At 65.5% G+C, this 57671-nt stretch carries 50 protein-coding genes and 1 other RNA gene (2 of these 51 only partly in view); 27 read left to right on the plus strand and 24 right to left on the minus strand.

What is annotated here, in order from left to right:
• From C8N35_RS05240 to C8N35_RS05285, 10 genes are all read right to left on the minus strand, one after another.
• Positions 1-415 carry the 5' end (the start) of a hemolysin family protein gene (locus C8N35_RS05240; RefSeq protein ID WP_245926660.1) on the minus strand. 695 nt of this gene lie to the left of the window's left edge, so the window shows 415 of its 1110 coding nt (coding positions 1-415); it begins with the start codon at positions 413-415; its stop codon lies beyond the left edge, outside the window.
• A gap of 43 nt (positions 416-458) precedes the next feature.
• Entirely contained in the window at positions 459-938 is a 480-nt protein-coding gene (gene ybeY, locus C8N35_RS05245; protein WP_245926716.1) for an rRNA maturation RNase YbeY, read from the minus strand.
• A gap of 92 nt (positions 939-1030) precedes the next feature.
• Positions 1031-2068 carry a PhoH family protein gene (locus C8N35_RS05250; protein WP_107989098.1) on the minus strand — a complete coding sequence of 346 codons (1038 nt, stop codon included), beginning with the start codon at positions 2066-2068 and terminating at the stop codon, positions 1031-1033.
• A gap of 59 nt (positions 2069-2127) precedes the next feature.
• Positions 2128-3546: a tRNA (N6-isopentenyl adenosine(37)-C2)-methylthiotransferase MiaB gene (miaB, locus tag C8N35_RS05255; RefSeq protein ID WP_107988506.1), complete on the minus strand. Its 1419-nt coding sequence runs from the start codon at positions 3544-3546 to the stop codon at positions 2128-2130.
• A gap of 200 nt (positions 3547-3746) precedes the next feature.
• Positions 3747-4718 carry a lyso-ornithine lipid O-acyltransferase gene (gene olsA, locus C8N35_RS05260; protein WP_107988507.1) on the minus strand — a complete coding sequence of 324 codons (972 nt, stop codon included), beginning with the start codon at positions 4716-4718 and terminating at the stop codon, positions 3747-3749.
• A gap of 110 nt (positions 4719-4828) precedes the next feature.
• A complete protein-coding gene (locus C8N35_RS05265) occupies positions 4829-5389 on the minus strand; it encodes a GNAT family N-acetyltransferase (RefSeq protein ID WP_107988508.1) in 561 nt (186 codons plus the stop codon).
• The gene (gene tsaB / locus C8N35_RS05270; protein ID WP_107988509.1) at positions 5386-6063 is read right to left on the minus strand and encodes a tRNA (adenosine(37)-N6)-threonylcarbamoyltransferase complex dimerization subunit type 1 TsaB; all 678 of its coding nucleotides are present in this window, start codon (positions 6061-6063) and stop codon (positions 5386-5388) included. The genes C8N35_RS05265 and tsaB overlap by 4 nt, the downstream gene beginning before the upstream one ends.
• Before the next feature lie 137 nt (positions 6064-6200).
• On the minus strand, positions 6201-6755 hold the full coding sequence (locus tag C8N35_RS05275; protein WP_107988510.1) for a NifU family protein: 555 nt from the start codon (positions 6753-6755) through the stop codon (positions 6201-6203).
• 379 nt (positions 6756-7134) lie between these two features.
• Positions 7135-7626 carry a universal stress protein gene (locus tag C8N35_RS05280; protein WP_107988511.1) on the minus strand — a complete coding sequence of 164 codons (492 nt, stop codon included), beginning with the start codon at positions 7624-7626 and terminating at the stop codon, positions 7135-7137.
• Positions 7627-7897: 271 nt separating this feature from the next.
• Positions 7898-9859 (minus strand): FAD-binding monooxygenase, encoded by a 1962-nt coding sequence (locus C8N35_RS05285; protein ID WP_107988512.1) that lies wholly within the window; start codon positions 9857-9859, stop codon positions 7898-7900.
• A gap of 253 nt (positions 9860-10112) precedes the next feature.
• Here C8N35_RS05285 and C8N35_RS05290 point away from each other — a divergent pair, with 253 nt between their 5' ends.
• On the plus strand, positions 10113-10571 hold the full coding sequence (locus C8N35_RS05290) for a MarR family winged helix-turn-helix transcriptional regulator (protein ID WP_107989099.1): 459 nt from the start codon (positions 10113-10115) through the stop codon (positions 10569-10571).
• Between the two features lie 75 nt (positions 10572-10646).
• On the plus strand, positions 10647-11900 hold the full coding sequence (locus C8N35_RS05295) for a BaiN/RdsA family NAD(P)/FAD-dependent oxidoreductase (protein WP_107988513.1): 1254 nt from the start codon (positions 10647-10649) through the stop codon (positions 11898-11900).
• Positions 11901-12012: 112 nt separating this feature from the next.
• Here C8N35_RS05295 and C8N35_RS05300 read toward each other — a convergent pair whose 3' ends face one another.
• From C8N35_RS05300 to C8N35_RS05310, 3 genes are all read right to left on the minus strand, one after another.
• Complete coding sequence (locus C8N35_RS05300; RefSeq protein WP_107988514.1) at positions 12013-12855, minus strand: potassium channel family protein; 843 nt, start codon at positions 12853-12855, stop codon at positions 12013-12015.
• A complete protein-coding gene (locus C8N35_RS05305) occupies positions 12848-14242 on the minus strand; it encodes a mechanosensitive ion channel family protein (protein WP_107988515.1) in 1395 nt (464 codons plus the stop codon). Before C8N35_RS05305 ends, C8N35_RS05300 begins: the two co-directional genes overlap by 8 nt.
• Positions 14243-14492: 250 nt before the next feature.
• The gene (locus tag C8N35_RS05310; RefSeq protein ID WP_107988516.1) at positions 14493-15887 is read right to left on the minus strand and encodes an FAD-binding oxidoreductase; all 1395 of its coding nucleotides are present in this window, start codon (positions 15885-15887) and stop codon (positions 14493-14495) included.
• A gap of 244 nt (positions 15888-16131) precedes the next feature.
• Here C8N35_RS05310 and C8N35_RS05315 point away from each other — a divergent pair, with 244 nt between their 5' ends.
• The 8 genes from C8N35_RS05315 to C8N35_RS05350 all read left to right on the plus strand — a co-directional run bounded on the left by C8N35_RS05315 (position 16132) and on the right by C8N35_RS05350 (position 27860).
• Positions 16132-17964, plus strand: coding sequence for an adenylate/guanylate cyclase domain-containing protein (locus C8N35_RS05315; protein WP_210203387.1), 1833 nt, complete (start codon positions 16132-16134; stop codon positions 17962-17964).
• A 352-nt stretch (positions 17965-18316) separates the two neighbouring features.
• A complete protein-coding gene (locus tag C8N35_RS05320; RefSeq protein ID WP_107988518.1) occupies positions 18317-19906 on the plus strand; it encodes an ABC transporter substrate-binding protein in 1590 nt (529 codons plus the stop codon).
• 139 nt (positions 19907-20045) lie between these two features.
• On the plus strand, positions 20046-21026 hold the full coding sequence (locus C8N35_RS05325) for an ABC transporter permease (protein WP_107988519.1): 981 nt from the start codon (positions 20046-20048) through the stop codon (positions 21024-21026).
• Positions 21023-21535 carry a GNAT family N-acetyltransferase gene (locus C8N35_RS05330; RefSeq protein ID WP_107988520.1) on the plus strand — a complete coding sequence of 171 codons (513 nt, stop codon included), beginning with the start codon at positions 21023-21025 and terminating at the stop codon, positions 21533-21535. The genes C8N35_RS05325 and C8N35_RS05330 overlap by 4 nt, the downstream gene beginning before the upstream one ends.
• On the plus strand, positions 21532-22479 hold the full coding sequence (locus C8N35_RS05335) for an ABC transporter permease (RefSeq protein WP_107988521.1): 948 nt from the start codon (positions 21532-21534) through the stop codon (positions 22477-22479). The genes C8N35_RS05330 and C8N35_RS05335 overlap by 4 nt, the downstream gene beginning before the upstream one ends.
• 5 nt (positions 22480-22484) lie before the next feature.
• Positions 22485-23510: an ABC transporter ATP-binding protein gene (locus C8N35_RS05340; protein WP_107988522.1), complete on the plus strand. Its 1026-nt coding sequence runs from the start codon at positions 22485-22487 to the stop codon at positions 23508-23510.
• Positions 23507-24538, plus strand: coding sequence for an ABC transporter ATP-binding protein (locus C8N35_RS05345; RefSeq protein WP_107988523.1), 1032 nt, complete (start codon positions 23507-23509; stop codon positions 24536-24538). Before C8N35_RS05340 ends, C8N35_RS05345 begins: the two co-directional genes overlap by 4 nt.
• A gap of 352 nt (positions 24539-24890) precedes the next feature.
• Positions 24891-27860, plus strand: coding sequence for an autotransporter outer membrane beta-barrel domain-containing protein (locus C8N35_RS05350; protein ID WP_107988524.1), 2970 nt, complete (start codon positions 24891-24893; stop codon positions 27858-27860).
• Between the two features lie 128 nt (positions 27861-27988).
• Here C8N35_RS05350 and C8N35_RS05355 read toward each other — a convergent pair whose 3' ends face one another.
• Positions 27989-28561 (minus strand): NADPH-dependent FMN reductase, encoded by a 573-nt coding sequence (locus C8N35_RS05355; protein WP_107988525.1) that lies wholly within the window; start codon positions 28559-28561, stop codon positions 27989-27991.
• Between the two features lie 336 nt (positions 28562-28897).
• On the opposite strand from C8N35_RS05355, the gene C8N35_RS05360 reads away from it, so the two are divergent.
• Positions 28898-29851, plus strand: coding sequence for a catechol 2,3-dioxygenase (locus tag C8N35_RS05360; protein ID WP_107989100.1), 954 nt, complete (start codon positions 28898-28900; stop codon positions 29849-29851).
• Positions 29852-29891: 40 nt separating this feature from the next.
• On the opposite strand, the gene C8N35_RS05365 is transcribed toward C8N35_RS05360, so the two are convergent.
• Together C8N35_RS05365 and C8N35_RS05370 are read right to left on the minus strand one after the other, a co-directional pair.
• Entirely contained in the window at positions 29892-30374 is a 483-nt protein-coding gene (locus tag C8N35_RS05365) for a TspO/MBR family protein (protein WP_107988526.1), read from the minus strand.
• Between the two features lie 138 nt (positions 30375-30512).
• Positions 30513-31262 carry a hypothetical protein gene (locus tag C8N35_RS05370; protein ID WP_107988527.1) on the minus strand — a complete coding sequence of 250 codons (750 nt, stop codon included), beginning with the start codon at positions 31260-31262 and terminating at the stop codon, positions 30513-30515.
• A 206-nt stretch (positions 31263-31468) separates the two neighbouring features.
• Between C8N35_RS05370 and C8N35_RS05375 the strand changes: the two genes are divergently transcribed.
• Positions 31469-32050 (plus strand): acyloxyacyl hydrolase, encoded by a 582-nt coding sequence (locus C8N35_RS05375; RefSeq protein ID WP_107988528.1) that lies wholly within the window; start codon positions 31469-31471, stop codon positions 32048-32050.
• 192 nt (positions 32051-32242) lie between these two features.
• Here the strand turns inward: C8N35_RS05375 and C8N35_RS05380 are convergent, their stop codons facing one another.
• Positions 32243-33295, minus strand: a complete 1053-nt coding sequence (locus tag C8N35_RS05380; protein ID WP_107989101.1) for a MaoC family dehydratase — start codon at positions 33293-33295, stop codon at positions 32243-32245.
• Positions 33296-33520: 225 nt separating this feature from the next.
• On the opposite strand from C8N35_RS05380, the gene C8N35_RS05385 reads away from it, so the two are divergent.
• From C8N35_RS05385 to C8N35_RS05405, 5 genes are all read left to right on the plus strand, one after another.
• Positions 33521-34480, plus strand: a complete 960-nt coding sequence (locus C8N35_RS05385) for a 2-hydroxyacid dehydrogenase (RefSeq protein WP_107988529.1) — start codon at positions 33521-33523, stop codon at positions 34478-34480.
• A 175-nt stretch (positions 34481-34655) separates the two neighbouring features.
• Entirely contained in the window at positions 34656-35267 is a 612-nt protein-coding gene (locus tag C8N35_RS05390; protein ID WP_107988530.1) for a LysE family translocator, read from the plus strand.
• Between the two features lie 140 nt (positions 35268-35407).
• The gene (gyrB, locus tag C8N35_RS05395) at positions 35408-37837 is read left to right on the plus strand and encodes a DNA topoisomerase (ATP-hydrolyzing) subunit B (protein WP_107988531.1); all 2430 of its coding nucleotides are present in this window, start codon (positions 35408-35410) and stop codon (positions 37835-37837) included.
• 115 nt (positions 37838-37952) lie between these two features.
• On the plus strand, positions 37953-38522 hold the full coding sequence (locus C8N35_RS05400) for a hypothetical protein (protein WP_146177346.1): 570 nt from the start codon (positions 37953-37955) through the stop codon (positions 38520-38522).
• 277 nt (positions 38523-38799) lie between these two features.
• Positions 38800-39129 (plus strand): hypothetical protein, encoded by a 330-nt coding sequence (locus C8N35_RS05405; protein ID WP_245926662.1) that lies wholly within the window; start codon positions 38800-38802, stop codon positions 39127-39129.
• Between the two features lie 222 nt (positions 39130-39351).
• Here the strand turns inward: C8N35_RS05405 and C8N35_RS05410 are convergent, their stop codons facing one another.
• The 6 genes from C8N35_RS05410 to C8N35_RS05435 form a co-directional block, all read right to left on the minus strand.
• The gene (locus C8N35_RS05410; RefSeq protein ID WP_107988534.1) at positions 39352-40428 is read right to left on the minus strand and encodes a 4-oxalomesaconate tautomerase; all 1077 of its coding nucleotides are present in this window, start codon (positions 40426-40428) and stop codon (positions 39352-39354) included.
• 290 nt (positions 40429-40718) lie between these two features.
• Positions 40719-41597 (minus strand): amidohydrolase family protein, encoded by an 879-nt coding sequence (locus C8N35_RS05415; RefSeq protein WP_107988535.1) that lies wholly within the window; start codon positions 41595-41597, stop codon positions 40719-40721.
• Complete coding sequence (locus C8N35_RS05420) at positions 41594-43528, minus strand: TRAP transporter permease (protein ID WP_107988536.1); 1935 nt, start codon at positions 43526-43528, stop codon at positions 41594-41596. The genes C8N35_RS05415 and C8N35_RS05420 overlap by 4 nt, the downstream gene beginning before the upstream one ends.
• Positions 43529-43740: 212 nt before the next feature.
• Entirely contained in the window at positions 43741-44667 is a 927-nt protein-coding gene (locus C8N35_RS05425; RefSeq protein WP_107988537.1) for a TAXI family TRAP transporter solute-binding subunit, read from the minus strand.
• A 248-nt stretch (positions 44668-44915) separates the two neighbouring features.
• Positions 44916-45614, minus strand: a complete 699-nt coding sequence (locus tag C8N35_RS05430; RefSeq protein WP_107988538.1) for a 4-carboxy-4-hydroxy-2-oxoadipate aldolase/oxaloacetate decarboxylase — start codon at positions 45612-45614, stop codon at positions 44916-44918.
• A 4-nt stretch (positions 45615-45618) separates the two neighbouring features.
• Complete coding sequence (locus tag C8N35_RS05435) at positions 45619-46371, minus strand: PIG-L deacetylase family protein (protein ID WP_245926663.1); 753 nt, start codon at positions 46369-46371, stop codon at positions 45619-45621.
• Positions 46372-46603: 232 nt separating this feature from the next.
• Here C8N35_RS05435 and C8N35_RS05440 point away from each other — a divergent pair, with 232 nt between their 5' ends.
• The 3 genes from C8N35_RS05440 to C8N35_RS05450 all read left to right on the plus strand — a co-directional run bounded on the left by C8N35_RS05440 (position 46604) and on the right by C8N35_RS05450 (position 49399).
• A complete protein-coding gene (locus C8N35_RS05440) occupies positions 46604-47800 on the plus strand; it encodes a LysR family transcriptional regulator (RefSeq protein WP_107988539.1) in 1197 nt (398 codons plus the stop codon).
• A 124-nt stretch (positions 47801-47924) separates the two neighbouring features.
• Positions 47925-48731 (plus strand): 4-hydroxy-tetrahydrodipicolinate reductase, encoded by an 807-nt coding sequence (gene dapB, locus C8N35_RS05445; RefSeq protein ID WP_107988540.1) that lies wholly within the window; start codon positions 47925-47927, stop codon positions 48729-48731.
• 47 nt (positions 48732-48778) lie between these two features.
• Positions 48779-49399 (plus strand): 2,3-bisphosphoglycerate-dependent phosphoglycerate mutase, encoded by a 621-nt coding sequence (locus C8N35_RS05450; RefSeq protein ID WP_107988541.1) that lies wholly within the window; start codon positions 48779-48781, stop codon positions 49397-49399.
• Positions 49400-49490: 91 nt separating this feature from the next.
• Here the strand turns inward: C8N35_RS05450 and C8N35_RS05455 are convergent, their stop codons facing one another.
• Positions 49491-49913, minus strand: coding sequence for an HIT domain-containing protein (locus C8N35_RS05455; RefSeq protein ID WP_107988542.1), 423 nt, complete (start codon positions 49911-49913; stop codon positions 49491-49493).
• A 292-nt stretch (positions 49914-50205) separates the two neighbouring features.
• Between C8N35_RS05455 and ffs the strand changes: the two genes are divergently transcribed.
• From ffs to C8N35_RS05490, 7 genes are all read left to right on the plus strand, one after another.
• Positions 50206-50302, plus strand: an RNA gene (gene ffs, locus C8N35_RS05460) — signal recognition particle sRNA small type.
• A 134-nt stretch (positions 50303-50436) separates the two neighbouring features.
• Positions 50437-52395, plus strand: a complete 1959-nt coding sequence (locus C8N35_RS05465; protein ID WP_107988543.1) for a DNA polymerase III subunit gamma/tau — start codon at positions 50437-50439, stop codon at positions 52393-52395.
• 64 nt (positions 52396-52459) lie between these two features.
• Positions 52460-52780 carry a YbaB/EbfC family nucleoid-associated protein gene (locus tag C8N35_RS05470; RefSeq protein WP_107988544.1) on the plus strand — a complete coding sequence of 107 codons (321 nt, stop codon included), beginning with the start codon at positions 52460-52462 and terminating at the stop codon, positions 52778-52780.
• A gap of 42 nt (positions 52781-52822) precedes the next feature.
• Complete coding sequence (gene recR, locus C8N35_RS05475; protein WP_107988545.1) at positions 52823-53431, plus strand: recombination mediator RecR; 609 nt, start codon at positions 52823-52825, stop codon at positions 53429-53431.
• 382 nt (positions 53432-53813) lie between these two features.
• Positions 53814-55847: a methyl-accepting chemotaxis protein gene (locus C8N35_RS05480; protein ID WP_107988546.1), complete on the plus strand. Its 2034-nt coding sequence runs from the start codon at positions 53814-53816 to the stop codon at positions 55845-55847.
• 261 nt (positions 55848-56108) lie between these two features.
• Positions 56109-56903 (plus strand): response regulator, encoded by a 795-nt coding sequence (locus C8N35_RS05485; RefSeq protein WP_107988547.1) that lies wholly within the window; start codon positions 56109-56111, stop codon positions 56901-56903.
• 33 nt (positions 56904-56936) lie between these two features.
• Positions 56937-57671: the 5' portion of a response regulator gene (locus tag C8N35_RS05490; RefSeq protein WP_107988548.1), read on the plus strand. It continues 63 nt past the right edge of the window; only the first 735 of its 798 coding nucleotides appear in the window; its start codon is at positions 56937-56939; its stop codon lies beyond the right edge, outside the window.

A 57671-nucleotide genomic window follows, 5' to 3' on the forward strand; every position in this document is an offset into this window, starting at 1 on the left:
GGACCATGCCGCGCGGATCATCCAGCGTCTCGTGATAGACGGGCATGCGCGAATGGCCGGAAGCGCGGAATTCCTCCATCAGGTCGCCCAGCGAGATATTCTCGTCGACCGCATCGATATCGGCGCGCGGGACCATCACGTCCTCCACACGCACCTCGCGCAGGCGCAGGATGTTGCCCAGCAGCACGCGCTCCTCGGGCGAGAAGTTGGCATCGCCGCCGTAATCGGCGGCCAGCACATGTTCGAGGTTTTCGCGCAGGGAGCCGTTTCGGCGCAGCACGAGCTGGCTGATCAGCCGGGACAGCCAGGGGCGGGAATCGCGCTCGATCTCCGTCTCGTAACGGGAGGCCGGCGCGGTGGAACTTTGGCCCGGTTCTTCGGGCGAAGAAGGCTCGGGAGTTGAACTCTCAGGCAATGTCATTGTCTCGCACGGCCCCATCGGGAGGCCGGTTTTCGTCCTATGCTGATGGATCAAGCCGGTAAGGGTCGGCAATGCCGAGGCTCGCCAGGATCCGTGTTTCGAGGCCTTCCATTATTTCGGCCTCCTGGTCAACTTGGTGATCATACCCGAAAAGGTGAAGGATTCCGTGTACAATTAAATGAAGAAGATGGTCTTCGAAGCCGCCCGCGGCCTCTTCCGCCTCGCGCGCCACCGTCTCGCGCGCCAGCACGATATCCCCCAGAAGCGGCCCGAAGACGGGACCGTCCTCGTCGCCGCCGGGAAAGGAGAGCACGTTCGTCGGCTTGTCCTTGCCTCGATAGTCGCGGTTGAGCACCTGCACGGCCGCGTCGTCGGAAAAGACGAGACTGAGTTCGGAACCCGGCAGATAGCGCAAGTCCGCCTCGCGCCGCGCGGCGGCAAAGGCGCGCGCGGCCAGCGGATGAAGCCTCTCCTCATCCGGCCAGCCGTCCGCGTTGATCGTCAGATCGATCTCTATATCGCCCGCAAGATCGTCCCCGGAGGGATCGTCACGAGAGAGATCGTGTCTGGGCAGATCGCCGGTCGTGCCCGTCGCCTGTGTCACGTTGGTCATCCCCTGCGCGGTGGCGTCGTCGGTCCGTCGCCGGTCCTGCCCGCGGTCGAAGCCGCGGCTTCCCCGGCGGCGGCACCCGCCTTGTCGTAGGCGGCGACAATACGCGCGACCAGCTCGTGGCGCACGACGTCCTTTTCGGTAAAGCGCACCCGGGTGATGCCCTCCACGCCTTCCAGCACCTCCAGCGCCTCGCGCAGGCCCGAGACCATGCCGCGCGGCAGGTCGACCTGGGAGGGATCGCCGGTGACGATCATCTTGGCGTTGTCGCCCAGCCGGGTGAGGAACATCTTCATCTGCATGGCGGTGGTGTTCTGCGCCTCGTCGAGGATCACCACGGCGTTCTGCAGCGTGCGTCCGCGCATGAAGGCCAGCGGCGCCACCTCGATGACGCCCGACAGCATGCCGCGTTCCACCTTCTCGCCCGGCATCATCTCGTAGAGCGCGTCGTAGAGCGGGCGGAGATAGGGATCGACCTTTTCCTTCATGTCGCCGGGCAGGAAGCCGAGCCGTTCGCCCGCCTCCACGGCCGGGCGCGACAGGATGATACGGTCGATCTCGCCGCGCTCCAGCAACGCCGCCGCATAGGACACGGCCAGAAAGGTCTTGCCCGTGCCGGCCGGTCCGATGCCGAAGACGAGATCGGCGCGATCCATGGCGCGGATATAGGCGTCCTGCGCCGGGGTGCGCGCGACGATGGTCTTGCGCTTGGTGGAAATCTGGGCGAAGGCGAGGCGCGAACGCGGCTCGAGCGTGGGCAGCGAGAGCTGGCCGGCCTCCGTCGACGCCATGCGGATGGCGCCTTCCACGTCGCCGGGATGCAGCTCGTGGCCCTGCTGCAGGCGCTGGTAGAGCGCCTCCAGCGCCAGACGCGCCTGCTCGCAACCTTCGTGCCCACCCTTGATGATCACCTGGTTGCCGCGTCCGACCGCTTCGATGCCGAGCCGGCGCTCCAGGAGCGCCAGGTTCTGGTCGAACTGGCCGAACAGATCGCCGATCAGCCGGTTGTCGTCGAAGGCGACGACAACATGGGTCATGTCGGATGCCGGAACCGTCTCACGAACGTCCGTGCCATCCTGCACTGGGGTATCCCCCTTCAAGCCACGCCTCCTGCATTCGCTTCGACAGTGTCGGCCTTTTCCATCGGCGCACGCGCGCCCGAGTGTTCGCCGACCAGGCGGCCGACCAGGCTGTTGGAGCCGACATCCTCGATCACCACGCGCCGGATCTCGCCCAGAAGCTCCGCCGGCGCCTCGACATGCACGGCCTGAAGCCAGGGCGAGCGGCCGCCGAGCTGTCCTTCGAAGCGGCCGGGCTTTTCGAACAGGACGTCCATCTCGGTGCCGCGCTTGGAGGCGTTGAAGGCGCGCTGCTGTTGCGAAAGCAGGGCCTGCAAACGGGCAAGCCGCTCCGACTTCACCTCCTCGGGCACCTGACCGTCGAGGTTCGCGCCGGGCGTGCCGGGGCGCGGGCTGTATTTGAAGGAGAAGGCCGAGGCGTAACCGATCTCCCTGACGAGATCGAGCGTCGCCTGGAAATCGGCTTCCGTTTCGCTGGGAAACCCGACGATGAAGTCGCCCGACAGTGCGATGTCCGGCCGCGCCGCTCGGATGCGCTCGACGAGATGAAGGTATTCCTCACCGGTGTGCTTGCGGTTCATCAGGCCGAGAATACGGTCGGAGCCGGCCTGCACCGGCAGGTGCAGATACGGCATAAGCGCATCGAGATCGCGATGGGCGGCGATCAGCTCGTCGTCCATGTCGCGCGGATGGCTGGTGGTGTAGCGCAGCCGGTCGAGGCCCGGGATTTCGGCAAGCGCGAACAGAAGGCGGCCAAGCCCCCAATCCGTGCCGTCGGGCCCCTGGCCGTGATAGGCGTTGACGTTCTGGCCCAGCAGCGTCACCTCGCGCACGCCCGCTTCCGCCAGCCTGCGCGCCTCGTCGAGCACCTGGGCGACGGAACGCGAAAGCTCCGCGCCGCGCGTGTAGGGCACCACGCAGAAGGTGCAGAACTTGTCGCATCCCTCCTGAACGGTCAGGAACGACGTTACCCCGCGCTTCATCGTCACCGCCTTTTCAGCGGCGGGCAGGGCGGCGAACTTGTCCTCGGCCGGAAAGTCGGTCTCCACAACGCGCGCGCCGTTGCCGGCCCGGCGAAGCAGTTCCGGCAGACGGTGATAGCTCTGCGGGCCGAAGACCAGATCGACGGCGGGCGCGCGCTGGATGATCTCCTCGCCCTCCGCCTGCGCCACGCAGCCGGCGATGGCGATCGTCATCGGCTTTTGCGTGCCGGCGCGGGCATCCTTCACCTTCCGCAGGCGGCCGATCTCGGAATAGACCTTTTCCGCCGCCTTTTCCCGGATGTGGCAGGTGTTCAGGATGACGAGGTCCGCCTCCTCGAGATTTTCGGTGGTGCTGTAGCCGACAGGCGCCAGCGCGTCCGTCATACGATCGGAATCGTAGACGTTCATCTGGCAGCCGTAGGTTCGCACGAAGACTGTCTTGGCGTCGCTCATTGTACGTTGAAACCGGGCCTCATCGGGCGTTTGCCTTATCGGCGATTGTCAGGGGGCAGGCGGATCAGGGCCTGCCGGGAACCGCTATCGGCGAAATTTCGGGCCGTTTTGTGAAGGGCGCCGATCACCCGCGGCATTTCACCTGCGGCGTTCATTCGTCTCAAGCACTAGCGGGTTTTGTCGCGATTGAGAATAGGCGCTTATTGCGACGCGGCAACGTTTTGCTCTTCATCGGCGTTTTCCGCACCAGATGTGGCTTCGCGCCCCGCTTCAAGACCCGATCCGGCGAGGGGGCCGGCGAGGGGCCCGGCGAGGGGCCCGGCGCGAGATTCGGCGCGGGGTTCAGGTTCGGCTTCCGCGATACGCTCGCGGTTTCCAAGCAGCGTGTCCGTCACCGCCGTGCGCACCGTTTCCTCAAGCGCGCGCGCAAGCGTCTTGCGGTCCGTGCCGGGCGCGACCGCGACCGGTTCGCCCCACACCAGCTCCACATCGACCGCCCCTTCCTTGAGAAGCCGCCAGAGATGCGGCGCCAGGTCCATGTCGCCGTACCAGGCGATCAGCGGGCGCGTGCGCCGGTTGAGCGGCAGGCCCTGCAGATGCGTGTAGATGATGGCGAGCGGCTGCACCCAGACCGTGCCCGCGCCGCTATCGGTCTTGACCGCGCCGCCGGACAGGGCCGCCTGGGCCGCGCCGATCAGCGCCGTTCGAAACGGCAGTACCGAAGCCGCATCCGACGAGGTGCCTTCCGCAAACAGCACCATCGCATCGCCGTTGGTGAGCCTTTCGGCGATTTCCGACATGGTTCGGCCGGTGGCGGAGCGGCGCTGGCGATCGACGAAGACGGAGCGCTGAAGGCGCGCGAAGGTGCCGAAAAGCGGCCAGCTCGCCACTTCCGATTTGGCGACGAAGGAGAGCGGCACGCGCGAACCGAGCACAAGAATATCGAGCCAGGAAGAATGGTTCGAGGTCAGCAGCAGGGGGCGTTGCGCGCCGATGCGTCCGCGCTCACTCACCCGCACGCCCAGCAACCCGCACGCGGCACGATGAAAAATGACCGGGATCGTGCGCCGTATCGGCCACGCGTAGCGCACCGCGAGCCACTGGAGCGGCAGCAAAACGAGGGTCACCACCGTCAGACAGGCGGTCGCCAGACAGGCTCGCAGAGCGGGCATGACGTCATCATCTCCTGCATGGCCCTTGCAAGGAGCGGGTGAGAGAGGGCCGCAGCCTTGCCATAGCGGCACCGGACAGGCGCGTCAAACCCGCAAGGGCCGCGATCCGGTCAATCGCTCCTGCGCGTCTTTCCACCGGGCGCGGATGGCGGCACAGCCTGCTTTTTCGGCCGCGCCGGCGGCGTCATCGTGTAGCGCATGACAAGGGCGGTCGAGGGGCCGCCATCGCCGTCGTGATAGTAGCCCTTGCGCTCACCGACGACCTTGAAGCCCAGCCTGTCGTAAAGCCCCCGGGCGGACGCGTTGCCGGCATCGACTTCCAGAAAGACATTGAGCACACGGTCGCCATAGAGCCGGCGCATGGCGGCCTCCATCAACCGCTTGCCGTGGCCGCGACCGCGCCAGCGCGGGTGAACGGCGATGGTCAGGATCTCCGCCTCGTCGGCGACGGCACGCACCAGCACGAAGCCGATCGGCCGGCGCGAGGCGGTGGGCGCACCACGCCGGGTGACCAGCGCGAAGACGCCGTCTCCGGCCATCAGCGCGGCGATCTCCTCCTCGCTCCATTCGCGCGAGAACGACAGGCTGTGCAGCTCGGCAAGCTCTGCGAAATCCTCCCGCCCGGCTTCGTCGATGCGCGGCGGCAGGGAAGAGAACCAGCCCCCGATCATGCGTACGCGATCCGGAAACGGGTCTGCGGCTTGGCGTCGGGCGGCTTCAGGTAGAGCGGCACGGGCGGCGTTTCGGGGGACGGCGCGGCCAGCCCCAGCCGGGCGACGGCGGCGATGTCGGGTGCGGCCGCACGGTCGACGATCTCGAGATCGGGGCGAAATTGCGCGAGCGCTTCGGCGCCCGCGCCGGCGAGACGTGCATCTGCGGGAAGGGCGGCGGCGAAGGTTTCGGCCGCGATCGCCGCCGGCTCGCCCGCGGGCAGGCCGCCCGCGGCAAAGAGCTGGGCATAGACCTCGCCGCCGCGCGCAGGCAGCGCAACGGCAAGCGGACGATCCTGCGCACCGGCGTCCATTCCGGCCTCACGCACACCTTGCGCGATCGCGGCGAGGGTCGTCACGCCGACGAGTTCCACCGGCCAGACGACAGCAAAGCCGCGCGCCACCGAAAGCGCGACGCGCAGGCCCGTGAAGCTGCCCGGGCCGACGGTGACCGCGATGCGGGAGAGATCGGAAAAGGCGACGCCCGCTTGCGCCATAACCTCCTGCACCATGCCCGCGAGCCGTTCCGCATGGCCACGGCCAAGCTCCTCGCTGAGCATGACAAGCGAACCGTCGTCACGCAGGACGGCGGCGGAACAGCGCGAAAGCGCGGTATCGAGAGCAAGCAGGGTCATGACGCATGGCTAGCGCCGGGGAGCCGTTCTGTCGAGTGCGGAATTGGCACAAGACGGGGCTGATGAGGCGATGCCGGGACGATAGCGGACGCCGCGATGCGCGCAAGACGCCCACCGCGTGTCGACAGGACGCGTCGTCAGACGGCGCGAACCTCTTCCACTTCCGGAATGAAGTGGCGCATCAGGTTCTGGATGCCGTGGCGCAGGGTTGCCGTGGAGGACGGGCAGCCGGCGCAGGCGCCGCGCATGGAGAGGTAGACGATGCCATCCTTGAAGCCGCGGAAGGTGATGTCGCCGCCATCCTGTGCAACCGCCGGACGCACGCGCGTCTCCAGCAGTTCCTTGATGGTTTCGACCGTCGCGCTGTCGCCGTCGGCGAAGAACTCTTCCGACTTCTCCGCCTCGCTGTCGTGGCGCAGCACCGGCTGGCCGGACATGAAATGCTCCATGATCGCGCCCAGAACGGCCGGCTTCAGGTGCTGCCAGTCTTCGTCGGTCTTGGTCACGGTGATGAAATCGTGGCCGAAATAGACGCCGGTGACGCCGGGCACCTGGAACAGCTTTTCGGCAAGCGGCGAATCGTGGGCACCCTCGGCCTCGCGGTAGTCGCGCGTCTCGCCTTCGAGCACCACGCGGCCGGGAATGAATTTCAGCGTCGCCGGGTTCGGCGTTGCTTCGGTCTGAATGAACATCGGATCTGTCCCTGGTGTCGCCGTCTCTCGTTCGGCCTGGAGCGCCTCCTTGGCACGCGGATCGGCGTGGGTCGATCCAGGCGGCCAGGCGGTGCGGTAGAAAACCGGTCCCCGGTCGGGCGGCGCGCTTGCGCCTGATGATGCCGCAACCCCGGGCATTGCAACTCAACATTGCAACTCCGGGGCCCGGAACAAGGTGACATAGGGTCGCCGGGCAGCGCCCGGTCCGTCCCATGTCCGAAATCTTATCCCTCGATCGTCCGCGAGCCAGTTTTGAACGCTTCTATTCTAGCCCAAATAGGACGCTTGGCAAAGCAAACAAGAGGACATCCGCCCCTTCTGTCAACGCAAGAAGCCGAAAAGCGCGCTGGCGCCCGCCTCAGGCGAGCGTCGCGATTTCCTCGTCCGACAACGTGCCTGGAACGATGGTGACGGGAATGGGGAAGGAGCCGGCGCTTTTCGAGGCGAAGGAGGAAACCAGCGGCCCCGGCCCCTCCGAGCTGGTGCCGGCGGCCAGCACCAGAATGGCGATGTCCTGATCCTGCTCGATGAGCTTGACGATCTCGCTCGACAGCGTGCCCTCGACGACGACCGATTCGGGATCGATACGCGCGACGGCGCGGATCTTTTCCGCCGCGCGCGCCAGCGTCGTTTCCGCCTCTTCCATCGCCTCGGCGCGCATGATGTTTTCCACGCCGATCCAGTGCTGGAAATCGGCCGGCGCGATGCAATAGAGCATGACCACGGCGCCGCTGGTGCGCTCCGCGCGCATCGCCGCATAGCTCAAGGCCCGGTCGCATTCCGGCGTCTCGTCGACAACGACCAGAAACTTGCGGCGGTGGCCTTCCTCGAAACTTCGTCTTTTCAACATGCGCGCATGCTGCCACCGGGCCCGGTGTGCGGCAAGTGCTCGTTTCGAATGACCGGAAAGGGGCGCAGCCGGGGCGGGAGCGTCACATGGCTGGCGCGCTCGCCGTGCCCGCCCCCCCTTGCGCCACGCTCCACCCGTGTGGGCAGGGCGATCACCTCTTCCCTTAGGGGCGAGGTCGGGCCGGAGGTTCGGGTGAGGGGTTTCGGGTTCTCCGTATCCACGAAACCCGGCCCCCCTCACCCCATAAATGCGACAGGAATGGTTCGCCCGTTCACACGGCCGGGATCAGGAACCGCGCAAAGAATGCGGTCAGTTCCTTCAGCGCGCCAAGCGGCAGAACGTGAGCGACATACTGGTCCGGCCGGACCACGACGAGGGCGCCATGCGCACGGTCGATCGCCCGTGTGTCGAAAATGTCGCCGGCACTGGGATCCGGGGCGCTGGGATCGGGGCAGAACATCTTCTCGTAGTCGGTCAGCCCGTAGCGCCCTTTCTTCGGCAGCAGGAAGGCCGGCATCGCCTCGAGGCGCAGGTCGCGGTGGCCCTGCTGAAAGATCGCCCGCACATCGATCACCGCGTCGATATCGCCGCCTTGCGGCGTGAAGCGGCGCACGGGCGATGCGGGATCGTCGGCGAGGAAGGTGCAAAGACGCGATATCGCCGAGCCCGGATCGGCCGGATCGCTCTCGTCGGCGAACGCGAAGAGCCGCCAGCGGCCATCGGCCTCCACCGTGTGTCCCAGATGCAGGGGTTTGGCGTCGGCCAGCCGCACGACGGGGGCGGAGTGAAACCGCATACCGATCGGAAAGCCCTCCGCCAGCGCCTGATGCGCCGCATCGCCCGTCAGCACCGAGGGCCGGTAGCGGGTCGCGGTTCCGGCGGTGAAGCGGCCGAACCTGATGAAATAGTCCTGAAAGACCTGCGGGTCGACGCCTTCGCCGTCGCCATCACCGGCCCGCCTGGGCGCGGCGGAGAACATCTTCGCCCAGTCCCGGTCGAAGTCGATCAGCTCCTGCGCGATCGCCCGGCGTTCGGCGGAATAGGTGGCAAGCAGCTCCGGCGCGGCACGGCCCTTGAGCACGTAGGCGAGCTTCCAGGCGAGGTTGAACGTGTCCTGCATGGAAACGTTCATGCCCTGACCCGCCTTGGGACTGTGGGTGTGGCAGGCGTCGCCGGCGATGAAGACGCGGGGCGCGCGCGTGGCGGCGTCCGCCTCCGGTACGTCGTCGAACCGGTCGGTCAGCCGCTGGCCGATCTCGTAGACCGACCACCACGCGACCTCCTTCACCTCCAGCGTGTAGGGCGACAGAATCCTCTTCGCGGCGGCGATCAGATGGTCGACGGTGATGTTGCGCGCCGCGACCCGTTCGTCGCTGGCGAGCTTGTCCATCTCGACATAGAGGCGGACCAGATAGCCGCCCTCGCGCGGGATGATCAGGATGTTGCCTTCGCTGGCCGAATGGATCGCCGATTTCAGGCGGATATCGGGAAAGTCGGTGAGCGCGAGAACGTCCATCACACCCCAGGCCTGATTGGCCGAGTCACCCGTCAGCGTGCGTCCCAGCGACTGACGCACCATCGAGCGCGCACCGTCGCAGCCCACCACGTATTTCGCGCGCACGGTCTCGATCCGGCCCTGATGCGCCGCATCGGTGCGCTCCAGCCGCACATGCACCGGGTAATCGCCGCCGTTCTCGGTATCAATGGTGAGGTCGACAAGGCGGCGCGCATGGTCCGGCACAAGCCGGCGCGGCGATTTCGCCATGAAATCCAGATAGCAGTCATGCACGCGGGCCTGGTTGAGGATCACGTGGGGAAATTCCGAAAGGCCGTCCTCCACGTCCTGCACCCGGCCATGGCGGGTGATGGCCTCGGGCGCCGTCTCGTCGGGTTTCCAGAACGTCGTCTCGTTGACCCAGTAAGCCTCTTGCGCGATGCGGTCGGCGAAGCCGAAGGCCTGGAACATCTCCATTGTACGGCAGGCGATGCCGTCGGCCTGGCCGAGTGTCAGCGGCGCGTCCTTCTGTTCCACGATCCGCGTCTCGATGTCGGCGAACACGGAAAGCTGGGCGGCGAGCGTCAGCCCGGCGGGGCCGCTGCCGACGATCAGCACATCGACCGTTTCCGGCAGGCCATCGGCGCGCGGGGCCCGTCCCGCATCGGGCGCCACGTCGGAGGCGGGCGCGGAAATCCGTGGATCCCCCGTCTGAAATCCGTTCAGGTGAAACTGCATGGCCGGTCTCCTCCCACTCGCCACTGGCCGGACGCCGCGCGCCATTTCCCTGGTCCCCGGTTGCTGTCCCGGACCATCGCCCCGATATCCGCGCCCCGGGTCGCGGCCGCGATATCCGGCCTTGACCAGGGCGCACGAAAACGGGTCGGCGCGGCCTTGTCCCGATTGCTCCTCTAATTGATCAGCATACTGATTATCGGTATGCTTGCAACAGCTCTTGCAAAGTGACCGGCGGATGGCGGAGATTGAAGACATGGCAGACATCGCGAACATGCCGGGGCATCTGATCCGCCGGTTTCAGCAGATCGCCGTGGCGATCTTTCACAGGGAAGTGGAGGCGGCGGGGTTCGACCTGACGCCGGTGCAATACGCCGCGCTGGAATGCGTCGCGCGGGCGCCCGACATCGACCAGGCGACGCTCGCCGGGCTTATCGCCTATGACCGCACGACGATCACCGGCGTGGTCGACCGGCTGGTCGCAAAGGGCCTGCTGACGCGCAAGGTGAACGAGAAGGACCGCCGCGCCCGCACCTTGCACGCGAGCGATGCGGGGCTGGACGTGCTGCGCCGGGTCGCGCCGTCGGTGGAGGCGGCACAACGCGCGATGCTGAAGGGGCTGAGCGAACAGGAGGCGGACGAATTCCTGCGCCTCACGCGGAAGGCGCTCGGCGCGGTCAACGATCTCAGCCGCGCCCCGCTCAGGCAGCGATGACGCAATCTCCACGCATCCATCGCCACGCCGTCTGCGGGGTGCTATAGCGGCGCACCACAAACCGAAAGCCGCGTCATGACCGAAGTCCCGCAGTCCCCGTCCCCTTCCCGCGTCACCATTGTCGGTGCCGGACCGGCGGGGCTGATTGCGGCCGAAACGCTCGGCCGCGCCGGTCACCGGGTCACGGTCCACGACCGGCTGGCCTCGCCCGCGCGCCGCCTGCTGATGGCCGGGCGCGGCGGGCTGAACCTCACCCATGACGAGGATCTCGACCTCTTCGCATCGCGCTATGGCGACGCGCGCGCGCGGATTGAGCCGCTGATCCGCGCCTTCCCGCCGGACGCCTTGCGCGCCTGGGCCGACGAACTGGGCGCGGAGACCTTCGTCGGGTCCTCCCATCACGTCTTTCCCAAGGCGATGAAGGCCTCGCCGCTGCTGCGGGCCTGGCTCGTCCGGCTGAACGAGCTCGGCGTGACGATCCTGCCGCGTCACCGCTGGACCGGCTGGAGCGCAGAGGGCGCGCTTTCCTTCGAAACGCCCGAAGGCCCGCTCACGGTCAAGAGCGACGCGACGCTGCTGGCGCTGGGCGGCCTGAGCTGGCCGAGACTTGGCGCCGATCCCGCCTGGCCCGGTCTGCTGCGCGGTGCGGGCGCCGAGGTCAGCCCGGTAAAGCCGGCCAATTGCGGCTTCGCCGTTGCCTGGACGTCCGTCTTCGTGGATCGCTTCGCCGGCGCGCCATTGAAGACCGTCGAGCTTTCATTTGCCGGCAAACAGACGCGCGGCGACATGATCGTGACCGCCTCCGGCATCGAGGGCGGCGCGGTCTATGCGCTTTCCGCCCCCTTGCGCGATGCGATCGCCGCTGACGGCGCGGCCATGCTCGAAATCGATCTTCGTCCCGATATCACGCAGGAAGCCCTCGCCGCGCGGCTTTCGCGCCCGCGCGCCAAGCAGTCGCTCTCCAACTTCCTTCGCAAGGCGGCGGGCCTGCAACCGGTCGCGGTGGGGCTTTTGCGCGAGGCGGGTCCGCTGCCGGAAGCGCCCGAGGCGCTTGCCGCGCGGATCAAGGCCTGCCCCGTCCGCCTCACCGCCACAGCCGGCATCGAGCGGGCTATATCGAGCGCGGGAGGCGTCGCCTTTTCCGGGCTGGACGAGGCGTTGATGATGCGCGCGCGGCCGGGGGTTTTCGTGGCCGGCGAAATGCTCGACTGGGAAGCGCCAACGGGGGGCTATCTGCTCCAGGCGAGCTTCGCCACCGGCGTGGCCGCCGCGCACGGCATGATCGACTGGCTTTCCGCGAACGCCCAGAGCATATCCCGATCAGATTGAACCAATCCGATCGATAAGGATATGCGCAAGGTATTGATCTGGAGCGGTTTCTTGTCGTTCAGACGGTTCCGTCTGAACGACAAGCGCTCCAGGGTGTGTCCCCGCACACCGGCTACCACTCGCCTTCGGTCGGGATTTTCAGGAGCCGGCCGCAATGCTTGCAGTGGACGGCATCCGGGTCGTGCCGGCTCAGGCCGCAATCCGGGCAGGTGAAGGGATACTTGCTCGGCCGGAAGATCGTCTGCACCAGCCGCAGGAACAGGGCGACGCCGATCACCATGATCGCCACCGTCAACAGCCGCCCGAAGGTGTCGGAGATGGTGATATCGCCGAAACCGGTCGTCGTCAGCGTCGTCACCGTGAAATAGAGCGCGTCGACATAGGTGTTGATGTTGTCGTTGCGGTGTACCTCGGCGACATAGACGACCGCCGTGACGATGAAGACGAAGACGACCAGGTTGACGGCCGACTGGATGACCTCCTCGTTGCGCTTGAACCACCGCGAGCTGCGGCGCAACTCGCGCAGCACGTGGTAGGAGCGCAACAGCCGCAACATGCGCAGGATCCGCAGGAAGCCGAGGTTTTCGACAAAGGCGGCGGCGAACAGCGAGACGATGACGACGAGGTCGGCGAGCGCGGCGAATTCCAGCGCCGTCCTTACCGGGCGCACGGATATCGCCAATCGCACGACATAGTCGGCGATCAGGATCAGCGCGATGAGGAAGTCGGCCACGTGCAGCGTCGGATGCGGATCGAGCACCGAGGAGCCGACGAAATAGATCACCGTGACGATATCGAACGTTATCAGCAGCGTGCGAAAGAGGCGCGGTCTCGGGCCCTCGCCGAAATAGAGCCGGCGCAGCGCCATCCGCACCGGGCCGAACCGGCCGCGATGGCGTGGGTATTCCTCGGCGTGGAGCTCTTCTTTCGACCGTTCGGGGCTTGGGTCATTCATCACGGTCTCCCTGCGGGGCTCGGCTCTCTCCCTGCGGGGCTGGGCTCTCTCCCTGCGAAGCCGGGCTGCCTGCCAGCGGCTCCCGGTAGACGAGCTCCACCGGCCCGCGGACATGGATGTCGTGCTGACGATAGGGCAGCGCGATGCCCGCCTCGTGCAAGGCGTCCCAAAGCGCCAGCAGCACCTCGCCCTTGACGTTCACCACCCCCTTGCCGGGATCGTCGATCCAGAAGCGCAGCAGGAAGTCGACGGACGATTCCCCGAAGGCGGTCAGGTGGCAGACCGGTGCGGGGTGCGCCTCCACTCGCGAAACACGCGCCGCCGCCTTCGCCGCCAGCTCCCGCACGATGCCGGGATTGGCGTCGTAGGAGACCCCGAAGGGCACGTCGAGGCGCACCTTCTGGTCGGAATAGGTCCAGTTGATGACCTGGTTTGTGATCAGATCCTCGTTCGGAATCAGGTACTCCCGTCCGTCGCGGGTGACCACCGAGACATAGCGTGCGCCAAGCGAGGTGATCGAGCCGTAGGTTTCGCCGAGCGAGATCACGTCGCCGGGCTTGATCGACTTGTCGAGCAGAAGGATGACGCCGGAGACGAGATTGGAGACGACCTTTTGCAGACCGAAACCGAGGCCGAGGCCGACGGCGCCGGAAAAGACGGTGATGGTGGTGAGGTCGAAGCCGATGGTCTGAAGGCCCAGCACCACGGCGATGGTGAAGAGGCCGATGCGCGCGAACTTGCCGGCCAGCACGCGCATGGAGGGCGAGAGATCCTGCACCCGCTCCATGCGCCGCTCCGTCGCCCGGCTCAGCACCCCGGCGAGCCACAGGAGCGCGGTCAGTGTCACCAGCGCCTTCAGGATCAGCAGGGCCGAAATGCGCAGCGAGCCGACCTGAAAGGCCATGGAATCGAGCAGCAGGACGGCCTGCGGCATCAAATCGAGAATGGACAGCGCGGCGAAGATCCAGCAGCCCAGCGCCACGGTCCGCGCCGCCAGCGGATTGCGGATGATGCGCGACGAGATCGAGATGATCACCCAGACCGCAGCCAGATTGCCGATGACCAGCAGGAGATAGCTGCGGCTCGGCCACGTCACCTCACGCATCACCACGACCGCAAGCCAGACGATCGCGACGAACACGATGATCCTCAACCGGCGCAACACGAGCGCCAGAAAGCGCATGCGGCGCATGGAGGTTTCCTGCGCGCGCACCCAGTTTTCAAGATGCGGGCGGGCCCAGCGCGCACCGTAATGGGCAAGTGCCGTGGCAAGGATCAGAATGAGAAGCTGGACGATGCCGGAAGGCTGGGTCAGCGCGCGCAGCGACAGCACGAGTTGGGGAACAGTCGCTTCCAGCGCCTTGAGAAATTCTTCCCAGGTGACCATCCGGTCCGTGTCCTCCTGCGTCGCGCCACCTTGTCCGGTCTGCGCCCTCCTTCGAGACGGCAGCGGCCGTCACCATGCGGCACTCTAAGCCATTCCGCGGAAAAGCGGAAATGAAGTGGCCGGGGTTGCGGCTGAACAAGCCCGTGCGCCGCCGCCTCCGTCGTCATCAACTCTGTTTTCCGAAAATGCGGAAGCCGGAGACCAATCCCTCCACCGTCATCACCCGGCTTTGTCCGGGCCATACGGCGGGTTATGCGGCGGGCTCTGCCGGGGGCTCCACGGCCGTGTCGGGAGCCGGCCAGTCGACCAGCTTTCCCGGGTTCATCAGGCCGAACGGGTCGGCCGCGGCCTTGAAGTCGGGCTGCGGCGCGTCGATCCGTTTCCAGCCGGCGTTGTCGAGCCGGCAGGTGTGCGGATTGGAAACGGACGCGCCGATGGCGTCGAGCTTTTCGATCATCTTGTAGAGAGGGTCGCGCCCCGAGTAGCGCACCAGCGACAGCGCCGAAACCCCGACGCGGCCGAAACGGCGCTGGAATTCCAGATGGGTGATGAGATCGTCGGGAAAGGCGCGCGCGGCCTTGTCGATCACGGCGAGGTCGTTGTCGGGCGGATAGCGGATCTGCAGGTACGTGAGGGTCGGGTCGTGCCGCATCGCATGCAGCGTCGTGTGGTTCCAGGTGTATTCGTAAAGCGGCGGCATGGCGCCGATGGCGGAAAAGGCGGCGGCGTCCGTCTCCTGCGCGCTGCGCTCGAAGACGCATTCGCCGTCTTCCATTTCCGCCAGCCTCGTGGCGATTGCTGCCTGCGGCTCCGACACCATGACGATCGCCATCGCCGAACCCGCCGGCACGATCGGCGAAAGCCGCTTGATCAGCGGGGGAATGCGCGCATCGTGAATGGAGACGAGCTTTCTGGCGATGGCGTCGGCCGCCGTCAGCGCCTTGCCGAATGCGGCCGCTTTCGCCAGCGAGGGAAAGGCGTAGATCCGTTCCGCCCAGGGCTGGACGGGGGCAAGCGCAAGCTCGACCTCGGTGATGATGCCGTTGACACCGTAGGCATGGATGACGCGCATCACGTCGTCGCCGGAAAGTTCCAGGATGCGCGGCTCTTCCTCCAGCGTGACGACCTCCACCGACAGCACCGCTCCGCGATCGGAGATCTGGCCCCAGGTGCAGCTGCCCACGCCGGCCGCGCCGCCGGCGAGAAATCCGCCGATGGTCGCGCTCTGACGGGTGGAGGGATGAAGCCGAAGCTCCCAGCCGGTGGGTTTCAGCGCCCGGTCGATCTCCAGCATGGTGGCGCCGGCTTCCATCCGCGCCGCGCCAGGCATGACCCGGACGAGCCGGTCGAGATGGGTCATGTCGAGCACGACACCGCCGGCAAGCGGCACCGCCTGGCCGTAATTCCCCGTTCCCCCGCCGCGAACGGTCAGCGGCAGCCGGGCACGCGCGGCGGCGGCGGCCACCCGCAGCAGATCCCGCTTGTCGCGCGGGCGCACGACAATATCCGCGACACGGCCTTCCAGCTCGGCGCGCAGGACCGGCGAGAACCAGAAGAAGTCACGGCTCTTTATCCGCAGCGTCGCCGCATCATCACTGAAAGGAATGCCATCAATCTCCGCGCGAAAATCTTTCAGTCTGTCCATGCCGGCTCCCCGTTTGGGCCATTTAAGACCGGACCCGAGATCCTTAGCAAGTAAAGTGGTGCATGGATCTTCGCGAACCGGGAGGGATCCTTCTGGCCGAACACCCGGCGCATCCCGCCCGCGCCGGGCAGGCGCGTGACGCCACCCGTGCAACTCCGGCGGGACCGCTCGGCCCTGGCGGGTTATGCTGGGCGCACGAGCGGTCCGGCGCGAAGCCGAACGGGGTACGAACGGGAGGGCGGCGGTGGCAAGGAATGCGGCAGCGGATGGCGGGACGGGCGCCGGCGGCAAGGACGCGCGACGAAAGCCGGGCGCGGGTACCATCGCCCAGCGCTTGCGACTGGCGGCGGGGCTCGTCCTCTTCACCTTCGTGCTCACCCATTTCCTCAACCATGCGCTTGGAAACGTTTCGCTGGCCGCCATGCAGGCCGGACAGGATCTGCGCTTCGTGGTCTGGTCGTCCTGGCCGGGGCAGATCCTGCTCTACGGCGCGCTAGGCGTTCACGTTTCGCTGGCGCTCGTCAAGCTGGCCCGCCGCCGGACATGGCGCATGCCCGTGTGGGAAGGGCTGCAGATCGCGCTTGGACTGGCCATCACCTGCATCCTCATCAAGCACATCGTCGCCACCCGCGGCGCGATGACCGCCTTTCACACCTTTGTCGACTATCGCCACGAACTCTCCGCGCTGTGGCTCGGTTACGCCTTCTGGCAATCGGTGCTGCTTCTCATCGTCTGGGCCCATGTGGTTCTGGGTCTGCATTACTGGCTGCGGCTGAAGCGCTGGTATTCCCACGCAAGACCGTGGCTTGCGACCGGCGCCGTGCTGGTTCCCGCCCTTGCCCTGACGGGCTGGCTCAACGCCGCCCGGCTGCTCGACGAGACGGGCGGACTGAAGGTCAACGTGACGGCGGACGAGGCGGCGGCTCTCGGGCGATGGATCCATCTCGGCCGCTGGGGTCTCGTCGCGGTTCTGGCGGGTGTCGCCGCCGCGATCCTCGCGCGCCGGATTTCAGACCGGTTCGCGGGCGGTTTTTCCGTTTCCTACGTGGACGGGCGGCGCGTGGTGGGGCGGCCCGGAGCGACGCTGCTGGAAATCAGTCGCGTCCATGGCGTTCCCCATCTTTCCATCTGCGGCGGCCGGGCGCGATGTTCGACCTGCCGGGTGGAGATCCTTGCCGGGGCGTCCGGCCTCGAGCCGCCCGCGAACGCGGAACGTACCGTTCTCGCCCGGCTCGGCGCCGGCCCCGAGGTCCGGCTCGCCTGCCAGATCCGGCCCGCCGGCGATCTCGTGGTCCGGCCGCTTCTCGACCCCGCGCGCGCCGGTCGCCAACGGCCAAGTGCCGACGACCGCTACCGATGGGGCGTGGAACAGCCGGTCACCGTCATGTTCGTCGATTTGCGCGGTTTCACCGCGCTTTCCGAAGGACGGCTGCCCTATGACGTGGTTTTCATCCTCAACCGCTATCTCGACAGCGCGGCGGCCGCGATCCGGGCGGCCGGGGGCATGATCGACAAGGTCATGGGCGACGGCATCATGGCGCTTTTCGGGGTGGAGACGGGGCGCGAGGAGGGCGCACGTCAGGCGCTTGCCGCGGTTCTGGGGCTCGCCGGCGCGCTGGAGCGGGTCAACGCGGACCTGACCGCGCAACTGGAGGCGCCGCTTCGCCTCGGCGTCGGCGTGCATACCGGGCCGGCGATTCTCGGCCGGATCGGGCTTGCCGGCGACATCGGTGCGGCGGCCCAGCTCACCGCGCTCGGCGATACGGTCAACGTCGCAAGCCGGCTGGAGGGAGCGTCCAAGGAACTCGACGGCTTCGCCGTCATCTCCGCGCAGACGCTGCTTGCAGCAGGAATCCCCGATCTCGCGCGCGACGGCGCATGGGCCGTGCCGGTTCCCGCCTCCCCGCACGCGCTGGCCGTGCGCGGACGCGCGCAGGCGCTCCAGGTGTGGGCGGTGCGCGATCCGGCCGTACTCGCCGCAGCGCTCGATGCCACGCACGTTCCCTCGCCGGGGATCGCCGAGAATTCCGTTGAGGCACCCTCCCCGGCGGATGCATCCGGCCCTCTCCCGCGCTGACCACTTGTGCGTCACAGGCCCCCCGAAGGTGCCTTCGTCGGGGGCGCATTTTGACGCATATGCCCCAGAAAGGCCTCAATTTTCGCCGCCGGGCAGGTTGAGGGTGGACCTGCCGGATTTAACACTACAAGATGTTATATATGTGCTCGTGACCTGCGATCGCTGTCCCGCCCGTCGGGGCTGCTGAAAATCGCCGACACCGGACTACGAAGCCGGCTGGAGGCGGTGCGAAGGGCAACGGGAACGATACGGAAAAACTGAGAAACGGTCGCGTTCGACAAGAGCAGGAATGCCGGCGACGGCGACCGGACCACGGGAACAGAACTGAATTCCAGCCAGGGAGCATCGGGACATGCGAATTCGCAACGCCGCCCTTGCAGCGGGCATCGCCGCCGCCTTGCTTGCCGCCGCGCCGGCCAGCGCCAAGACTTTCAAATATGCCTTCCAGGGCGTCCTCAACACGCTCGAACCCTACGCGCTCAACGAGACCTTCACGCTGGGCACGCTCGGCAATGTCTACGAGGGGCTCATCTGGCGCGACAAGGACCTGAAGATTCATCCCGCGCTTGCCGAAAGCTGGGAGGTCCTCTCGCCCACCAAATGGCGCTTCCACCTGCGCAAGGGCGTGAAGTTCCACAACGGCAACGACTTCAATGCCGACGACGTGGTCTTTTCCGCGAACCGCGTGCGCTCCAAGGGCTCCGACCTCACCAATTACCTGAATGCGGACGTGAAGGTGACCAAGGTCGACGACTACACGGTCGACTTCGAACTGTCCGGTCCCAACCCCATCCTGAACTATCAGTGGGAGTTCTGGTACATCCTCGACAAGGAGTGGACCGAGGAGCACGACGCCGTCTCCGTGACCTCGGCCTCCGACACGAGCCCGAATTACGCGGCCCTTCATGCCAACGGCACCGGCCCCTACAAGGTGGTCAGCCACGAGGCCGGCGTGAAGACGGTGTTCGAGAAGAACGAGAACTACTGGGGCAAGGTCGAGGGCAACGCCGACCGGGTGGAATTCACGCCCATCACCCAGGACGCGACCCGTGTCGCAGCGCTCCTGTCGGGCGAGATGGATCTCGTCTATCCGATCCCGGTGCAGGACATTCCGCGTGTCGATGGCAACCAGGGCACCCGGGCGATGACCGGGCCTGAGCTGAGGACCATCTTCCTCGGCATGGACCAGCGCCGCGACGAGCTTCTGTATTCCAACGTCAAGGGCAAGAACCCGTTCAAGGACGTGCGGGTGCGCAAGGCCTTCTATCAGGCGATCGACGAGAACGCGATCGTCAAGAAGGTGATGCGCGGGCTCGCCACCCCCTCGGCGCTGATGATCTCGCCGTTCCTTTACGACCGCGCCGGCGAGTTCAAGCGGTACCCTTACGATCCCAAGGCGTCCAAGGCGCTGCTGGCGGAGGCCGGTTATCCGGACGGGTTCGAGGTCGGCATGGATTGCCCGACCGACCGCTACGTCAACGACGAGGCGATCTGCCAGGCCGTGACCGCCTATCTGGCGCGCGTCGGCATCAAGGTGGATCTGAACGCCCAGCCCAAGGCGAAATACTTCGCCAAGATCCTGGCCTCGGGCGGCTATGACACCTCGTTCTATCTGCTCGGCTGGACACCGTCGTCCTTCGACGCTCACAACGTCTTGTTCTCGCTGATGAACTGCCGCGACGATTCCGGTGCCGGCTCGCCCTTCAACAATGGCGGCTGGTGCGATGAGAAAGTCGATGATCTCACCGCCAAGATATTGGTCGAGAACGACAAGACGAAGCGGGACGAGATGATCTACGAGGCCTTCAAGAAGGCGAACGATGACGTCCGCTACATTCCGCTGCACCAGCAGGGGCTGGCCTGGGGCGTGTCCGACAAGGTCGACGTGGCCCAGCGCGCCGACAACGTCCTCAGCTTCCGCTATGTGGATGTGAAGGAGTAGAGGCCGCCCGCGCCTCTTCGTGTCCGCGACTTCGTTGCCCGCTCCCCTCTCCCTCACAGGGCTTGAGGGGAGCATGGCGACGTTCACGGACAGGGCTCCGTCCCGACCGGACTTGCTCTGACCGCATCAGGATCCATCCATGCTCGCCTTCATCATCCGGCGTCTTCTGCAGGCCGTTCTCGTCATGCTGGCCGTGGCGCTGATCGCCTTCACCCTGTTTCGCTTCGTCGGCGATCCGGTCAACCAGATGGTCGGACAGGACACCACGCCAGCCCAGCGCGCGGAGCTGCGCGAAAGCCTCGGGCTGAACGACCCCGTTCCCGTGCAGTTCGCCCGATTCATCGCCAACGCCGCCCGGTTCGATTTCGGCCGCTCCTACCAGTTCAAGCAGCCGGTTTCCGATCTCATCGGCTCGCGCCTGCCGGCGACCTTCGAATTGTCCTTCGTCTCGGCGCTTTTCGCGCTTCTCGTCGGCATTCCGATGGGTGTCTATACCGGGCTCAACCGCACCTCCATCCTGTCCAAGCTGTTTCTGACGATCTCGCTGATCGGCATTTCGTTGCCGACCTTCTTCATCGGCATCCTGCTGATCTTCGTCTTCTCCGTGACGCTGCAATGGCTGCCGAGCTTCGGGCGCGGCGAGGTGGTGGACCTCGGCGTCTGGACGACGGGGCTGCTGACCGTTTCCGGGCTGAAGGCGATCATCATGCCGGCGATCACGCTCGGCCTCTTCCAGATGACGCTGATCATGCGGCTGGTGCGCTCCGAAATGCTGGAGGTGATCCGCGCCGACTACATCAAGTTCGCCCGCGCGCGCGGGCTGCCGGACCGCATCGTCCATTTCCGCCACGCGCTGAAGAACACGCTGGTGCCGGTCATCACCATCACCGGCCTGCAGCTCGGCTCCATCATCGCCTTCGCCATCATCACCGAGACGGTGTTCCAGTGGCCGGGCATGGGCCTTTTGTTCCTGCAGGCCGTGCAGAACGTCGATATCCCGATCATGGCGGCCTACCTGATGCTGATCGCCTTCGTCTTCGTGGTGATCAACCTCATCGTCGACATCCTCTATTTCGTCGTCGATCCCAGGCTCCGCGTGGAGCGGGCGGTGCAATCATGACCGTGACCGGTTTGCACGCCGCCGACCTTTCCTTTCGCCCGATCAAGGCGGGTGATCTGCCCGCCCTTGCCGCACTCTGGCACGAGGCCTGGCGCGCCGGTCACGTCTCCTTCGCCCCGCCGGAGCTGACGGTCGCCCGCACGCAGGAGCGGTTTCTCGCCCGGCTGCAACCCTTCGCCGGGGGCGGCCTCGTGGCCTGGCTCGATGGCGCGATCGCGGGCTTTGCCTACTGGGACGGCGCCGAGCTCGACCAGTTCCATGTCGGCGCCAATGCGCGCGGCACCGGCCTTGCCGCCCGGCTGATGGCTGCGGCCGAAGCCGCGATGGCCGCCGATGGCGTGACCTCGGCCCATCTCTTCTGTGCCGAAGGCAATACGCGCGCGCACCGCTTCTATCAAAAGGCCGGCTGGCGCGACGCCGGGCTGGAGGCCACCCGCGTATCCGACGGCGCCGGCGGCTGGCTTCCCGTCACCTGCCATCGTTTCGTCAAGGAGCTCGCCTGCGCATGACCGACACCCCTTCCGATACCGAAGCGAAGGCGCCGGGCCTCATGGCGCGGGTCGCCGACAGCGACATCCTGCATTCGTTCCTCGCCTCCAAGGTCACGGTAGTGGCGGCGCTGGTGGCGCTGGCCTTCTTCATCGGCGCCGCCTTCGCGCCGTGGATCGCGCCACACAATCCGTTCGATCTGGCGAGCGTCGATCTGATGGATTCCCTGCTGCCGCCGGCCTGGCAACCCGATGGCGACATGCGCTTCCTGCTCGGCACCGACGATCAGGGCCGCGACATCTTCTCCACCATTCTCTACGGCGCGCGCATCTCCATCGGCGTCGGCATCGTCTCCGTCCTCTTCGCCGCCGCGCTCGGCATCACGCTCGGGCTCATCGCGGGCTATGCGGGCGGGCGGATCGATGCCTTCATCATGCGGCTCGCCGAAGTCCAGCTCACCTTCCCCGCGATCCTGATCGCGCTGCTGGTCGACGGCGCCGCGCGCGGCATCTTCGGCAATCTCAACCGCGAGAACTCCGCCTTCTGGATCCTGGTGTTTTCCATCGGGCTCAGTTTCTGGGTGCAATACGCGCGCACCGTGCGCGGCTCCACCATGGTGGAGCGCAACAAGGAATACGTGCAGGCCGCCCGCCTCATCGGCATCCGCCCCGGGCTGATCATGCTGCGCCACGTGCTGCCCAACGTCATGAGCCCGGTGCTGGTGATCGCCACCATCAATCTGGCGCTCGCCGTCATCACCGAGGCGACGCTCAGCTATCTCGGCGTCGGCGTGCCGCCGACCCAGCCCTCGCTCGGCACGCTGGTGCGCATCGGCAACGACTTCCTGTTCTCCGGCGAATGGTGGATCGCCATCTTTCCCGGCATCGCGCTCGCCGTTCTGGTGCTCGCCGTCAATCTCATCGGCGACTGGCTGCGCGATGCGCTCAACCCGAGACTGAGGTGAGATCCATGAGCGTCCCGCTTCTGTCCGTGCGCGACTTGCACGTCGAGTTTCCCACCCGCCGCGGCCGGCTGAAGGCGATCGACGGCGTTTCCTTCGATCTGGCGCCCGGCGAGGTGCTGGGCATGGTCGGCGAGAGCGGGGCGGGCAAATCGCTCACCGGCGCCGCCGTCATCGGCCTGCTGGAACCGCCAGGCCGCATCGCGGACGGCGAGATCTGGCTGAAGGGCGAGCGCATCGACAACGTATCCAGAAAGGCGATGCGGCAGATCCGGGGCCGGCGCATCGGCATGGTCTTCCAGGACCCGCTGACGAGCCTCAACCCGCTCTTCACCGTCGGCGACCAGATCGTCGAGACGATCATGACGCATCTGCCCGTGTCCGCCCGCGAGGCGCGCGACCGGGCGGTGTCGCTGCTTGAAGCCGTCGGCATTCCGGCAGCCTCAAAACGCCTGACCGCCTATCCGCACCAGTTTTCCGGCGGCATGCGCCAGCGTGTCGTCATCGCGCTTGCGCTTTGCGCGGAGCCCGAACTCGTCATCGCGGACGAGCCGACGACCGCGCTCGATGTGTCCGTACAGGCGCAGATCATCGACGTTCTAAAAGAGCTCTGCAGCGCGCGCGGCGCCTCCGTCATCCTGATCACCCACGACATGGGCGTGATCGCGGAGACGGCGGACCGGGTGGCGGTGATGTATTCCGGCCGCATCGCCGAGATCGGCCCGGTCGCGCAGGTGGTCAAGGCACCGCACCATCCCTACACGGTTGGGCTGATGGGCTCGATCCCGAGCCTCACCGGATCGGTCGACCGGCTGGTGCAGATCCCGGGCTCCATGCCGCGTCTCGACGCGATTCCGCCCGGCTGCGCCTTCAATCCGCGCTGCCCGCACGCCTTCGAGCGCTGCCGCGTCGAGCGGCCCGAGCCGATGGAGATGGAGGGTTCGCGCGTCGCCTGCTGGCTTCATGAGGCCGGCGACGAAGCACAAACCGTGGCGGAGCAAGGCCTCGCGGGTCGTGCGGGAGGCGAGCGATGAGCAAGACGATTGCGCAAATCAGGCCGGCGGAAACCGGAAAGGCCGTGGTGGAGGTCGAGGGACTGTCGCGGACCTTCGATGTGTCCCGCCCCTGGCTCAACCGGGTTCTGGAGCGCGACACGCGCCATTTCCTGCGCGCGGTGCAGGATGTCTCCTTCGAGATCGCCCGCGGCGAGACCTTCGCGCTTGTTGGCGAGAGCGGATCGGGCAAATCGACGGTCGCGAAGATGGTCGTCGGCCTGCTGCCGCCCTCGCGCGGGGCGATCCGCATCGACGGCCTCGACATGCAGAGTGCGCAACAGGCGCATGCCATGCGCTCGCTGCGCCGCCGCATCCAGATGATCTTCCAGGACCCGTTCGCGAGCCTCAATCCGCGCTGGCGGGTGGGACGCATCATCGCCGAACCGATCCGCGCCTTCTCGCTGGAGCCGGACGGCAAGGCGCTGGAGCGGCGGGTGGGCGAGCTTTTGAGCCTCGTCGGTCTCGATCCGCGCGACGCGAAGAAATATCCGCACGAGTTTTCAGGCGGCCAGCGCCAGCGCATCTGCATCGCCCGCGCGCTGGCGTCGAAGCCGGAATTCCTGGTCTGCGACGAGCCCACCTCGGCGCTCGACGTGTCGGTGCAGGCGCAGATCCTGAACCTGATGCGCGATCTGCAGGATGAGTTCGCGCTCACCTACCTCTTCATCAGCCACGATCTCGCCGTGGTGCGCCACATGGCGACGCGGATCGGGGTGATGTATCTGGGCCGGCTGGTGGAGGTGGCGGACGCGGAGGCCCTGTTCAGAACTCCGCGCCATCCCTACACGCGCATGCTGCTCGACGCGGTTCCCGATCTCGCCATGACGGGCACAAGCCGCAAGCAGGTGGAGGGCGAGATCCCGAACCCGATCTCGCCGCCGCCGGGCTGTGCCTTCCATCCGCGTTGCCCGCTGGCAAACGATCGCTGCCGCAGCGAACAACCCCAGGCGCTTGCCGCCGGCGATGCGGTGGTGCGGTGCCACGCGGTTGAGGAAGGACGGGGCTGAAATCCGGCCGGTTGGCGGGCGGGATCCGCCGGCCCGCGTCCAGCCCGTCGACTGGAGCCGATCAGTGATCGCGATCGCGTGGAACGCGCCACGGTTTGGCCCGTTTGTCGCCACATTTCACTTGCGGTACGTGCCGGTTTGTCCGATTAAGCTCGAGGGATCAAAATAGACGTTCGATTTCCGGGACGCCCGGAAATCGCGACGGCACGGGTCGGCGTGCGGAGGGGAGCAATCGCATCCGCCAACCGTTGGTCTCGCGACACAGTCCGTTCGTCTTCGGTTCCCACGTGTTTCCGCCCCGCCTTTCCTTTCCTTCGCGCTTTCCCTTCGCCCGCCCAAGGATGTCCGCCCGATGAATTCTCTCTCCCGCCGCGCCCGTCGGCTCCCGTTTCGGCTGCTTTCAGGCAAGAGACTTGGCGTGCTCTTGGGGTCGACGGCTCTCGTTCTGGCACTTGCTCCGGCGGCGGGCGCGGCGGATCTCGATCTGGCAACCGGCACCTACGATGTGCTCGGCACCGAAAATTACGGCAACGTCACGGTTTCGGGAACGACCGCTCCGGTGGTCGATGTCAACTCGGGCGCTACGCTGAACGCGACGGCCGATCTGACTCTGGGTGACACCGCCGGCGAAAGCGGCACGGTCACTGTCACCTCCGATGGTGTAAGCGCAGCCACGGTCACAGCCGATCGCGTCTATGTCGGACTTTCGGGCACAGGCACGCTCGACCTGACCGGCGGGACGTTGACGACCTCGGGAACGAACAAGATCTACCTTGGCTGGTTCGAGGGCAGCGAAGGCATCCTCACCGCCACCCACGGGTCGGAGATCACGACGAGCCAATTCGATGTCGGCAACTCGGGAAACGGAACCGCGACGATCTCCGGCGGTTCGACCGTCACCGTCGCCGGGGATGCCGAGATTGCGATCAATGTCGCCAGCACGTCGAGCGTCACCGTGACCGGCACCGGCAGCACGATGACCGCCAGCCGGCTCTATGTCGGCATGTATGGCCATGGCACGCTCAATATCGAAGATGGCGCCAGCGTTTCCACCTCCGGCACGAACAAGACCTATCTCGGCTACAATGAAGGCGGCAGCGGTACGGTGACGCTGCGCGGCACGTCCTCGCTCTCGACGGAAAACCTCTATGTCGGCTGGAATGGCGCCGGCACCTTGAATGTCCACGACACCTCCAACGTGATCGTTGCCCAGGACATCCAGCTGGCCACCTATGGCCCGAGTTCCGCGACCGTCGCTGTCAAAGGCGGCTCGATGACGTCCGACCGGCTTTATGTCGGCATGTCCGGCACTGCGACGCTCCAGATCACCGATGGCGGCACCGTGTCCACCGCGGGCACGAACAAGACCTTTGTCGGTTACGACGCGGGGGGGTCCGGCACTCTCGCTGTCTCCGGTACCGGTTCGACGTTCACGACGGGCGAATTCGATATCGGCTGGAACGGTACGGGATTGGTGGCGGTCGGGATTGGCGGCACCATCACGACCACCGGTTACATCAACCTCGGCACCTATTCCGGCAGTGACGGCACGCTGGCCGTGGTGGCCGGCGGCACGGTCAATGTCGACGGAGGAACCGGCACGATCCAGATCGCAAGCGATGCCGGCTCCAAAGGCGCGCTTGTGCTCGGCAATCTGGCAGGCGAGACCGCGCTCGAAGCCGGTAGCGTCAATGCGGGGCGCGTGCTTTTCGGCAATGGTGACGGCAGCATCGTCTTCAACCACACCGGGACCAACTACGAGTTCGACCTGGATGTGGAGGGCAACGGCCTCATCGCCTTCTATGCCGGCTACACGCTGCTGACGGGCGATTACTCAGCCTTCACCGGCTCCGCCGCCATCTACGGTGGCACCATGGCGGTCGATGGCGACTTCACCTTCGTCTCCGGGTCGACGCTGACGGTCGGTGTGAACCCCGACGGGTCCGGCGGCACGCTTGACGTTGACGGCCAGCTTACCATCGACAGCGGCTCGACACTCGACATCTCGGCCGCCGATCTTGCCGACACCAGCTATTCGAACCTGACGAACGTCACGATCGCGACGGCCACGAGCATCGACGGGACATTCGACACGGTCACCGACGACTTCGCCTTCCTCGACGTGCGTGCCAGCTATACCGACACGACCGTGTCCGTCGAGCTTGAGCGCAACGATGTGGAGTTCGCCAGCACCACGTCGACGCCGAACGGCCGCGCGGCGGCCAACGCCATCCAGAGCCTGGGCAACACCAACGCCCTCTACAAATCCGTGCTGGCATTGCCCGACGGGGAAACCAACCAGGCTTTCCGCGATCTGTCCGGCGAGCCCCTCGTCTCCATGCAGCAGCAGCTCTCCGTCGGCCCGACCCAGGGCAACACGATCGTCGCCCAGCGCCTGCGCGGCGCCTTCGGCGGGGTCGATTCCGGTTCGATGCCCCAACTCGCCTTCCACGGCAAAGATACCCCGTCATACGCCGAGATCTTCGCCCCCGTCATCTGGGCCAAGGCCTACGGCTCCTTCGGCAAGACGGACAGCACTTCGCGGACGGCTTCGCTCAGGAGCCAGAGCGGCGGCGTCTTCGCCGGTGCCGATGTCCGGGTGCTCGACGACTGGCGCGCCGGCCTGTTCGCGGGTTATGGCCACACCGCCTATGACGTGAAGTCGCTGGCCTCGTCCGGCGACCTCGACAACTACAGCCTCGGCGCCTATGGCGGCCGGCAGTTCGGTCCGGTGGGCCTGCGCTTCGGCGCCAGCTACACCTGGCACGACATTTCCAGCGACCGCACCGTCGCCTTCACCGGTTTCAGCGAGAGCCTGAGCGCCGATTACGATGCGGCCACGGCGACCGCCTTTGCCGAGATCGGCTATACGCTGGGGCTGGAAACGCTCTCCCCTGGCGCCCGCCTCGAGCCGTTCGCCGGCGCGGCCCTCATCCACCGCCACATCGACAGCTTCTCTGAAACCGGCGGCACCGCCGCACTGACCTCGGCATCGAACGACAGCGTGATGGGCACGACGACGCTCGGCCTGCGCGGCGAGACCCGGCTTGCGGCGCTGGAGGAGATGTCGAGCTTCCTGTTCGGCTCGGTCGGCTGGCGGCACGCCTATGGCGATGCGACGCCCGACAGATCGATGCACTTCGACGGCGGCGATGCATTCACGGTCGCCGGCACGCCGATCGACCGCGACACCGCGCTGGTGGAAACCGGTCTGCGCTTCGACTTCACGAACGGCGCCAGCCTGAACCTCTCCTACCAGGGCGATATCGGCAAGGACAGCCGCGAGCATTCGGCTGTCGGCAACCTGTCGTTCCGCTTCTAGAGCGCTTTCCGATCAAACGGACCCGTTTGATCGACAAGAATATATGCTCTAGACCCAGGATCGCGAGCACCGGCCTCTCCGACGCATTTGCCGGAGCGGTCGGAATATGCTTTGGCTCGCGCGCGTGCTCAGGCGGAGACGCGGTCGATATAGTCGGCGAAGGCGGCCAGTTGCTTGCCGGCGAATTCGCGGGTTCCCTCATCGGTCAGCGCCAGGGTGTCCTTGTCGAACTTCTGGTGCCCGGCGCCCACGAAGACCTCCGGCGTGGTGAAGACGTCAGCCCCCAGAAACACCATGATCTGGCGCAGGTGATACTGCATGCGCGCACCGCCGAGCTGGCCCATGGAAACCGACTGCAGGCACACGGGCTTTGCCGCAAACGGCTGGTTGTCGACGCGCGAGACCCAGTCGAGCGCGTTCTTCAAGACGCCCGGGACCGAGTAGTTGTATTCCGGCGAGACGATGATGATGCCGTCCGCCGTCCGGATCGCCTCGGCGAGTGCGGTCACCTCCGGCGGGAAGCCGTCGCCGTTCTGCACATCCGCATTGTAGGGCGGGATCGCGCCGATGGCGGGTCCTTCGGTGATGGTCATGCGCTGCGGCGCAAGATCGGGCAGCGCGCGCAACAGCGCATGGTTGAACGAGCCTTTGCGCAAGCTGCCGCAAAGACCGATGATGTTCAGCTTGTCTTTACTGGTCATTTGAGATTCGGAAACTCCTTATTTCGTAATGCCGGGTCTGGGTTTCGTGAAACCGGGTCGGCATCCAGATACCGGATTTTCGTCATGGTAGCGCTTGGCGGCGCCGTTTGGTTCCCCGCTCAACGCGAATATTCCCGATCGACCGGCGCGAGGTTGCGCCGGCGGCGGAATACGCGCGGTGAACCGGTACGGCAGATTGGCGGGGCAATAGCGAAAAACAATCGACCGGCGCACCATTGTCCGTTGCCTGACGATACGGAAGCGGGCGAGAAACGCAGTGCGCTCAACGTGAGAAACGCCAACTGGACGCGCACGGAGGAACCACACGCCATGTCCATGCCCGAGCCCTGCTTCGACGTCGCCCATCTGGGTCATGTGGAACTCTTCACCGACAAGCCGGAGGCGAGCCTGGACTTCTTTGTCAACATTCTGGGCCTGACGAAATCGGCCAGCGAAGGCGATAGCGTCTATCTGCGCGCCTGGGACGACTACGAATTTCACACCCTGAAGCTGACCGCGTCGAAGACGACGGGCGTCGGTCATATCGGCTATCGCTGCTCAAGCCCGCAGGCGCTGGAACGCAGGGTCCGAGAAATCGAGGCGCTGGGCGCCGGCATCGGCTGGAGCGACGGCGACATGGGCCACGGTCCGGCCTACCGGTTCCGCGATCCCGACGGCCATGTCTTCGAGATCTATTACGACACGCGGAAATACGTCGCGCCGGAAGCGGAGAAACCGGCGCTGAAGAACCAGGCGCAGCGCTACCACGGCCGCGGCGTGTGCGTGCGCCGGATCGACCATGTCAATCTGCTCGCCAGTGACGTCGACGCCATCGCGGACTTCATGCCGCGTGCGCTCGGTAGCCGCATCACCGAGCGCATCATGCTGGACAGCGGGCATCTGGGCGGCTGCTGGTTCACGGTCAACAACAAGAGCTACGACATCGCCTATACGGGCGACCACACCGGCTCGCACGGCCGCTTCCACCATGTCACCTACGCGCTCGACCAGCGCGAGCAGATCCTTCAGGCCGCAGACATCTTTCTGGAAAACGGCGTCCACATCGAGACGGGGCCGCACAAGCACGCGGTGCAGCAGACTTTCTTCCTCTATGTCTACGAGCCGGCCGGCAACCGGGTGGAGGTCGCCAATGCCGGCGCCCGCCTGATCCTGGCACCCGACTGGGAGACGGTCACCTGGACGGAGGAGGAGCGCAGGAAGGGCCAGGCCTGGGGGCTCCAGACCATCTCCTCCTTCCATACGCATGGCACGCCGCCGGTGGGCGAATAGGCGGCACCGGCGCCCTTCGCGGCCCCCCCCTGTGCCCGCGCTATTGAAACAGCGGCGGGGGCGACGGGTCGCGGTTCATGTACCAGATCAGGACGTTCAGCAGCGTGGCATAGGAGGACCACACCACGTAGGGCACGAACAGCCAGGCCGTAACGCGGTCGCGGCTCCAGGTCAGCTTGAGGAACCAGAAGATCAGGATGAGCATCATCACGATCAGCACGAGCGCGCGATAGGGATCCTGAAAACGGAAAAACACCGGACTCCAGGTGAAGTTGAGCATGAGCTGGCCGACCCACAGCTTCATCTCGGTGCCCATCTTGTCGCGCTCGAAGGTGCGCCAGCCGACAATCGCGATCAAGACGTAGAGGATCGTCCAGGCCGGCGCGAAGAGCCAGTTCGGCGGGGTGATCGCCGGCTTTTGCAGGGCCGCGTACCACGCGCCGGGAACGGTCGCGAAGCCGATCGCAAGGCCGCCGCCCAGAACGACGACGAGAAACAGTGCAAGAACGATCCATCGACGCATGGCCGATCCTTTCATGATGTCGGGTCACGGTGTCGGGCGAGAGGCCCGACACAGGCGCAAGGGTCGGCGATCCCGGGCAACCCGGTGCCCATGTCTTCAACCGGGAGGCGCACTGATACCCAAAGGATGGCCGCCTGCTCAAGTTCCTTTGTTTGCGGACCCCGTGTCCCAGGCGGTGAAGGCGCGCATGTGGAAGCGGGCCTGCTCTTCCTGCTGCCTGTAGGGCATGCCCCAGGGACAGGCGACGCGGGCAAGACAGCCGGAAAGGCAGGCAGGCCCTGGCGTTGCGGCCAGATGTGCGAGGCAGCGCGGCACGTCGTAGCCGCGCGGGCCCAAAGCGTGCGCCGGGCAGGCCGCGATACACGGTTTTTCCTCGCACGCCGGGCAGGGGCCGGGCGTGCCGTCTTGCGCGAATGCGGCGAATCGCTCGCCCGACACGAAGGCGGCGCGCAAGCCCGCCCAGGGGCCGTAGCGATGGTGCGCGAGCACGCCCATCGGGCTTTGCGAAAAGCCGCCAACCGCCAGCGCCCAGCTCTGGAACGGCCACCACGGCCTGTCGAACGGAAAGACCACGGCAAGGCCCGAGGCCCCGGCGACAGCACCCAGCGTGCGCCTTGTGTAGCGATCGAGCGGGTCGGGCGCCCCGTCGCTCGCTTCGGGCGCCGCGCGGAAGGCGCGCCACAGCGCGGGCCCCGCATTGCCGGCGAGGATCAGGGTTCGCGCAACACGACCATCGCCCGCGCGCGGAAAGCGTTCCCCCGTATCACCCCCTTCCCCCGTATCACCGCCCTCCCCCGCATGGCCGGGCTGCGTATGGAATCCGCCCAGGATCAGGAACCCCACCGCCTCGACCCGCCGCGAAAGGGCCGCCAGCTTCTCAGGTCCCATCGTCATCTCCTTTCGCCGCCGGCCCTGTTGCGCGCCGTGCATGTGTATCCGTATCGCAACACGACTGTGTCAAAGTGTCATCGATAGCCAGCCCGGCCCCCCGAAACGGGACAGGCGGATTGCATCCGTCCCCGCAATGGGGAATGTTAGCCCCCTGTCCGTGACATGTTTCGCGGCGCATTTTTATCGAGGCCTTCAAGGTGCGGATGTTTACTCTTACGAAGACGGTCTTTGTGGCGAGCCTTCTCGCCGCGACGTGTGCTCCGGCGGCCATCGCGGCCGACTATTACGGAGCACCGCCGCTCCAGACCAGAAGCTTCGCGCCCTACAACGAAGTTCGCGGCGGCGTCTTCTACCACGACACGATGGATCGCGAGACCGGCGCCGATATCAACGCCGAGATCCTGCTGCGCTGGGGCGCGCTGGCGTGGAAGACGCCCTTCCTCGACACCCAGTCGATGCTGCGCCCGCATGTCGGCGGCAACCTGAACACGGCCGGCGACACCTCCATGGTCTATGCCGGCTACACGCTGACGATCGACCTGACCGACCAGCTCTTCATCGAAGGGTCCTTCGGCGGCATGGCCCATAACGGCCACACCGAGGCGGGCCAGGGCGGTCTGGCGCTGGGCTGCAACGTGATGTTCCGCGAATCGGCTTCCGCCGGCTTCCGCATCAACCAGGCCTGGAATGTCTCGGCGATGATCGAGCACTCGTCCAACAACGGCTACTGCTCGGACAATGACGGGCTGACGAATGTCGGCGTCCGTCTGGGCTACGCGTTCTAGGATACGGCCCTAGAGCACTCCCCGTTCATATCGAACAGGGGCAGATCGAACACGGGCCGAGGGCCGGATTTTCCGGGCCCCGGCCTTTTTTGTGCCCGGTGTGCGGCGTTCGAGAGCGCCAGTGCGGGCCCAGTACGAGCAAGGTCCGAGCGGACTGCCGCACACTCGGGCCACGCCCGGACCGCCCTCTCGCTAGCGCGGCAGGAGCTGCCAGGTATCCAGATCGAGGATCACCGCCGGGTCGTAGCGGCCGTCCGCATCCTTGTCGGGGAAATCGGCGCAGGGCCGGTCGACGGTCGCCACCGTGCGGATCCTGAGCGCGCCGATATCGTCGCGCCCGGCGATCGCGGCCTTGTCCAGCACCTGCGACCACGCGAAAACCGTGCCCCCGGCAAACAGCGGCGCCACGTGGCGGCCGCCATTGATGCCGGCGACGTGGAAGGCCGGCGCCAGTCCGTTGAACGACAGCGCGCGCGCCAGGCTGATGACGTGGCCGCCATAGATCAGCCGCCGGCCGAACCGGCCCTTGCCTTCGGTGAACTGGTTGAAATGCACCTTGGCGGTGTTCTGGTAGAGCCGCGTCGCCAGCATGTGGTCGCTCTCCTCCACCGTCATGCCGTCGACGTGGTCGATCTTCTCGCCCACCTGATAATCGTCGAAGCGGTGCGGGCTGCCGGCAAGTTCGCCGTCCCAGGCCGAGATATCCAGCAGCGGAACGGCGTCGCCCAGCGCATCCGGCTCGATCGCGTCGGGCAGTTCCGGGATGACCGGTTCGGGCGCGGGCGATGCCTCGTCGCGCTTTCGCACCATCACCCAGCGCACATAGTCCAGCACCTCCGTGCCGTCGGCCTTGTAGCCGGTGGAGCGCACGTAAACGACGCCGGTCTTGCCCGAGGAGGTCTCCTTCAGCCCGATCACCTCCGAGACCGCCGACAGCGTGTCGCCGGGATAGACCGGCGCCAGAAACCGCCCGCCCGCATAGCCGAGATTGGCGACCGCGTTCAGCGAGATGTCCGGCACCGTCTTGCCGAAAACGATGTGGAAGACCAGCAGATCATCGAGCGGGGCGTGCTCGTAGCCGAGCGACTTCGCCAGGGCATCGGAGGAGGAAACGGCAAAACGCGGGCCATAAAGCGCGGTGTAGAGCGCGGCGTCGCCCGCGCTCACCGTACGCGGCGTGGCGTGGCGCAGGATCTGACCCAGCCTGAAATCCTCGAAGAAATTGCCCGTATTCGTCTTGTTCACGCTCGTCTGGCCCGCCATTTCTCACTCCCGCCGACAACTTTCCGTCGCGGCGATTTAGGGGCACGCTGCACCGCAACGCAAGGGGACCTTTGTTTATGGGGCCGCCCGGTGCTTATGGAGCCGCCCCCGTGGCGCGCAGACGTCCCCATCCACTCCCGCACGCCTTTCGTTCGGCTGCGAAACGCTTTAGCCTCGCCGCATCGACTGTCATGCGCGAGGGGAAACATGGACCGTCAGCAAGTGCTCGTCATCGGGCCGATCTTGCCTTACGTCATCGCGAAGCTGGGGGAACGCTTCGACGTGGTGGAGCTTCACAAGGAGGCGGACCGCGCGGGCTTCCTCGAACGCGAGGGCAAACGCTTCAAGGCGGTGGCCTGCGGGTTGAAGGGCATCGACCGGGAGACGATCGCCGCATTGCCCGATCTCGAGATCATCTCCTCCTTCGGTGTCGGCTATGACGCGGTCGATGTGGCCGCGGCGGCGCAAGCGGGCGTCGTCGTCACCAACACGCCGGGCGTGCTGGACGAGGAGGTCGCCAATACCGCGCTCGCGCTGATGCTGATGACGGTGCGCGAACTCAACCGGGCCGAGAACCACCTGCGCGCCGGGCGCTGGGCGAAGGACGGGCCCTATCCGCTCACCGCCGGCTCGCTCGGCGGTTCGGTGCTCGGCATTCTGGGGCTCGGGCGCATCGGCAAGGCGATCGCGCGCCGGGCCGAGGCCTGCGGCATGAAGATCCACTATCACGGCCGCCACGAGCAGGCCGGCGTCGCCTATCGCTACCATGCGAGCCTCACGGAGCTGGCGCGCGCGAGCGACGTGCTGATGGCGGTGGTTCCCGGCGGGGCCGCGACGCATCACATGATCGACCGGCAGGTGCTGGAGGCGCTGGGGCCGAACGGATATCTGATCAATATCGGGCGCGGCACGGTGGTGGACGAGACCGCGCTGATCGAAGCGCTTTCCAAAGGCGCCATTCGTGGCGCCGGGCTCGACGTCTTCGAGAACGAACCGGCCGTGCCGGAAAGCCTTGTGGTCCTGGAAAACACGGTCCTGCTACCCCATGTAGGATCAGCCTCCGTGGCAACACGCCAGGCCATGGGACAGCTTGTCGTCGACAACATCGTGGCCTGGACGGACACGCGCCGCGCCATGACGCCCGTGCCGGAAACGCCCCAGCCATAGACGCCCCCGACACGGGCTTCCAGGCGAAAGACGATCCGGACAGGGCGTCCCGCGCCGGAGGCGACGGGGAAATGGCCAAAGCGCCCGAAACACGATACATCACTTGTCTCTCCGCCATCCCGGCGAACACGGGAAACGGCCGGAGAGAACCGCGAACGGCCATGGACTGACACAGATGAACTGGATCGATCTCGCCACTTTCGCCGCCGCTCTCTTCGTCGCGGCGATGGCGCCGGGGCCGGGTATCGCGGCGATCGTTGCGCGCGTGCTCGCGCATGGCCGCAAGGGCGCGACGGCCTTCTGCACCGGCATGATGCTGGGGGACGTGGTGTGGCTTTCGCTGGCCGTGTTCGGCCTGGCGTTCATCGCCCACAGCTTCGCGTCGGTTTTCCTGGTGGTGCGCTACGCGGGCGCGGCCTATCTGCTCTATCTCGGCTGGAGGATGTGGAGCGCGCCGGCCTCGGCGATCCGCCTGCCGACGTCGGGCGCCGAACGCCCCTGTCGGCTCTTCTTCGGCGGGCTGGCCGTGACGCTGGGAAATCCGAAGACCATCGTCTTCTATCTGGCCTTGATGCCCAATCTCTTCGACCTCAAGCGGGTGACTCTGCTAGGATATGGCGAGCTCATGATGGTCACCCTGCTTATCCTGGGTTTCGTTTTCGCCGGCTATGTGGTTCTGGCGCATATGGCACGCGGCCTGTTTTCAACCCCGCGCGCCCTGCGATGGCTCAACCGCGGCGTCGGCACCGTCATGGCCGGGGCAGCGGCCGCCATCGCCTCCCGCTAGGCCTGAAAGCAGGGCCCCTCTCTCCGCCCGCACCGGACGGAGAGCCTGCGCGGAATCGCACGCGTTCTCCTCATGTTGAACCCGCGCGCGAAGCCCTTATAACCTAACCAACACATACAATTTGCAGGTCGCTGATTCGCATGAACGATACTCCGAAGAACAGCCATGGCGCGGACGAGTACGGCGCAGATTCCATCAAGGTCCTCAAGGGCCTGGACGCGGTACGCAAGCGCCCCGGCATGTATATCGGCGATACCGACGACGGCTCCGGCCTGCATCACATGGTCTACGAGGTGGTCGACAACGCCATCGACGAGACGCTGGCGGGGTGGGCCGACCTCGTCAAGGTGACGCTGAACGCCGACGGTTCGGTCACCGTGACCGACAATGGTCGCGGTATCCCCACCGAAATGCACGAGGAAGGCGTTTCGGCGGCCGAGGTCATCATGACCCAGCTGCATGCCGGCGGTAAGTTCGACCAGAATTCCTACAAGGTCTCCGGCGGTCTGCACGGCGTGGGCGTTTCGGTGGTGAACGCGCTGTCGACCACGCTGAAGCTCGTCATCCGCCGCAACAGCCGGGTCCACGAGATGACCTTCACCCACGGCGTCGCCGACGCGCCGCTGAAGGTCATCGGCGATGCCGGCGATGATACCGGCACGGAGGTGACGTTCCATCCCTCGCCGGAAACCTTCACCAAGCTCGATTTCGATTTCGATACGCTCGAACACCGGCTGCGCGAGCTGGCCTTCCTCAATTCCGGCGTGCGCATCCTGCTGACCGACAAGCGCGGCGTGGAGGCCAGAGAGGTGGAACTGCATTACGAGGGCGGTCTGGAAGCCTTCGTGCGCTACATCGACCGGGCCAAGCATCCGCTGATCGAAAATCCCGTGGTGATCACCACCGAGAAGGACGGCATCACGGTGGAAGCCGCGCTCTGGTGGAACGACAGTTACCACGAGCAGGTTCTGTGCTTCACCAACAACATCCCGCAGCGCGATGGCGGCACGCATCTGGCCGGTTTCCGTGGTGCGCTGACGCGCCAGGTGACCGGCTATGCGGAGCGTTCCGGAATCACCAAGAAGGAAAAGGTCGGACTTTCGGGCGACGATTGCCGCGAGGGGCTGACCTGCGTGCTTTCGGTGAAGGTGCCGGATCCGAAATTCTCCTCCCAGACCAAGGACAAGCTGGTCTCCTCCGAGGTTCGTCCGGTGGTCGAGAACGCGATCAATCACGCGCTTGCCGAATGGTTCGAGGAAAACCCGGCGCCGGCCAAGGTCATCGTTTCCAAGGTGGTGGAGGCCGCGGCGGCCCGCGAAGCGGCGCGCAAGGCGCGCGATCTCACGCGACGCAAGGGCGCGCTCGACGTGGCTTCGCTGCCCGGCAAGCTCGCCGACTGTCAGGAACGCGATCCGGCCAAGGCCGAACTGTTCCTCGTCGAGGGTGACTCGGCCGGTGGCTCCGCAAAACAGGGCCGCCACCGCGAGAACCAGGCCGTGCTGCCGCTGCGCGGCAAGATCCTCAACGTGGAGCGCGCGCGCTTCGACAAGATGCTGTCGTCGAACGAGATCGGCACGCTGATCACCGCGCTCGGCACCGGCATCGGCAAGGAAGAGTTCAACGTCGACAAGCTGCGCTACCACAAGATCATCATCATGACGGACGCCGACGTCGACGGCGCCCACATCCGCACATTGCTGCTGACCTTCTTCTTCCGCCAGATGCCCGATCTGGTGGAGCGCGGCCACATCTACATCGCCCAGCCGCCGCTCTACAAGGTCAAGCGCGGCAATTCCGAGCAGTACCTGAAGGACGAGAAGGCGCTGGTCGACTTCCTCATCGCCACCGGCCTTGATGACACCAGCCTGACGCTGGCCAGCGGCGAGGCGCGCTCGGGTCCGGACCTGCGCGCCGTGGTCGAGGAGGCGCGCGCCATCTCCAACGTGCTCGACGGCCTGCATGCCCGCTACGACCGCAACGCGGTGGAACAGGCGGCAATCGCCGGGGCGCTGTCGCCCGAGATCCTCGAGAATCGCGAAAAGGCGAACGAGGCCGCCGCCTACATCGCCCGCCGGCTCGATATCCTCGCCGAGGAGTTCGAAAAGGGCTGGGAAGGCGAAGCGCGCGACGACGGATCGCTGGTCTTCACCCGCACGCTTCGCGGCGTGAAGGAAGTCGCGACGATCGACGCGGCGCTTCTCGAGTCCGCCGATGCCCGCAAGCTCAACGGCTATCACGCCCACCTTTTCGAGATCTACGGCAAGGCTGCGACGCTCAGGCGCAAGGACACCGGGACGCAGATCCGCGGCCCCCGCGCGCTGTTCAACTCGCTGCTCACCTTCGGCCGCAAGGGCCTGTCGCTGCAGCGCTACAAGGGCCTGGGCGAAATGAACCCCGAGCAGCTGTGGGAGACGACGCTCGATCCGAACGCGCGCTCGCTGCTGCAGGTCAAGGTGCGAGAGGCCGACGCGGCCGACGACATCTTCACCAAGCTGATGGGCGACGAGGTGGAGCCGCGCCGCGAATTCATTCAGGAGAATGCCCTGTCGGTGGCCAATCTCGACGTGTGATGAAGGCCGAAGAGGCCGCGAATTCCTGATGATCGGCAGACGAAACGAGAAGGGTTGACGACATCCTTCTCCGTTTCGTCAGATGGTTGGGTGCGCGGGATCTGGGATCGCGCTGATGGAATCCGTGTTCGTCCTCATATGGGTCTGGATTCTTGCAGCTCCCGTGGTTGCGTTTGTCGCCCGCCGGCCCCGACCGCTTTCCCCCCAGGCTCTCACGATTTGTTCAATCGGCCTGCTTTCGGCGGTGGCACTCGCCGCTGTTTTCAACATCAGTTTCGTCCGGGTCGAAGCCAATATTCTCACACTGTGTGCGGCGTACCTGGCGTACTGTTACCTTGCATTTTTCCCGGTTCCAGAAGGCAGGAAACCAGCCAGATACCTGGTGCGTTTCATTGCGTCCGTTCCAATATTCGGCGGATACCTGCTGGCAACCGTCGGAGTGCTGGGACTAGGCCTCATCATCGCCGATGCCACTGAGCCTCCATGGCGGGTCACGCCCCTCGAAGGAGGGCTGGTTTGCAAGGTGAACGGCTGGGGCGCAGCAATGACGGACAGCGGATACACTGTCAGTGCTTATCGCCGGTATGGTTCGCTTCTGGAGCGCAGGGTCACGAAGGTGACAGTCAACCAGAGCGCCGGAGAGCCTGAAGCGGAGTGCGCCGATATCGCGAAATCGCTACAGTGATGGAGGTTACGGGGCGTCGCCCGGCGACAGAACACCATGCCTCCTTCGGTTCCTGCAGACAGTGCGGTTGACGTTCGACCTCAAGGCAGCATCTTTACTAGCATGACGAGGGCGGGCGTTCCGGCCTAAGCTGACGGCAATTGTCAGCTGTCTGGGTGCCTTGCAGCCTCGTGATGCGGCATGGCGTTCCTTGACGCTGCGACACTTCATCGCATTTCGGGCATGGTGGCGACGCCCCAGAGTGTCTCAGATGCACGGGCTGAAGAGGAGGCTTCATTTGCGCACGTTTTTCCGCAATCCGCTTTTCCGTCTGCTTGCCATCAACTGGCTTGCGGGCTTTGTCGTTACCGTCCTTCTTGTCGCGGGGTTCTACCTCACCGATATCGGCGGACTGTGGTCGCTGATCATGCGCTCGGAAACGCCGTTCGTACCGATCGCGATGCTGTTCTTCGGTTTTCTCATCACCTTCACCAGCGCCGCCATGGGCACGGCGATCATGTCCATGCCGAGCGACGGCTCGGGCGGCGGCGGACGCCGTCTCAGGATCCGCGCGCCGGAGCTGGTGCCGATCCGGGTCAAGGCGAACGCCAATCCCCGGCGGGGATAAAGCCCGTACAAGCCTGGGGACAGGGCGGGGATAAAATCCGCCTCTCCCGTGCGCCCGCCTTCCTCATTCCAGCCGCGTCACGTCATGAACGGGCATCCCCAGGATGCCCGTTTTCGTATTTGATGAATTTTCGCATTTGAAGCGAATACGACGAAATACGACGCCTGTTCGAGACAAATGTTAATCGACGACAAAACGCTCGTTTGAAGCCGCAGCCCCCCCTCACGGCAAGGCGAAGACCGTGCCGTCGAAGAGCTTGCGCGCCGTTCTGACGATGCCCGAGCGCACCGGCACAGGGATGCCATCCCGCATCTCCGTCTCGATCTCGACGCCGAGTTTTCCGCCCGGATGCTCGATATCGGCGCGCAGCGGATTGGCCGCAACCGGAGCCGCCACCTCCGCCGCCGTCGTGCCGGGTACGAGGGCCGCGGCCGCGACCGTGGCGGCTGCCAGCACGCCGACGGACTGGTGCACGCGGTGGGGAATGAACGAGCGCGTGGCGATCAGCCCGCCCTCGCGCGGGCCTGAGACGAGGCACATTTTCGGCACCGTCTGCTTCTCCACGTCGCCGAGGTTCATCAGCGGCCCGCATTTCAGCCGGATCGCCTCCAGCCGCGCCTTCAGCGCCGCATTCTCCTCCAGATCGGCAACGCTCTCCCCCCCGGTAAGCCCGAAGTCCTGCGCCTTGATGATGACGTTGGGCATGCCGTTGTCGATCATGGTGACGCGCACGCCGTCGATCTCGTCGGTGGCGTTGCCGCTCGGCAGAAGCGCGCCGCATTGCGCGCCGGCGGTCTCGAAATAGTTCTGAATGATCGGCGCATGGATGCCGGGCACGCCGTCGATCGCCGCATCGCCGTCATAGGCCACCTCGCCGCCGGGCGTGCGCACATCGAGATCGGCGCGGCTGTCGGAGTTCACCATGTAGACGCTGACGGTCGTCACGCCGTCCTTTGCCGTGACCAGCCCGCGTTCGATGGCGAAGGGGCCGATGCCGGCCAGGATATTGCCGCAGTTCTGGGTATCCGACACGACCGGCTGATCGGGTGTCACCTGCAGAAAGAGGTAATCGACATCGACGCCCTCGCGCATCGACGGGCTGACGACGGCGACCTTGGAGGTCAGCGGATGGGCGCCGCCGATACCGTCGATCTGGCGCGGATCGGGCGAGCCCATGACCTTCAAGAGCAGCGCATCGCGCTCTTCCCTGTCGGCCGGCAGGTCGGATTTCAGGAAATAGGCCCCCTTCGACGTGCCGCCGCGCAGCAACATGCAGGGGATGGCGATCTGGCCTGGCATAGCGGGTTTCCTTACGTCAGACGGCAAAGAGACAAAAAACGGAGCGCCCGAGCGGGTGCACCCGGTCGCGGGATCCCGGATCGGCGCTCGGCTCCGCCTCGCTTGTCCGGGATGAGGACGGAAGGTTGAAACCACACGGAGAAGCCCGGTCGGCTTCAGGACCTGCGTTTGTCTTCAACTCTTCGGCGTCATCCCGGGCGGTCTGCGCCGCAGGCGCATGGCCAGACCCGGGATCCGGCGACCAGTCGGCGCGAAAGCGCCTCCTCATCTTCTTCCCGGCCCCGCCGCCGCTAAACCTCGTCCGGCCAGTAGAGCCGCATCGGGTTGTCGACCACGAGCTTCTTCAAAAGGTCCGGCGTCGGGGCGATCTGGCCGAGGAGATCGACAAGCTGACCGTCGTCCGGCACCCATTTCTTCATGTTCGGGTGCGGCCAGTCGGTGCCCCAAAGAACCTGATCGGGGAATGTTTCCACCAGATGGCGCGCCTGTTCGACGCAATCGGCGAAGGGCGGGCCGTCATGGGAAAGCCGCTCGGAGCCCGACACCTTGACCCGGATGTCCTTGCGCGCCTCCAGGAGCCCTTCCAGCAGCTTCATGCCCGGCTGTTCAAGCCCCAGTGCGGGATCCACCCGCCCCATGTGGTCGATGACGACCGGCACCGGCACCTTTTCGATGATCGGGGCCAGTTCGTGGATCTTTTCGGTATCGAAATAAATCACCACATGCCAGCCCAGCGCGCCATAGCGCTTTGAAAGGCTTTCAAGCGCCGCGAGCGCCGCGTCGGAACCCAGATGCTTGACGAAGTTGAAGCGCGAGCCGCGCACACCCGCCGCATCGAGCCGCTTCAGCTCCTCGTCAGAGACCTCCGGCTTCACCATGGCGATGCCGCGATAGAGACCCTTGCCCCATTCCAGCGCATCAACGAGCGCGGCATTGTCGGTGCCGTGGCAACTCGCCTGCACGATCACGGCGCGCTCGAAACCGAGATGATCGTTCAGCTCGCGAAGCTTCTCCTTTGGCGCATCGACGGGCGTGTAGGTGCGGGTCGGCGCGAAGGGAAATTTCGCCGCCGGGCCAAAGACATGGCAATGGGCATCGACGGCGCCGGCCGGCAGCGTGATGTCCGGCGTCTTCGGGTTCGGGTGGAATGCGAGATACTCTGCACTCATGTCCGCGCGGGCTCCTGTACGGGCGACTTGGAAGAAAGATAGGCCTGGAAGACGACGAAGCCGGCGAGCGCCAGACCGGCAAGGCGGATGGCGAGCGAGATAGGATCGTAGTCGGGCATGCTGGTCGGCCACAGCAAAAGCGCGGCGCCGGCGACGAGCCCGAAGCGCGCGAGCACGCCAAGCGGCACCATCAGCCAGCCGGTGAAGGCGGTGGCCAGCGCGGAAACGCCGATCACGGCCGCGATCGTCTGCAGCACGATGGAGGCAGGCGAGCCGATCAGCAGCAGACCCGGCGAGTAGATGAAGACGAAGGGGATGACGAGCTTGACGAACCCGAGGCGGATCGCCTCGAACGCCGTCTCGTTCGCCCCGGCGCCTGCGATGCTCGCCCCGGCATAGGCGGCAAGCGCCACCGGCGGCGTGATCGCCGAGATCAGGCCGTAGTAGAAGATGAACATGTGGCCTGCGATGGTCGGCAGGCCGAAACCCTCGAGCGCGGGCGCCACCAGAATGGCGAGCAGCAGGTAGGCCGCCGAGGTGGGCAGGCCGAGCCCGAGAATGAAGGAGGCGAACATGGTGAAGACCAGCACCAGGAACATGCTGTCGCCGCCGACATCGAGGATCAGGCTGGAGATCTGCAGCGCCAGTCCGGTCAGCGTCAGGACGCCGATCAGAACGCCGGCTGTGGCCACGGCCGCAACCACGGACAGCGTGTTGCGCATGGTCTCCGTCGTCGCCAGCAGCAGGTTCTTCGGCGAGACGCGGGTCGCTTTGGAAAGCGGCATGATGACGAGCGCCATGGCGATGGCGAAGACCACCGACTTCATCGGCGTGTAGCCGTAGATCAGGAAGCCGACCAGCACGACGAGCGGGGCGAGCATGTAGCCGCGCGTTGACAGGACGTTCCACACCGACGGCACGTCTTCATCGCCCGCGCGCGCCATGTTGAACTTTCCGGCCTCCAGCCTGACGGCCACCAGCAGCGCTAGAACGTAGAGAAGCGCCGGGATCAGCGCCGCGAGAGCGATGGTCACGTAGGGGATTCCGGTCATTTCCGCCATCAGGAAGGCGGCGGCCCCCATGACGGGCGGCATGATCTGGCCGGCGGACGAGGCGGCGGCTTCGATGGCGCCGGCTGTCTTGGCGCGGTAGCCCGCCCGCTTCATCAAGGGAATCGTGAAGGTGCCGGTGGTGACCACGCCTGCGACCGCCGAGCCGTTGATGGACGAAAACAGCGTGGAGGAAACGACGGCGGTCAGCGCCGGACCGCCCTGCACGCGGCCGGTGAGGGCATGCGCGAGATCGACGAAGGTCTGGCCGAGGCCGGATTTCATCAGCAGCACGCCGAGGAAGGAGAACAGGAAGATATATTGCGCCGCCACGCCCATCGGGATGCCGAAGACGCCTTCGGTGCGCAGGAACAGGTTGGAGGCGAGACGCCCGGTGGAATAGCCCGAATGGCCGTATTCGCCCGGGATCAGATAGCCGAAATAGGCATAGGCCAGCGCCAGAACGGAGATGGCGACCATGGTGCGCCCGATATAGGCGCGCGCCATGACCAGCACGATCACCATCGTGGCGACGAACAGCGCCTTGTCGACATCGTTGGCGATGGCGCCGCGCCGGATGATCTGGGTGTAGTTCTCGTAGAGATAGGGCCCGGGCAGCAACGCCACCACCGCCAGCACATAGCACAGGACGCGCAGGGGCGTGATGCGCGTGCCGGCCGCGATGACCAGCAGGCCGGCGGCAGCCATCAGCGAGAAGAACATCGAGCGCAGCAGAAGCGCTGTCAGGCCGCCGAAATAGGAGGTGTAGAGCAGCATGGCCGTGACCGCGAGCCCGAGGGCCGAGATCACCAGGGCGACGGCCTTCTTCTCCGCGCCACGGATATGGGCGGCGGGAAGCACCTGCGAGGCGAATTGTTCCATGTGAGCTCCGCTCGACAAGACGACACGCGGAGGGAATCAGCCGTCGAAATCAGCTCTCCGCTTTCAATGGACTGAGTGCCGGCCGGTTCCGACAGGGAGATGTCCGCGTGTTCCGAGAGCCATCGTCATGGACCCCTCTCCCACAAGGGGAGCGGGGTCCAAGCGGCAGGCGCACGGATCAATCCCTGTTCGGGAGCCGGAAAGGCTCCGCGCTACTTCGCGACTTCGTCGAAGTAGCGCTTGGCGCCCGGGTGCAGCGCGATCGGGGTTTTCGGGCCCTTCTTGAGCGAGATCAGCTTCGCCATGGGATGGACGGCACCCAGTTCCTTCAGGTTGTCGAACAGCGTCTTGGTGACATTGTAGACGAGGTTCTCGTCCGCATCGGCTGCCGTGAACAGGATCGCCGGGTCGGCGAGCTGCGGGGTGTCTCCGTCCTCGCCGCGATAGGTGCCGCCGGGCAGCGTATCGACCGCGTAGAAGGGATAGTCCTTCAGGAGCTGGGCGATCTTGGCTTCGTCAACAGGCACGAAAGTGACGTCCTCTGAGGTCGCCAGCTCGATCAGGGCCGAGGCCGGGATGCCGGCCAGCACCATGGTCGCGTCCAGGTTGCCGTCCTTCATGGCATTGGTCGCTTCCGAATAGGAAAGGTACTGGATGTTGGATTCGTTATAGGCGCCATAGGCCTTGAGCAGGCGTTCGGCGATAACGGAAGAGTTCGAGCCCGGAGGGCCGACGGAGATGCGCTTGTCCTTCAAATCGGCGATCGACGTGACGTTCGCATCCTTCAGTGCCGCGATCTGCAGCATCGCCGGATAGAGATAGGCGATTGCCGCGACGTTCTGCTTCTCCTCGAACGGATCCTCGCCATTGGCGCCCGCATAGAGCACGGAAGCCGAAGAGAACCCCATCGTCATCTCGCCCATGGAGACGCGGCGGATATTCTCGATGGAGGCGCCGGTCACCTCGGCCTTGGCCGTTATGCCGTCGGCATGCTTGTTGATGACGTCGGCCATCCCTGCGCCCACGGCGTAGAACACGCCGCCGGTGCCGCCGGTGCCGATGGCCACGCGTTCGGCAGCCTGGGCGGCGCCGACGGCAAGGCCGGCGGCCATGAGCGTAGTCAGAATGAGTTTCTTCATGGGTCAGATACCTCCCGGTTCTAATGCTTTTCTCGACGGAAGACCCCGAAGGGGCCCTATATGGCGCTGGCGGCGCGCCTCCCGTATTCCGTCATGGTACCCCGCGATACGGCGGGGCATTCGGTGGCCACCGGCCATTCCGGCCGGTCATCTTGCCGCAATCGCCATCTTGCAGGCATTGTCAGTCCCGACGAGGCGGCGAAACGACACAATTGCGGCCATTGCGTGGTGCGCGATCGCATCGGGCCTCAGATGTATTTCAGCCCCTTCTGGGCGAGGCGTTCGCGCATGTTGTAGATGTCGAGGCCGAGTTCGCCGGAGGCCAGTCGCTCGCGCTTGGAGGTTTCGTTCACCTCGCGTGCCTGCGCCTTTTCCAGCGCCAGCGTCGCGTGTTCGCGCGCCACGACGCAGACACCGTCATCGTCGGCGATGATCACGTCGCCGGGATTGATGCCGGCGCCGGCACACACGATCGGCACGTTGACCGAACCCAGCGTCTCCTTGACGGTGCCTTGCGCGAAGACCGCGCTCGACCAGACCGGGAACCCCATTTCGGTCAGATCCCGGACATCGCGCACGCCGGCATCGATGATGAGGCCGCGCACGCCGCGACTTGCCAGCGACGTGGCGAGCAGGTCGCCGAAATAACCGGCATTGGACGGCGAGGTCGGCGCGACGACGAGGATGTCGCCGGGCTTGCACTGCTCCACGGCGACATGGATCATCCAGTTGTCGGCGGGGGGAATGGAGACCGTTACCGCAGAACCTGCGATGCGCGCACCCGAATAGATCGGCCTGAGACGCGTATCGAGAAGGCCGACACGGCCCTGCGCCTCGTGAACGGTCGCCACGCCGCATTTGGCAAGCCCGTCGATGACAGCGGTATTGGCGCGCTCGATCTCCCGGACGACGACATGTTCGCCGGGAGCGGGTCGATAGATCGCCATGGTCCTACAGCTCCGATATCATGCGCGGGAAGATCGACTGGTAGCCTTCGCCATACTCGACGTTCTTGCCACCGGCCTGACCGCCAGAGTTGCGCTTGGCCTGTACGCCACGCTGCTTGCCGACGCGGGTGTAGTATTCCCACAGGTGCTCCTGGCCCTGCATGCACTGGATGGCGGCGTACTTCCTGTCCCACACTTCGGAGATGTCGAGGAGCACGTCCGGCTTCCAGCCGCACTGTTCGGTCTGATGGGGCTCGAACAGATAGACTTGCGGGGCTCCCAGGATCTTTTCGCCCGGGTTATGGCCCCAGGCTTGCGCGATCATCCGGCACTCGATCGTCATGCGCGTGGCGGCGGGATGGTCGGTATTGTACGGATCTTCAAGGGAATGGGAGAGGATGAACTTCGGCTGGACCTTGCGCATCACGTCGACGAGCCGGAACTTGGCGTCCTCGGTGATGCCGAGCGGATAGTCGCCGATGTCGAAGAACTGGATGTCGGCGGCGCCAAGCGCGGAGGCCGCGGCTTCCGCTTCCTTGCGGCGCTCGCTCTTGACGTGCTCCATCGTGCAGCCGTCCTTCTTCCACAGCTTCGCGCTTTCGCCGCGCTCGCCATAGGACAGGCAGACGATCGTGACGTCATAGCCCTTCCTGGCATGCAGCGCGATGGCGCCGCCGGCGCGCCAGACGAAATCAGCGGAATGAGCACTGACGACGAGAGCCGTCGGCCGGGTGCTTGTGGAATTTTGTTCGCTCACTCGGGGCGTTCCTTCCTGAGTTTCCTCACGGGCCGTCGCTATGGTCGATGGACGGTTCCGTTTCCTTTCGGCAGGCGCCGGTCGCGGTCTTGCCCGCGAGCCTCTCCAGCATCCCGCACAGAGGCATGGACCATGTGCCAACACGCCGCGGCGAGCCAGTCCGAATCGCCTCGAACTCGATAAGTTTTTCCTATAGGGTCCACCAGGAACCTCCTTCCTCAGGAGCAGGCACTTGGCAGAACTGCCTAACATTCATCACTTGCGCGCCTTCGCGCTGGCCGCCCGGCTGAACTCCGTACACCGGGCCGCGGCGGCTGCGCACCTGTCCCAGCCCGCCGTGACACAGGCGCTGGCCCGGCTGGAAAAACGCTATGAATGCCGCTTCTTCGAGCGCCGCTCCACGGGCGTCTATCCTACGGAGCTTGGCGAGATCATGCTGGCGCGCGTGGAACGGGCGCTGGAGCTGATAACGGACGCGGCCCGCCGGCTTTCCGAAAGCGCCAGGCGCACCTCCCAGACGAAGGGCGGCGGTGTCGACCGGCTGGCGACCACGGCACAGCTTCGCGCGCTCGTCGCCATCGCGCGTTCGGGAGGTTATTCGGCCGCCGCGCGATCGCTGGGGCTCGCCCAACCTTCGGTCCACCGCGCCGCACGCGACCTGGAGCGACTGGTCGGCGTTCCGCTTTTCGAGCGCATCAGCCAGGGCGTGGCGCTGACACCGCAAGGACGCATGCTGGCACTCAGGGCCGCGCTCGCCTTTCGCGAGATCGAGGCGGCGACCGACGATCTGGAGGAGGCCAAGGGCCTGGTGCGCGGCCGCCTCGTGATCGGCACGCTGCCGCTCATCCGCACCGAAATCCTTCCCGAAGCGGTGATCGCTCTTTCGCAACGCTATCCGCAGGCCTCCATCCGCATAGATGACGGGTCCTATGCAAGCCAGCTCCACGCGCTTCACATGGGCGAGATCGATCTGCTGATCGGCGCGTTGCGCCAGCCGCCCCCGGCAGATGACCTTGAGGAACGCGAGCTTTTCACGGATACGCTGTCGGTGATCGCCCGCGCCGGCCATCCGCTGGCCGGTAAGGACCGGGTGACGCGCGAAGATCTGCTGCGCTTTCCCTGGATCGTGCCGCGACCGGAGACACCGACGCGCGCCCATTTCGAGGCGCTGATCGGATCGCGCTTCATGACGGGGCTGATCGAAACGTCATCTCTGGTAGCCCTGCGCGGCATGCTCTTGAAGAGCGACCGGCTCACGCTGCTGTCGCGCCGCCAGATCACCTACGAGGAGCGCTCCGGGCTGCTGAAGGCGCTGCCCGTCGAACTCGGCGATCGCCCCCGCCCCATCGGCATCACGTTGCGCTCCAACTGGCGCCCGACCGGTCTGCAGACCGCATTCCTGGAGATCCTGCGCGAAAAGGCGAAATAGGCCGGGGCATGGAGTGCGCGGAGCTTCCGCAGCGGCGAACCGGCCCGATCGTTGCGCCTTCCGCTTTGCCCCGGCGTCCCCCACCTGCTATATCGCGCGGCAACAAGAATGATGTGGAGCCGCTATGTCTGATATGCGTCTAGTCGTCGTCGGCGCCGGCGGGCGGATGGGCCGCCAGCTCGTGCAGGCCATCACCGAAATGTCCGGCGTCACCGTGTGCGCCGCGATCGAGCGCGAGGGCTCGAAGTTCCTCGGGCAGGATGCGGGAACGCTCGCGGGTGTCGGGGAACTCGGCGTTCCACTCACCGACGATCCGCTCGCCGCTTTCGTCAAGGCGGAGGGCGTGCTCGATTTCACCCGCCCCGACGCCACCGTCGGTTTTGCCGAACTCACCGCCCAGGCCCGCATCGTCCATGTCATCGGCACGACCGGCTTCGACGCCGCGCACGAGGCGAAGATCGAGGCCGCCGCCCGCCATGCGCGCATCGTCAAGTCGGGCAATATGAGCCTTGGCGTGAACCTTCTGGCGGAACTGGTGCGCAGCGCCGCCCGGGCGCTCGACGAGGACTTCGACATCGAGATCGTCGAGATGCATCACCGCCACAAGGTGGACGCGCCATCGGGCACCGCGCTGCTGCTGGGGGAGGCGGCGGCCGGGGGCCGGGAGATCGATCTCAAGGCCCGCTCGGTGCGGGTGCGCGACGGCCATACCGGCGAACGCCCCGTCGGCGATATCGGCTTCGCATCCTTGCGCGGCGGTTCGGTGGTGGGCGATCACACGGTGATCCTCGCCGGCGAGGGCGAACGGATCGAGCTGACGCACAAGGCGCAGGACCGCGCCATCTTCGCACGCGGCGCGGTGAAGGCCGCCCTGTGGGCCCGCCGGCAGAAGCCGGGTCTTTATTCGATGGTCGACGTTCTCGGCCTGTAAGCGCGTCTGATACGCCCCTTTCGGTACGACCCAATTCGGAGCGAGTGATGGAACGTCTTTTGGTACTGGTCCGCCACGGCCAGAGCGAGTGGAACCTGAAAAACCTCTTTACCGGCTGGAAGGATCCCGACCTGACGAAGCAGGGCGTGGATGAGGCGGTCGCCGCCGGCAAAAAGCTCAAGGAGATGGGGCTCACGTTCGATATCGCCTTCACCTCCGTGCTCACGCGGGCCCAGCACACCGAGGCGCTGATCCTGGAACAGCTCGGCCAGACGGGCCTTGAGAGCATCCGCGATCAGGCGCTGAACGAGCGCGACTATGGCGATCTGACCGGCCTCAACAAGGATGACGCGCGCAAGAAGTGGGGCGACGAGCAGGTCCATACCTGGCGCCGGTCCTACGACGTGCCGCCGCCGGGCGGCGAGAGCCTGAAAATGACGGCGGAACGCGTGCTTCCCTATTTCGAGGACCGGATCATGCCGGTGGTTATGAAGGGCCAGCGGGTTCTGGTCACCGCCCACGGCAATTCGCTGCGCGCCCTGATCATGAAGCTGGAAGGGCTTACGCCGGAAGAGATCCTGAAGCGCGAATTGGGCACCGGCGTACCGATCGTCTACCGCTTCAACGAAGACGGCTCTGTCGCAAGCGTGAAGGATCTCGCCGACTGAGGCAGATGGCGCCAACGGCCGTGCGCGCGATCGCCGGATCCGGCCCGCGGCCAAGCGGCAAGAAGGCCCGGCGGAGCGCCGGGCCGCACCCTCAGCGTGAGCGCACGCGCAGGCGTTCGATGAGATCGCCGCACATGCGCTCGCCCGCCTCGCTCGTGTAGGGCACCCTCTCCCCCGCACCCCAGACCGGACCGTCCCACGCCGCGTCGTTCTCGAAGCGAGCGACGACATGGATGTGGAGCTGGCGCACCACATTGCCCAGCGCGCCGACATTGAGCTTGTCGCAGTCGGTCGCAAGCTGGAGCACCTTCGAGGCGTGCGCGATCTCTTCCATCAGCAGCGTGCGTTCGCCGGCCTCCAGATCCGTCAACTCCTCCAGATCCGCCTTGCGCGGTATCAGCACCAGCCAGGGGAAACGCGCATCGTTCATCAGCCGCACATGGGAGAGCGGCATGTCGGTGAGGCTGAGGCTGTCGGCTTCGAGACGCGGGTCGAGAGAAAAAGCGTCACTCATGTTCAATCCATATCGTGGCGGCCATATCGTGGCGGCCATGTCGTGGTGGCCATGTCGTGGTGGCCATTTCATGTGAGTTCAAGACTTCGGCGACCTGAACGGGCTGGAAGCGGCCTGCGGGCGGCGTATTGACGCCATTCTGGCCGATCGAAGCGATTCGTGGCGAGCGGAATAAGTGCGAGATTGTGACACGGCGCCGCATGAGTGGTGGCGCGCCCGTTGTTCTTTCGTGTTCTTATCCGCGCTTCCCCCCTTGCCAATCCCCACCCCGATCCTGATATAACGGGTTCGGGAGGTTGGCAGTGGACGCGCCACTCGCCAACCGGGTCAGGTCCGGAAGGAAGCAGCCCCAACGAGTCTCGGCACGGGTCACCGTGTCCAACCTCCCACCTCTCGCCCCGCGATTGCCGCCGGACCTTTCGACCGGCACGGCGCGCGGGCTTTACGTTTCTCCGCACGGCGCGCGATCGCTTGCAAAGCCGGCCGCAGCAGCCACGCGGCCAGGATGAAGGCGTGAGGCCAGGTGGACGGCACTCTCTCCAGCGACACGGAAAATCCCGCCGGCGGATCGGTCCCGACCGATGGCGAGGCGCCTGCGGTCGGCGGCGCCTATCGCGTGCTCGCGCGCAAGTACCGTCCCAGCAATTTCGACGATCTCATCGGCCAGGAGCCGATGGTGCGCACGCTGTCGAACGCCTTCGACACCGGCCGCATCGCGCAGGGCTGGATCCTGACCGGTGTGCGCGGGGTCGGCAAGACGACGACGGCGCGCATTCTGGCGCGCGCGCTGAATTTCGAGATCCCCGGCGAGATCGACAAGCCGACCATCCATCTCGACCGCCTCGGCACCCACTGCCAGGCGATCATGGAAGGCCGTCATGTCGACGTGATCGAGATGGACGCCGCCTCGCACACCGGCATCGCCGATATTCGAGAGATAACGGACGCCGCGCGCTATCGCCCCGTTTCCGCGCGCTACAAGGTCTACATCATCGATGAGGTGCACATGCTGTCGAACGCGGCCTTCAACGGGCTGCTGAAGACGCTCGAGGAGCCGCCGGAGCATGTGAAGTTCATCTTCGCCACCACCGAAATCCGGAAAGTTCCGGTGACCGTGCTATCGCGCTGCCAGCGTTTCGATCTGCGCCGTATTGAGGCGGGGACCCTGGTCGCGCATCTCAGGCGCATTTCGGATGCGGAAAAGGTCGAGATCGAGGACGAGGCGCTGGCGCTGATCGCACGGGCGGCCGAGGGCTCGGTGCGCGACGCGCTTTCGCTGCTCGATCAGGCGATGGCGCATGGCGACGGCAAGATTACCGCCGAGGATCTGCGGTCCATGCTGGGTCTCGCCGACCGGGCCCGCGTCATCGATCTGTTCGAGCGCGCCATGAAGGGCGATGCGGCCGGGGCCCTGTCGGAGCTGCGCGCGCAATACGATATCGGCGCCGATCCGGGCGTGGTGCTGACCGATCTCGCCGACTTCGTTCACCTGGTCACACGGCTGAAGATCGTGCCGGATGCCGGCGACGACGCCTCGGTCACCGAAATGGAGCGCCAGCGCGGACAGGGGTTCGCGCGCGATCTTTCGATGCGGGTGCTGAACCGTGCCTGGCAGATGCTGCTGAAGGCGATCCCGGAAGTCCAGAACGCGCCCAAGCCGCTGGCCGCCGCCGACATGGCGCTGGTCAGGCTGTGCTATGCGGCCGACCTGCCGACCCCCGACGAGGCGCTGCGGCGGCTGACCGAAGACGGCGGGCAGGGCGGCGCGATACCGGGCGGCAATGGGCCGGCGGGGGGGACCCAGGGCGGGCCGATCGCGCAGGGCGGCGGTTCCGTTTCCGCGCAAGGCTCCCAAAGCATGCCGGCATCCGGGCCCACATCCGGACCTCGCCTTCACGCCGTCGCCGGCGGCCGGTCGGCGGTGAAGGCCGAGCCCGAGGCCTACGGGCATTCAGAGATCGCGCCCCGGCCCGACCCCGCACCGCCGCCTCCCGCCGAAAAGCCGGCCCATGCGGGGGAAAGGCTCACCAGCCTGGAGGATGTCGCCGCACTTTGTGCGCGCAACCGCGAGTTGACGCTGAAATTCGCCGTGGAACGGCAGATGCGGCTGGTGAAGTTCGAACAGGGCCGCATCGAGGTCGTGATCGACGAGGGCGCGCAGGCCGATGCCGCCGGCCGTCTCGGCCACAGGCTGGGCGAGTGGACGGGCGACCGCTGGATGGTCGTGGTCGTGCGCGGCGAGGCGGGACCCACGATCTACGAGGAACGCCAGGCCGAGCAGGCGAAGATCGTCTCCGACGCCATGGCCGATCCGGCGGTCAACGCCGTACTGGAGGCGTTTCCCGGTGCCAAGGTCGTCGATGTGCGGGTTCTGGAGAGCGAGGAGCCGGCCGAAGAGGCGGTGCCCCTGCCCGACGAGGAACTTGGCGACGATGGCGATGGCGAGACCGACGCCGGTACAGGGCCCGCCACTGACGGTTGAGCCCGCCGGCGCTCGGACGCCGGCCCATTCAGCAGACGATCAGGCAAGCAGAAGGTTTGGGACCATGGATTTCCTGAAGATGATGAAACAGGCCAAGCAGATCCAGGAGCAGATGGGGAGCCTGCAGGAGGAGATCGGCCAGATCGAGGTGACGGGTATGTCGGGTGGCGGTCTCGTCACGGTCGTGATGAGCGGCAAGGGCGAGATGAAGAGCCTGAAGATCGACCCCTCGCTCGCCAGGGAAGGCGAGGTGGAGATCCTGGAGGATCTTGTGCTCGCCGCCCACAACGACGCCAAGGCCAAGGCCGAGGCGGCCATGCAGGAAAAGACGCAGGACCTGATGTCCGGCATGGGCCTGCCGGCCGGCATGAAGCTGCCGTTCTGAGGCGCCTCCAGGCGAGCCGATACCATTGGATTTCCGACACACATGAGCAGCCGCAAGGTCGCCGGCCCTGAAATCGAGACGCTGATCCAGCTCCTGGCCAAGTTGCCGGGGCTTGGGCCGCGCTCGGCCCGGCGCGCCGCCCTTCACCTGATCCAGAAGAAGGACCAGCTCTTCGCCCCGCTCACGCGGGCGATGGAGGTGGCGCTTGAGGAAGTGCGTGTCTGTTCCACTTGCGGCAATATCGATACCTCGGACCCCTGCACCATCTGCGCCGATCCGCGCCGCGACGGCACGACCATCGTCGTGGTGGAAGACGTCTCCGACCTGTGGGCGCTGGAACGCGCCCAGGCCATCAACGCGCGCTATCACGTGCTGGGCGGCACGCTGTCGCCGCTCGACGGGGTGACGCCGGAGGACCTCAAGATCGCGGATCTGGTGGAGCGCGTGCGCGCCGGTGGCGTTGTAGAGGTGATCCTCGCCGTCAACGCCACCGTCGAGGGCCAGACCACGGCGCATTACGTCACCGATCAGCTGGCCGGGCTGGACGTGAAAGTCTCGCGCCTTGCTCACGGTGTGCCGGTCGGCGGCGAACTCGACTATCTGGACGAGGGCACGCTGGCCCAGGCGCTGCGGGCCCGCACGCCGTTCTAAGCCGTGACGCCGCGACGAGGAGACCGGCTCCTCGCGTCTCCCCCGCCATCGCCCAGGTGGCCATATCCGACCTGCCGCACAACAAGCCAGCCCCAGTTGAACACGCAGATCGCGGCCGATTGAACGGGCGCGCGGGAACCTTGCGGGCCGTTCGGGACAGATATCCCCGTCCGGTCATTGGGAGCGCCACTCCGCGCGCAGGCGCCAAGCATCAGCTCTCGGCACACCGTAACTCACCTCGATGAAAATCACGCATTATTACATATGCAGCGACAATTACTCACATTGAGCGCTGCGTTAGTCGTCTATTATAATATGTTTCCGATAATATCGCTGAACATGATATCGAATATTGACGGTTCTGCGCGTCCCGAGAGGCAAGATGCTCAAGCTCATGAAGTCGCGTTCCGCTGCGGTGGAGCAGGTGACGGTCGCCCCTGATGTCGATTGCCAGGCCGGCGCTTCTCCCACGACCGACGTGCAGGTCGACCCCGTCCACTCGCTGCTGACGAATGATCGCCTCGAAGGCCTGAGCGAGGCGGATTTCAGGTTCGCGGGCGCCGAAGCGGCTCTGGTCGTGGCCTTCATATCCCCCAATGTCGATTTCACGGCGACGGTGCGCGCGATCCAGAAGCTCGCAGGCGGCGCCCGCGTGGTGGCGACGACGACAGCGGGGGAGCTTTGCTCCGGCGGGGAACGCAGCGTCTATTGCGGGGCCGATGGCGACTGGAAGAGCGTCGTCGTGCAGGCATTCTCGCCGCGTCTGATCGCCGAGGTCGATGTCTTCGCGGTGCCGCTGCATTGCCAGGATATCCGCACCGGCGCCACGCCGATGGATCGCGACACGCGCATTTCGCGGATCTGTGCAGGTCTCGACAAAGTGCGGCCGTCCTTTGCGATCGATCCCCGCACCTGTTTCGCCCTTACCTTCATCGATGGCCTTTCCAATTCCGAGAACTATTTCATGGAGGCGGTCTATCGATCCGCCCGTTTTCCTTGCGTGTTCGTCGGAGGTTCGGCCGGCGGCAAGCTCGATTTCAAGCAAACCCAGCTTCATGACGGCAAGCAGGCGCTGGAAAACCATGCCCTGCTGATCTTCGTCCGGCTCGCCCCGGGCAACCGCTACGGCGTCATGAAGAGCCAGAACTTCAAGGTGACCGGCCCGAATTTCGTCGTCGTCGACGCGGACCTTGACCACCGTACCGTCAGCGCCGTGCTCAATCCCAAAACCGGCGACGTGGTCTCGCTCGTCGACGCTCTGGCCCAGACGCTCTCCACGACGCCGGATCGGGTCGCGGAAAAGCTCGGCGGACGCGCTTTCGGTATCAATCTGCAGGGGGAGATTTTCGTGCGCTCCGTCGCCGGTATCGACGTGGAGGGCGGCACGGTGAGCTTCTACTGCGATATCGGCCCCGGCGATGAACTGGTGTTGCTGGAGCCCACCGACTTCCTGCAACAGACGCAGCAGGACGTTGCCGCCTATCTGCGCGGCAAGCCGAAGCCGGCGGCGGTGCTGATGAACGACTGCATCCTGCGGCGCCTGTCCAATGGCGACAAGCTCGCCCAGGCGCGCAACATCTGGCCGGTACAGGCCGCGGGCTTTTCCACCTTCGGTGAACTGTTCGGCATCAACATCAACCAGACGCTGGTCGCCCTCGTCTTCTTCGCCGACGTGCAGGAGGATTATGCTGATGAGCTGATCGACAATTTCGCCAATTATTATGCACGTTTCGTGGAGTATTTCACGCGCAGGCGGCTGAACCAGGTGATGATGCTCAACACGCTTCGCAGCCGCGTGATCGCCGACATCGTCGATCACCTGAGCATCACCGGCGAGGTCGAGGGGGTGCTTGGGGAGGTTTCCCAGGTCGGCGGCATCATCGACGGCATCCGCAACGCCATGGGCTCGGGCGCCGCGGCCGGCCATAACGACCGGAGCAATAATACCGAACAGCTCGCCGGCAAGTTCCAGAGCCTCAGCGATTCCCTGTCGGCACTGCGCCAGGTCCTCTCCATCATCGACAACATCACCGGCCAGACCAACCTGCTGGCGTTGAACGCCACCATTGAGGCGGCGCGCGCCGGGGAAGCCGGCAAGGGCTTTTCGGTGGTGGCCGGCGAAGTCAAGAAACTTGCCAACGACACCAAGTCGTCGCTCGGCAAGACCCAGGCCGCGGTGGGCGACATCGAGATATCGCTGGAGCAACTCGGCGAGATCATCGAGGCGACCAAGGAACAGATCGCGCGCGAAGGGGACCGCTACAAGGACGTGATCGTTCAGGTTGAGGAAATCTTCGATCAGAGCGGGAACATCGAGCGTTCACTGAACGACCTCAACGATATCCTGGCCACCCATCGCGACGGCGTCGGCAAGGTCATGCGGCAGATCGAGTTCCTCAAACAGCTCGACACCTAGAACGCTTTCCGATCAAACGGACCCGTTTGATCGACAAGAAACCGCTCCAGATAGCTTGCTGGAGCATATATATTTTCTCCGTATAGCCTCGAAAGGCGCCCGAAGAATACGTATTATTACCTTGTTACGTCAATTATACTGAATATCCATTTCGTATATTCATATAATTTGAAGACTTGAACACGTACGTAAGTGATCAAGGATTTGGCCAGAAGCGAGCAAGGGCGCCTCGCCCGTCGTGATCACGAGAGTGCGGGACATATGAATGTCGATCACAGACTGAGAATTCTCATCGCCGACGATTCCACGGTTCTGCGGATGAAGCTTCGGGAATATCTCGGCGAGGTGGCTCCGAATGCCGAACTCGTTGAAGCCGACAACGGCAATACGGCGTTGAAGGCGATCGTCGACAACCCGATCGACATCGTCTTTCTCGATATCAACATGCCCGAACTTTCCGGCCTTCATGCGCTTCATCTGCTCAAGAAGAAGGGCGACAGCCTCTTCGTCGTGCTGATGTCGACGCAGGCCGATCAGACCCTGATCAAGGCGGGCAACGAGCTGGGCTCGTACGACTTCCTGAAGAAGCCTTTCACCGTGGATCGCATCCGCACGATCCTGCGCGCCTACGTTCACCTGTCGGACCGCAAGAAGGTCCTGATCGTCGACGATTCCGCGACCGTTCGCAAAATCATCTACCGTGTTCTCGCGAACTGCCGGTTCGACATGCTGATAAGCGAGGTCGACAGCGGCAAGGAAGCGCTGACCTTGCTGAAGGGCACCCAGCCCGACATCATCTTCCTCGACTATCACATGCCCGATCTGAACGGCGTGGAAGCGGCTCATTACATCCGGGCGGAAAGTCCGGCGGTGAAAATCGTCATGGTCTCGTCCAAGGACATGAGCGGCCAGCATGACGCCTGCCTTTCCGCCGGCATCTTCTGTCTGGTGAAGAAACCGTTCTTCCCCAAGGAAGTCGATTTCATCCTGCACCGCCTCTATGGACTGAACATGCCCCAGTCGCTCGAACTCACGCCCAACGTCACCCTTCTGTAAGGCGCCCGCGCCGCAAAGAGCCAATCGAGATCAATGCCCGAGAAGCAGCCCACAATCCTGATCACCGACGATTCGCAGACGTTGCGGCGGATCCTGCGCCAATCCGTCCTGGACGTATGCCCAGGCGCGACGATCGTGGAGGCGGCCGACGGAAAGCAGGCGCTCGTGGCACTCAAGGAACACGAGATAGATATCGTCTTTCTCGACGTGAACATGCCGGAAATGTCCGGCCTCGACGTGCTGGAACTGTTGCGCAACAAGGGCAACAACGTCTTCGTCACACTGATGTCGACAGAAGCCGATGCCGCAGTGATGAAGGCCGGCTCGGAACTGGGATCCTACGACTTCCTGAAGAAGCCCTTCACGCCCGAGCAGATCGCGACAATCCTGGCAAGCCACAAAAATCTGTCGCGACGCAAGAACGTGCTGATCGTCGACGATTCCCACGTCATCCGCCGCATCATCTACAAGGTTCTGGCGAATTGCCGGTTCGACATGCTGGTGAGCGAGGTAGAAAGCGGCAAGGAGGCCCTGACGCTGCTCGCCGGCACCCATCCCGACATCGTCTTTCTCGACTACAACATGCCCGGGCTCGACGGCATTCAGGCCGCGCAGCGGCTTCGCGCGGAAATCCCGGGTATAAAGATGGTGATGATTTCCTCGCAGGACCTGACCGAGCAGCGCGAAGCCTGCCGCAAGGCGGGCATCTTCGCGTTGCTCAAGAAGCCCTTCTTCGCCAACGAGGTCGACTTCGTGCTGCACCGGCTC

The organism is Breoghania corrubedonensis, assembly GCF_003053845.1.
In the GTDB taxonomy this organism is placed as follows: Bacteria; Pseudomonadota; Alphaproteobacteria; order Rhizobiales; family Stappiaceae; genus Breoghania; species Breoghania corrubedonensis.

Bases quoted from the DNA above. Each gene is read 5' to 3' on its own strand.
- C8N35_RS05310 (WP_107988516.1), bottom strand. From the start codon at position 15,887: ATGGACAGACTGAAAGATTTTCGCGCGGAGATTGATGGCATTCCTTTC.
- C8N35_RS05455 (WP_107988542.1), bottom strand. From the start codon at position 49,913: ATGAGTGACGCTTTTTCTCTCGACCCGCGTCTCGAAGCCGACAGCCTC.
- miaB (WP_107988506.1), bottom strand. From the start codon at position 3,546: ATGAGCGACGCCAAGACAGTCTTCGTGCGAACCTACGGCTGCCAGATG.
- C8N35_RS05265 (WP_107988508.1), bottom strand. From the start codon at position 5,389: ATGATCGGGGGCTGGTTCTCTTCCCTGCCGCCGCGCATCGACGAAGCC.
- gyrB (WP_107988531.1), top strand. From the start codon at position 35,408: ATGAACGATACTCCGAAGAACAGCCATGGCGCGGACGAGTACGGCGCA.
- recR (WP_107988545.1), top strand. From the start codon at position 52,823: ATGAGCAGCCGCAAGGTCGCCGGCCCTGAAATCGAGACGCTGATCCAG.
- C8N35_RS05365 (WP_107988526.1), bottom strand. From the start codon at position 30,374: ATGCGTCGATGGATCGTTCTTGCACTGTTTCTCGTCGTCGTTCTGGGC.
- olsA (WP_107988507.1), bottom strand. From the start codon at position 4,718: ATGCCCGCTCTGCGAGCCTGTCTGGCGACCGCCTGTCTGACGGTGGTG.
- C8N35_RS05425 (WP_107988537.1), bottom strand. From the start codon at position 44,667: ATGAAGAAACTCATTCTGACTACGCTCATGGCCGCCGGCCTTGCCGTC.
- C8N35_RS05280 (WP_107988511.1), bottom strand. From the start codon at position 7,626: ATGTTGAAAAGACGAAGTTTCGAGGAAGGCCACCGCCGCAAGTTTCTG.
- C8N35_RS05410 (WP_107988534.1), bottom strand. From the start codon at position 40,428: ATGCCAGGCCAGATCGCCATCCCCTGCATGTTGCTGCGCGGCGGCACG.
- C8N35_RS05300 (WP_107988514.1), bottom strand. From the start codon at position 12,855: ATGAATGACCCAAGCCCCGAACGGTCGAAAGAAGAGCTCCACGCCGAG.
- C8N35_RS05385 (WP_107988529.1), top strand. From the start codon at position 33,521: ATGGACCGTCAGCAAGTGCTCGTCATCGGGCCGATCTTGCCTTACGTC.
- C8N35_RS05400 (WP_146177346.1), top strand. From the start codon at position 37,953: ATGGAATCCGTGTTCGTCCTCATATGGGTCTGGATTCTTGCAGCTCCC.
- C8N35_RS05480 (WP_107988546.1), top strand. From the start codon at position 53,814: ATGCTCAAGCTCATGAAGTCGCGTTCCGCTGCGGTGGAGCAGGTGACG.
- C8N35_RS05275 (WP_107988510.1), bottom strand. From the start codon at position 6,755: ATGTTCATTCAGACCGAAGCAACGCCGAACCCGGCGACGCTGAAATTC.
- dapB (WP_107988540.1), top strand. From the start codon at position 47,925: ATGTCTGATATGCGTCTAGTCGTCGTCGGCGCCGGCGGGCGGATGGGC.
- C8N35_RS05470 (WP_107988544.1), top strand. From the start codon at position 52,460: ATGGATTTCCTGAAGATGATGAAACAGGCCAAGCAGATCCAGGAGCAG.
- C8N35_RS05335 (WP_107988521.1), top strand. From the start codon at position 21,532: ATGACCGACACCCCTTCCGATACCGAAGCGAAGGCGCCGGGCCTCATG.
- C8N35_RS05330 (WP_107988520.1), top strand. From the start codon at position 21,023: ATGACCGTGACCGGTTTGCACGCCGCCGACCTTTCCTTTCGCCCGATC.
- C8N35_RS05305 (WP_107988515.1), bottom strand. From the start codon at position 14,242: ATGGTCACCTGGGAAGAATTTCTCAAGGCGCTGGAAGCGACTGTTCCC.
- C8N35_RS05420 (WP_107988536.1), bottom strand. From the start codon at position 43,528: ATGGAACAATTCGCCTCGCAGGTGCTTCCCGCCGCCCATATCCGTGGC.
- C8N35_RS05320 (WP_107988518.1), top strand. From the start codon at position 18,317: ATGCGAATTCGCAACGCCGCCCTTGCAGCGGGCATCGCCGCCGCCTTG.
- C8N35_RS05390 (WP_107988530.1), top strand. From the start codon at position 34,656: ATGAACTGGATCGATCTCGCCACTTTCGCCGCCGCTCTCTTCGTCGCG.
- C8N35_RS05350 (WP_107988524.1), top strand. From the start codon at position 24,891: ATGAATTCTCTCTCCCGCCGCGCCCGTCGGCTCCCGTTTCGGCTGCTT.
- C8N35_RS05485 (WP_107988547.1), top strand. From the start codon at position 56,109: ATGAATGTCGATCACAGACTGAGAATTCTCATCGCCGACGATTCCACG.
- C8N35_RS05285 (WP_107988512.1), bottom strand. From the start codon at position 9,859: ATGCAGTTTCACCTGAACGGATTTCAGACGGGGGATCCACGGATTTCC.
- C8N35_RS05295 (WP_107988513.1), top strand. From the start codon at position 10,647: ATGACCGAAGTCCCGCAGTCCCCGTCCCCTTCCCGCGTCACCATTGTC.
- C8N35_RS05430 (WP_107988538.1), bottom strand. From the start codon at position 45,614: ATGGCGATCTATCGACCCGCTCCCGGCGAACATGTCGTCGTCCGGGAG.
- C8N35_RS05415 (WP_107988535.1), bottom strand. From the start codon at position 41,597: ATGAGTGCAGAGTATCTCGCATTCCACCCGAACCCGAAGACGCCGGAC.
- C8N35_RS05340 (WP_107988522.1), top strand. From the start codon at position 22,485: ATGAGCGTCCCGCTTCTGTCCGTGCGCGACTTGCACGTCGAGTTTCCC.
- C8N35_RS05325 (WP_107988519.1), top strand. From the start codon at position 20,046: ATGCTCGCCTTCATCATCCGGCGTCTTCTGCAGGCCGTTCTCGTCATG.
- C8N35_RS05250 (WP_107989098.1), bottom strand. From the start codon at position 2,068: ATGACCCATGTTGTCGTCGCCTTCGACGACAACCGGCTGATCGGCGAT.
- C8N35_RS05375 (WP_107988528.1), top strand. From the start codon at position 31,469: ATGTTTACTCTTACGAAGACGGTCTTTGTGGCGAGCCTTCTCGCCGCG.
- C8N35_RS05355 (WP_107988525.1), bottom strand. From the start codon at position 28,561: ATGACCAGTAAAGACAAGCTGAACATCATCGGTCTTTGCGGCAGCTTG.
- C8N35_RS05450 (WP_107988541.1), top strand. From the start codon at position 48,779: ATGGAACGTCTTTTGGTACTGGTCCGCCACGGCCAGAGCGAGTGGAAC.
- tsaB (WP_107988509.1), bottom strand. From the start codon at position 6,063: ATGACCCTGCTTGCTCTCGATACCGCGCTTTCGCGCTGTTCCGCCGCC.
- C8N35_RS05345 (WP_107988523.1), top strand. From the start codon at position 23,507: ATGAGCAAGACGATTGCGCAAATCAGGCCGGCGGAAACCGGAAAGGCC.
- C8N35_RS05360 (WP_107989100.1), top strand. From the start codon at position 28,898: ATGCCCGAGCCCTGCTTCGACGTCGCCCATCTGGGTCATGTGGAACTC.
- C8N35_RS05370 (WP_107988527.1), bottom strand. From the start codon at position 31,262: ATGGGACCTGAGAAGCTGGCGGCCCTTTCGCGGCGGGTCGAGGCGGTG.
- C8N35_RS05290 (WP_107989099.1), top strand. From the start codon at position 10,113: ATGGCAGACATCGCGAACATGCCGGGGCATCTGATCCGCCGGTTTCAG.